Consider the following 50,914-nt stretch of genomic DNA (forward strand, 5'->3'; position numbering starts at 1 on the left):
ATAATGTGCAAATGTTCGGAAATAATCTGCAAAACCTGGAATAATTCGCAAAGATTTTGCACATTATTTCCGAATCCGTCCGAAATAATTTGAAAAAGGGATTCTGAAATAATGTGCTAATTTACACCCATGGTGCATAACCGCCGTGCACACTTGAACTCCTGTCGCTCCCATTAACATAAACTCAACGGCATCTCTCCAATTGGAGATCCCGCCAATTCCCGAAATCGGAATGCGGATACGCGGGTGTCGCGCGCATTCGGCCACCATATTTAAAGCAATGGGTTTTACTGCTGGACCGCAGTATCCCCCGTGCGCCCCCTTTCCTGCTACATGTGGAATCGTATTCCACGTATCTAAGTCCACCCCCATGAGACTATTGATTGTGTTGATCAAACTGATGGCATCTGCCCCGCCTTGGGCAGCCGCTTCAGCGGTCGCCGTAATATCGGTAATATTAGGAGTTAATTTAACAATGACAGGGGTGCGTGCCACCTCTTTGACCCAATATGTTTGTCGTTCGACCAATTCTGGCACTTGACCTGATGCCGATCCCATCCCCCGTTCCGCCATTCCATGCGGACAGCCAAAATTGAGTTCCAACCCATCCACGCCCACATCTTCTACTCGCTTCACAATCTCATGCCATTTTTCGCGCTTGGGCTCGACCATCAAAGAAGCAACGACAGCCCGGTCAGGAAAACGTTTTTTCGTCTCATAAATTTCCTTTAAATTTTCCTCAAGAGGACGATCCGTGATTAATTCAATATTGTTAAAGCCCATGACTCGCTGTCCGTTAAAACTGATTGCCGCAAATCGGGACGATACATTCAAAATAGGTTCCCCTAATGTTTTCCATACCGCTCCTCCCCAACCCGCCTCAAATGCCCTTTGCACTTGATACCCCGAATTGGTGGGAGGGGCGGAAGCGAGCCAAAATGGATTGGGGGACTTGATTCCCGCTAAGTTAATGCTTAAATCAGCCATTGCCGTTCCCTCCTCTCATTTAGGCCGTTTCGCTTACTGCCTTTGTCAAATATCGATGAATCCCGTAAGCTGCTTCCTTCCCTTGCTGCGCTGCCACCACCACCATCGCTTCGCCTTTTCCTCTTTCAAAAATCACATCCCCACAAGCAAACACCTTCGGATTCGACGTTTGATAAGTTTCAGGATTCACCTTGACTACGCCATGATCATGCTCTAATCCAAAAGCTTCAATCAATTCGATATGGCGCTCTTGCCCAATGGCTTTAATGACAACATCAACCGGCATAATAAATTCCGATCCCTCAACCGGAAGAGGGCGGCGGCGGCCATCAGCGTCTGGTTCTCCCAATTCCATCCGAACGCATTCAACATGAGTAACCTTGCCCTTACTGTCGCCAATAATCCTTTTGGGTGCTGTTAGCCAGCGAAATTCGACACCATCCTGTTTGGCAAACTCATACTCAAATTCATAAGCTGTCATTTCTTCTTTCGTCCGGCGATATAAAATTTTTACATTTTCCGCTCCTAGACGCACCGAACAGGTAGCTGCATCAATCGCGGTATTTCCCGCACCTATCACAACTACCCTTTTCCCCACCAGCCGATCAGTCAACGGTTTTGTTTTCGTCTCTTTAATCAACTCAATGGCATCATATACTCCGTCCAAATCTTCTCCCGGGATTCCTAACTTTGGCACTTTCCCCATGCCAACAGCTAAAACAACAGCATCATAATTTTCTAGGAGCTCGTTTACTTCAATATCCTTACCAACCCTTGTATTCGTGCGGATTTGCACGCCTAAGCTTTTGATTTGATTGACTTCCCACAACGAGATATTTTGAGGGAGGCGGAAAGAAACAATGCCATACGTGTTTAGCCCGCCTGCTTGGTTCTCCGCTTCAAAAATGGTCACTTCATACCCAAGACGAGCTAGTTCTCTGGCCGATGATAATCCAGCAGGGCCGCCGCCGACAACCGCCACTGTTTTTCCATTTTTTCGTCCCGCTTGGAATAATACTTCTTTATTTCGGATCGCCCAATCGGTCGCATATCGCTGCAATTTTCCAATCATAATGGGTTTTGTAGAATGATTTAAAACACAAGCCCCTTCACATAATTCCTCTGTCGGACACACTCTTGCACAACTGGCGCCAACCGGGTTTGACAACATAATGGTTTTCGCTGACCCTTTTACATTCCCAGAAGCAATTTTTTTGATAAAAGCGGGGATATCAATCCCTGTCGGACAAGCTCGAATACAAGGAGCGTCATAACAGTACAAACATCGATTCGCTTCTTCCATTGCTTCTCGATCTGTCAAGCCAGGCTCTACTTCTTCAAAGTTCTTTTCCAAACGTGATTGCTCCATCTCCATCCCCCTCCACGCGTCATTTTTAAAGAAAGGGAATAGAGTCATTCCCTCCTCCCCTTTCTCGCTGCTTTCTATGGAAGTAAAGCCGTCATTTCACTATAGGTTTCCGGACGACGATCACGGTAAAATTGCCAAATATCGCGCACTTCCCGAATCATCTTCTTATTCATAACGCCAATCACCACTTCATCTTGATCACGGCTGCCCATGGCCACAAAGTTCCCTCTAGGATCAACCAAGTAAGACTGCCCGTAAAACTCTCCCATGTTCCACGGTGCTTCATATCCAACCCGATTGATGGCAGCCACGTAATAGCCATTGGCAACGGCATGAGCCGGTTGTTCCAGTTTCCATAAATATTCGGAGAGACCTGCTACCGTAGCGGATGGATTGAACACAATTTCAGCGCCTTTTAGTCCTAAAATTCGCGCTCCCTCTGGGAAATGACGGTCATAACAAATATAAACGCCGATCTTGGCAAATGCGGTATCAAATACCGAATAGCCTAAATTTCCAGGCTTAAAATAAAATTTTTCCCAAAATCCACAGCCCTCGTTTCCTACCCCGACATGCGGAATATGCTGTTTGCGATACTTTCCTAAGTAGGTTCCATCGGCATCAATGACAGCTGCCGTATTATAGTAAGTAGCAATTCCTTCCCTTTCATAAATCGGTAGAACGATCACTACCCCCAGCTGTTTTGCTATTTCCTGAAACATTTTGGTCGTCGGACCATTTGGAATTTCTTCCGCCGCCTCATACCATTTTGTATTTTGCTCGGCGCAGAAATACGGGCCATAGAAAATCTCTTGCAAACAGATGATTTGTGCTCCCCGATCTTTTGCCTCCTTGACAAGCTTGACGTGCTTTTCAATCGCCTTTTCCTTATGAACCTCGACCGGCTCGTCCCCATGCACATTATGAGAAGCTTGGATCAAACCAATGGTCACTTGATCAGCCATGCTCCAATCACTCCTTCTTCATTTTATCTAGTTTCACAATTAGGCTGAACTTTAAGAATATTCTACATAGTAAATCACCAGCTTTTCATTATACACTTTGTTAAATAATAGAAAACATTGATTGTTCACTATGTAAATTTCAGCGAAATAAATATACAGCTAGACGAAGTTGCTCCCTAGGATTGAGAACATCAAAATGTGAGGAATAGTTACACATTTTACATAATGAATAGATTTCTCTTTTTCTTATTTGACAAATCGTATAATGAAAAATTTACATAGTATAGATAGAATTTTCTTAAATTTCTCTTTTATACACTGGATTTTTAAAAAAAGGGGGATATGAATGAAAACACAAATTGAACACAATGGGATTGTGGTCTTGACGGAGGAAGCCGCACAAGAAGTCAGTGGAAGTCCTTTATGGAATGATGACTTGCGTCCGACAACAAGGCAAGAACATTCATGGAAAGGAATCAATTTTGCTACATTGTGGATTGGAATGTGTTTATGCATTCCTTCATACACCATGGCCAGCGGCATGATTGCTTTAGGAATGAACTGGTGGCAAGCTGTTGGTACCATTTTTCTGGGGAACGTGATCGTCCTTATTCCGATTTTATTAAACTCTCATGCAGGAACAAAATTCGGGATTCCTTATCCTGTGTTTGCCCGGCTTTGGTTTGGAGATAAAGGCGCCCATATTCCCACTTTAGCCCGGGCCCTTGTAGCAGCCGGATGGTTTGGAATCAATACGTGGATCGGAACAAAAGCCATTGACACATTACTCATGGCATCATTCTCTTCGTGGGGAAATTTACCGGGACATACAGCCATTGTATTTGCATTATTTTGGATCTTAAATATCAGCGTTGCTTATAGAGGCCCAGAAGGCATCAAAAAGCTAAGCGCAGTGGCTGCACCTGTTGTCGGGATTTCTTCCATCATTTTGCTCATTTGGGCATTTACGAACGCCGGAGGATGGGGACCGATTTTAGAGACTCCTTCTAAGTTCGAAACAACCGGTGAATTTTTGAAAGTCTTTTTCCCTTCTTTAACTGGCGTCATCGGCTTTTGGGCCACATTGGCATTAAACATCCCTGATTTTTGCCGATACGCACAGAGTCAGAAATCACAAATGGTCGCCCAAAGTTTATCCTTGCCTATTACAATGACTGTTTTTTCATTTATCGGAATTGCCGTAACCTCAGCAACCATTGTGATTTTTGGTCAAGCCATTTGGGATCCCGTGCAGCTGTTAGCTAAATTTCCCCCATTTGTCATTCTATTAGGGACTATTATTATTGTCATCTCTTCTGTAACTATTAATGTGGGTGCCAACGTGGTTGCCCCTGCCCGAGCGATCGAAAATTTATATCCGAAGCGAATTACATTTGGAATTGGCGCGATTATCACAGGACTATTCGCTATTTTATTGCAGCCATGGTATATTATGTCCAACTTTGGGAATTATATATTCGGCTGGCTTGGCACATACGCCGCTTTGCTTGGACCCATTGACGGCATTGCTATTGCGGACTATTGGCTCGTTCGCCGAAGACAGTTGCACCTAAAGGAACTGTACAAACCGAATGGCCGTTACAATTATGCAAATGGGTTCAACAAAAACGGAGTGTACGCACTGATTGTGGGAGTCGTTATTCCTGTACTTGGTTTATTCATACCGCCACTTCGTTTTCTTTGGGACAACGCGTGGACATTTGGATTGTTCATTGCAATTGGTGTCTACACCTACTTAATGAAAAACGACCAAAGCGTATTAAAGGAAGGCGAGTATGAACAAATCACCCTTTTCGATTCAAAACATAACAGTCCGACAGAAATCGCAAAATAATGAATCATTTACACCTAAACAGCCTATCGATGACAGAAGGCAAGCAGTGTCACTGGTTAAACGTTGACATCGCCCTCCCACGAGGGCGCTTTCTTTTTGCAGGAAGCTGCTATTTTCCCTTATCAATCCTGCACCCAACCTTATCTACGCTTGGCATGCAAACATGACAACTTTTCGAACTTTCCACGGCATCTATTATATCGACAGCGACTACGTTATATACTGACATTGAGAATGATTTCACAAGTTAGGAGGACTTAAATAATGATTGTCCACGAACTGACGGACATCGAACATCTATTCACTGAACAATTGCAGGAAGGCTACTACGTGATTCGCGAAACATACCAAAACGTACTCGTTGAGCCGGAAGACGGCGACACCATCCGGCAAGTGGACGCCGGAACAGAAGAAGTCGTCACCATCGTATTTGATCCCGGCGACGAATACTCCCTCATTTGCCTTGACACCTACACTTTCGCCGACGGCATCCCGTCTTTAGCGGAGCTCAAAGAAACGATTGCCGCGGAGTACGACGTCTTTGTCGACCACCGCTGGGCTGCGCCGTCATTGTAAAAAGCGCCTGAAACAACGGACATCAGGGACTCGGAACATAGACGCAACGCCTGCTTTACCAAAGCGCTTTTCATCAGCCGAATCGAAAAGCAGCCCGTCCGCCTAGCGAGCGGGCTGCTTCGATTTCTTCTCGAGCCGAAATACACGAAAGCCGATATCAAGCTCTGTCTTCCCCGTTTCACGGACGATTTTCTCTCCCGCGCGGCGAATGCGCTCGCGGCCGATGTCGCAAATCGTTCGAAACCCCGCCCGATACGCCGCTGACGTTTCCGCAAGCGGCTCGGGAAGCTGCACCATGAGAAACGACCGCCGGCCGCCGTCTTCGGCGTTTTGCTGCATGACGGCATGGGCTGTTGTCGCCGAGCCGGAAAAAAAGTCGAGGATGAGGTCGTCATCTCTCGTTGTCAGCGCCACCATGCGCTGAATGAGCTTCACCGGCTTCGGGTAATCCATCACCGCCAGCCCGCCGAACAGCTCCTTCAGCTCCTTTTTCGCCTCCTGCGAATGGGACACCTCGTCATGCGTCCAAATCGTAAGCGGCGTCACCGTCGACTTCACTTCGCTTAAAAACCGCTTCAGGCGCGGCACCCCGTTTCCGTCTTTGCCAAACCAAATGCGGTTATCCGCCGCCAGCTCGGCGAAGCGCTCCTTCGTCACCCGCCAGCAATACCCATTCGGCGGGGAAACGACCCGACCGCTTGGCGTCACAATCTCATAAATCTTTTCCGGAATCGGCGGACCCACCGACAAATCGCCTGACGTCCATGGACCGCGTGGGTCATTGTCTGGGTTGGCATACCGCCCATCCGCTTCCGGATGGCGCGGCAAGCCGTACCAAGCCAGGCGATCGATGTTTTTCGCATAGCATAAAATGAAATCATGGTTGCGCGAGGCGAACTTGTTCATATTCACGGGCGAAAACGCCCGCTGCCAAATGAACGTGGCGACAAAATTCCGCTCGCCAAAAATTTCATCGCACATTTTTCTCAAATTCGCCTGCTCCGTATCATCAATGGAGATAAAGATGGCCCCCGTCTCGGCTAACAGCTCCCTCGCCACCCAAAGGCGCGGGTACATCATGTTGAGCCAGCCGGCATGGGCACGCGCTTCTTCCTGGATTCCGCTAGGAACAACGGCTTTCCCCTTGCGCCAATTGTCTTTGTACGTGAGCACTTTTCCTGTATTGTACGGCGGATCGATGTAAATCATTTGAATGGTTCCCGCATGCGACGTTCTCAGCAGCTTTAACGCCTCTAAATTGTCTCCTTCAATATACCAATTGTTCGTCGTCTCCCACTGTTTGCTCGCTGCCTGATCCGGCCGCAATACTCCGGACGCAGGCAGCTCAGCGAGCCGCCTCGCCTCCGCCTTCCCCGGCCACGTGAACTCATATGCTTCTTGCCGTTCGTGACCGCCAAACACTTTCTTCAGCAACTCCCAATCGATGCCCCCATCCACAACCGCTTCCGGAAAGAGCTTTTTGATCGCCTCAAGCCTTGCATCCGCTGCCGGTTTCCTTCTCCCGCCGACGTTTGCCATGGCACGCCCCCTCTCTTGTCGCGTATTCCTAGCACAGTGCTTCTTATCGACAAATCTTATTTCCATTATTTCTCCATGGCTCGGCGGTTTCCTCCCTTAATTTTCTTATCAACTATTCACCGTTCGTACATCAATCCCCATTCCGTCCCCAAAAAAATCGCCATGCCCCCTCTTCCGAACCGTGCGCGGCTGCGCTCAGCATGGAAACAAAACGAGCCAACAAATGGAGAAGGCGGCATGGCGGATGGCGACCGCTCATACGGTTTTCAAAGAGAGGAATGGTCCACCTTTTCAAGCTTAGAACAGCCGACCCGGTACATGTACAGTTTGACGCCGTCGATCATGAATGCCCGGGCTTCCCCACGCCGTGAAGCGTAGTGCTCGAGCCCGAGCATAAAATTCACTCCTTCACGGTATTCCTCGTTGCCGATCACCTGAAGCGACGGCGACATGAGTTGGCGCGAGAGGAAGAGGATCGTCTTTTTCCGCGCCCGTGTAAGCGAAACGTTGAGGCGGTTCAAACTGTAGATGAACTCCCCTTCCATCACAGCCAGTTCAGGGTCGGCGACGCCGTAGCTAATGATCGCCGCATCCGCCTCTTGCCCTTGCATTTTATCAACCGTATCGACGAAAAACGGCGGGCGCAATTCTTGGCGTTCAAGCTCACGGCGAATGGCGCGGATTTGCGCCCGATGTGGCGAGATGATAAACAGCCCGTGGCGCCAAAACGCTTGATCGCCATCCGGCGTGTCATCATACCGTTTTCCATCACCATCAAGGAGCCGTTCCCGAAGCACCCTCGTTATGTTGGCCACCCAGCGCGCTTCGGCCTCATTTTCTTGCGTGCCGTGCGCACCATCATAAACGCAAACAACAAGCGGATAATCGGGGTCGATCGCCGCTTCCACCCATTCATCGGCAGTTGGAGCGTCGACGAGCGCCAATGTTTGCTCGGCAATTTGGCGGTTGAACGCTGTATAGTCACGTCCATAAATCCGATCGGCCGGGTAGCGGCAAAGCGCCTCATTCATACGGAAATTGTCCGTCAATTGGCGGGTATACCGCTTCTCGACATCGGCGTCAAACAGCAGGCGGAAAATCGAGTCGAACAGGTGCGGCTCCCCTTCCGCGGCCGCATACGCCCCTTGAATGATTGGCGGCAGCTGGAAATGGTCGCCGACGATAAGCAGCCTGCCTGCTTTTTTGACATGGCGCTGCGCCAACAGTGAATCGGCCACGCGGATTTGCGACGCCTCATCCAGAATGACGACGTCAAACTCTTCTAGACAGTCTTTTTCATACGCCCTTTGAATGCCGTACAGCGTGGCGCCAAGCACCCGATGCCCGCCGTTGCCCAGCCATCGGGGAAGGTCACGGTCCGCCACCTCGGCGATTCCTTTGGCGTTTTCCGTCTGAATCTCGCCGAGTTTCGCGATATGGACGCTGCGCCGCGGCGCAAGCTCCTGAATTTTGCGCAGAACGTTTTCGATCGCCGCATGGGTGAAACCCGAAACAAGAATGGCAAGCCTTCGCCCCCGTTTTTCATACATTTCCATCAGCAACCGAAGAGCAACGGCAATAAAATGCGTTTTCCCGGTGCCAGGCGGCCCCCAGACGAGTGTCAACGTATGACGAAGAAATTGAAGAAACGCCTGGCGCTGGCTTTTTGTCAACCCGCTTCGGCGGAGAAGCGCCTTGACTTCCTCTGCATCCCAGTTGGGACGAAACGTTTTCCGATAGCGAATCGGATCGCGAATCAAGTCCAAGATGCGATGATTTTCCTGATCCAACTGTTGCAACGCCTGCAAGACGCGCGGGGTGGTAAAATCGGCATGCCGGATCGACAGCCGATACTCCTCTCCTTCCACAAGCGGAAACCGGTCGATCCATTTGGGCAACTCGAGCTCGAGTTCAGCTGTCTTGCCATCATCTTCGATGGCGCGAATGCGGGTAAAGTACAAATTGGCCCATTGGGGCGGCTTCCATTCGCTGGAATACTTATAATCTGGAAACGTCTGTTGCGCCTTTTCTCCTTCCTCATTGCACTCCGTCAAAAGCCAGCTCGCCTTTAGATCGATCGTTTCAAGCGCCTGGCGGTTGTTCAATCGGAACCGATCGCCGCCAAGGTACGTGACATGAAGCGTCACTCCGTTCTCAAGCCGCTCCGAAAGCGGGAGCAGGCGGCTTCGGCGAATTTCCAAGTAGTTTAATAGCGCCTCGTAGCGCGCCATAAACGCCAGCTTGGACACAAGCGGATCACGGTAATCAGCCGAATGAGGAAACGCAAATTTTTCCGGCCAGACCATAAGTGGCGAAGGATCGACGCTCTCGGCCCACGCACGGATTCCTTGAATGATGCTGTGAGCGGCCCAAAGGCGGCGGCTTAGCTCCTTCTCGACCGCTTGCCGTGTTTCCGTGTCCCCTGTTTGCCAGGCATCATGCAGCACATCCAGTTTCATGGCGTTTGTCAAACGAAATGAAAAACGCTCACTCGCCGAGTACAGAAACGGCGAATCATGGTAGACCGCAATATACCGCGACAAGTCTTCAAGACGGTACGCAACATGCGTCGGCAAGGCGAACAGCTGACTCACAGCCGTTGTCAGCACAACGACAGGAAGCGGAACGATTTCATCTGGATGATCGTTGACACTTGCTAGTGAGCTGCTATGAAAATACGACAGCAGCCGAACAGCTTTTTCGTTATAGTCTGGATCGAACAAAAGCGCTTGAAGCAGCTGCTGCACATTGTCCCATTCATAGTTGTCGGTGACATACGCCTGCACCGATTTTTGCGACCGCCACTCTCGATCCCGGTTGTAATCGTGCACCGTCTGAAGCAGGCGGTCCAGCGCATCGGCAAACGTTCGGCCAACCGCGTCGCATTCTTCCAGAGAACCAGCAATAACATGATGCATTTCTGATCCCGTTCCAAACACATCTGTTCCACCAACACGGTACAACGATGCCGCCGCAATCTTCCCCGTCAACGGATCGCGTTGCGCGGTGAGAATCAGACGGATGTCTTCCCATATCGGCATATGCGTCACCGCCTGGTCATACGGAACGACCTTTTCCTCCGCAATCGCCTCAAGCTGCGCTTCAAGCCGCCCAAGTTGACGCGCCAATCCAGCGTTTTGTTTTAGGACGTGTCTCGTTTCTTGACGCTCAAGAAGTTGGCGAAACTCTCCGATCGTCTCCGGAAGCTGCCGCTCGCGGATAAAGCGGGACGCATGGCTCGATAAGTACGGAACGAGGGAAATATGCGACTGTTTCCGCGCTTTGTCGAAACAGTAATCATAGAACGGGCACCATTCACAGCGATAATCCAAATGCCAAAACAGCTCATCGGGTTGCTTCTCGGCCAGCGCCGTCAATTCGCTAGCCAAAAACTGCTCAAGAAACGGAAGCAGCTGTCCGATATCTGTCAGCTGCGGCTGCTCGGTTTTGTACGTCCATATCCCGGCTTCGCGCAAATCGACGCTGCCCTTAACGCCGTGCTCCTCTAACACCGAGGACAACATCAACGCGTACAGCGCCGTTTGCACGCGGTGGGAAAGCTTCAACACGTCTGATGATTTGATGTCGATGATGCGGAACACAAAGCCGTTTTGCCCCGGAATGCACTCAATCAAATCCGGACGACACGCCGCAAATCGGATCACTTTCAGATCCAACCCGTACCGTTCGTAAAAGCGCGGCGGCGCGATCAATGTCGGCTGGTATAAATAGCGCTTGCTCGGCTGCTTCAGCTCGCGGATCGTCTCCTCTCCATCCAAATAGCAGTGGGAAATCGGTGCGCCAGGCTCTCGCTTCCCCATCTGCACTCGGCCGGCCAAATAGGTCGTAATCACTTCCTCTTCCCACTCAACCCCTCGGCGCAGCACGCTCTGATGCACCGCGGGCCGCTCAAACAGCTCTTCCGGCACATCGAGCTCGCTGCGCCGTTCTTTCGCCAACGACTGAAAATAAAAATTCCGCTCGCACTCGTGATAAAAATAGCTTGCGATTTTGGCAGGAGAAACGTAAAGCATACATCGATCCCTTTCTAAAAACATACTAGCCGACATCCGCACTGGGACTTGTCAGTTTGTTTATTCATTGTATCATATGTTTGTACGCTTTCCTATATACACCATTCGTGCTTGTCCGACAAGAACATATGTGCTATAATGAAAGAAATTAGAATGAAAGAGGGGCCAACCATGAGCGAAGAGATCCTCTTGCAACTGTTCGACCGGCTCGGTCATATCGAAAACACGTTGCATCTCCTCGTCGAAAGCCACAAACGGCTGGAAGCGGAACAACAAGAAATGCGAAAAGAGCAGCAGGAGATCCGAAGAGAACAACAAGAAATACGGAAAGAGCAGCAGGAGATCCGAAGAGAACAACAAGAAATGCGAAAAGAACAGCAGGAGATCCGAAGAGAACAGCAAGAAATGCGGAAAGAGCAGCAGGAGATCCGAAGAGAACAACAAGAAATGCGAAAAGAACAGCAGGAGATCCGAAGAGAACAGCAAGAAATGCGAAAAGAACAGCAGGAGATCCGAAGAGAACAACAAGAAATGCGAAAAGAACAGCAGGAGATCCGAAGAGAACAGCAAGAAATGCGGAAAGAGCAGCAGGAGATCCGAAGAGAACAACAAGAAATGCGAAAAGAACAGGAAGAATTCCGACGGATCCAGCAAGCTCTCCTTGAAGGCCAAAAGCGGTTGGAAGAAGAACAAGCCCATATCAAAGCCGGCCAAAAAGAGCTGTATGACTTGATGTCTGCCCTGCTTCACCGCCAGGATGAAACCGACGCCGCACTCGACGCCCTCGCGATGGACGTGCACAAACTTCACGGCGAAGTTTCTTCCATCCACCAAAGACTCGACTCCTTAGAGAAAAAAGTCGATTCCCATGCCCAATCATTCACCGAACAGCTGAACAACATCAAGCTTGACATCACCTTCCTCTCGAACAAAGTCATCGAACACGAACGGGAAATCTACAAAATTAAGAATGTCATTTTATGACGATAAAGCAGGCGGGCCGCCTAAGCCCGCCTGTCCTTTTATTTCAATCCTTCTTCCACCTGTTTGATCATTTCCGACACCGACGTCAATCCGCCGCCTGAGAGATACCAATAATTTGGATCCAAGTAGACAATGTGGCCGTTTTGATATGCTTTCGTCTTTTTCACAAGCGCATTTTCAATCGTTTGCTTCGCTGTCGGCTTTCCTTCTACAACGGCGTCGCGGTCAATGACAAACAAGTAATCCGGGTTTTTCTTGGCAATGTACTCAAATGATACGCTTTGTCCATGAGGATTCGTCACTTTCAAATTCGGGTCTGCGGCTGGCACGCCGAGCACATCATGGATGAGCCCAAAGCGCGAACCTTTGCCGTACGCACTCACTTTCCCACCGGTCGTCAAAATGATCAGCGCTTTTTTGTCTGCAGCCTTTGTCTTCACTTCTTCGATTTGTTTTTCAATATTGGCCAGTTCCTCATCTACTTCTTTTTCTTTGCCAAACATTTGCCCGATCAACTTCATATTGTTTGTAAACGAATCCCAATAATGTTGAGTGTCAATCCCTATATAAACAGTTGGGCCAATCTCTTTCAACTTGTCATACAAATTTGCTTGACGACCGGAAATAAAAATGACATCCGGCTTGATTTCGCTCAATTTTTCAAAATCCGGCTCCATCAGGCTGCCGACGTTTTGGTAGTCGCTGCTTTTATATTTCTCCAAGTATTTCGGCACGTTCATCTGCGGCAAAGCTGTCACCTTCACCCCTAGTTTATCAAGGGTGTCTAGCACTCCGAAATCAAAGACAACCACTTTCTCTGGATTTTTCTTGACTTTCGCCTCTCCAAGCTGGTGCTTGATCGTCATTTCCTCGGCTTGTTCCGTTTTCTTCTCGTCATTCTTCCCACTTGCTCCGTTGCTTGTATTCTCCTTATTGCCGCAAGCAGCCAGTACGATGAGAAGCAAAGCAACCACTACCATCAGCCAACGCTGTTTCATTGGCTATACCCCCCCTTTGGAAATTCAAATTATATGTTGACGGCTTTCGTATTCACTCGACAAGGGGCGCCCTTTCTTACCGATGTCAACATGAAAGCCGGCTCAACCATTTTTTACTGAATTGAAAGCTTCTTCATATACTTGACTTTGATCGCGTCTCCCCGTCCCATGTTTGAATCCGAGACGGAGCTCTTCACCAAGCATGCCCATAGGCTTCCACAGCCCGCTTTTTCACTAGTCAAGATGGACGCTTTCTCATGGGAAATTGCTAAAAATACACACAGATGCGCCGATTTTCAATCGTCTGCACGCGCACATCCAAATCATAAATGCCGCGAAGCACTTCATCGCTCATGATCGATGAAACATCCCCTTCACAGACGACCGCTCCATCTTTTAACGCGACCATATAATCGGAGTAACAGGAGGCAAAGTTAATATCGTGCATCACCATCACGATCGTTTTGCCAAGCTCATCGACCAGCTTGCGCAACACTTTCATCATTTGCACGGCGTGTTTCATATCCAAATTGTTCAACGGCTCGTCCAAGAAAATATAATCCGTATCTTGCGCCAACACCATCGCGATATAAGCTCTCTGCCGCTGTCCGCCGCTCAACTCGTCCATATAGCGGTCTTGCAATGGCTCCAACTCCATATAGCGGATCGCCTCACGCACATAGTCGCGATCTTGGCGCGTCAAGCGGCCGCGCGAATACGGAAAGCGGCCGAACGACACCAATTCGTTTACAGTCAAGCGAGCCGCAATGTGGTTGGATTGCTTCAAAATGGAAATTTTTTTCGCCAACTCTTCTGTACGATAATGAGCAATTTCCTTTCCTTCAATCCAGATTTCCCCGCCATCTTTTTGAATTAAGCGGCTCATCATAGACAAAAGCGTGCTTTTCCCCGCCCCGTTCGGGCCAATGAGCGATGTGAGCTTGCAACGCGGAACAGATAAAGATACACGGTCAATCACGGTCTTCCCGCCGTATCGCTTCAATACTTGTTTCACCTCTACCATGCTTTTCGCTCCTTTAACAAAAGGTATAGAAAATAGACGCCTCCGACCATGTTGACAATGACAGACAACGTCGTCGAAAAGGTGAACACCCGCTCGACCACCAGCTGGCCGCCAACGAGGGCGATGACGCCGAACAGCGCCGCTCCTGTAAGCAAATAACGATGTTCATACGTTTGAAAAAACGCATACGCCACATTGGCGACTATCAATCCGAAAAACATGATGGGACCAACAAGCGCGGTCGAAACCGACACCAACACCGCCACAACCATCAAGAGCCGCTTGACGACCGTTTCATACGCCACGCCTAAATTGATCGCATGATCTTTGCCGAGCGACAGCACGTCCAACTCGTGAAGATGACGGTATGTATACAATGTCGCGGCCGCAATGAGCAGGCCTGCCGGCCAAAGCAAGTCTGTTTTCATATTGTTGATGCTCGCAAACACTCGATCTTGAATGATGGAAAATTCATTTGGGTCAATCAAATATTGCATGAAAGACGTCAAACTTTGGAAAAACGTACCGAGAATCATCCCAACAAGCAAGATGAAATATAAATTTTGCCCTTCACGGCGAAACAAAAACGAATACAATAAAACTGAAAAACCGATCATCGACCCAGCAGACAAGAGAAAGTGCGAGGTGTCGCCCATCATGGTCAACGTCGTCGAACCGAACAAAAACACCACAGCAGTTTGTACAAGCATATAAACGGAATCAAGCCCGATAATGCTTGGAGTTAAAATACGATTATTGGTCATCGTCTGAAATAAGACGGTCGAAACCGCCCCCGCCCAGCCGACAAGCACCATCGCTACAATCTTTTCGCTCCGCGAGCGCAACACATAGTCAAAATCCCCTCGCAAGTGTGCAAACAAAAACAGCACGATCAATCCGAGCGCCAATACCACGAGCACAACCACTTTCATCCGATTAGACATACTGCTTCGTTCTCCTTACGAGCAAATATAAAAAGGCGCCGCTTCCGATTACTCCAACCGTCAAGCCGATCGGAATTTCGTATGGATAAATGGCGACTCGGCCAAATACATCGCAAATTAGCACAAACAAAGCGCCAAATATGGCTGTCAACGGCAATACTTTGCGCAAATGATCCCCATAATACATCGTGACGATGTTCGGAACGATCAGCCCTAAAAACGGCAGCGTCCCAACCGTCAACACCTCAACAGCAGAAACAACAGCGACAATGAGGAGACCAGTGTAGACAATCGAACGGTAGCGAACCCCTAAGTTCGTCGCCATCTCCTCCCCCATGCCGGCGATCGTAAACCGATTGGCGTATACATAAGCGATTGCCATGAGCGGAACGCTCACATACAGCATTTCATAACGTCCTTGCATCATAACGGAAAAATCGCCGTGCATCCATGCGGACATCGATTGAATCAAATCATATTTATAAGCCAAAAACGTCGTGACAGAACCGACAATATTGCCAAACATCAAGCCGATGAGCGGAATAAAGATCGAATCTTTGTACTTCACACGATCTAAAACCGTCATAAACAGCAACGTCCCGACAAACGCAAACACAACGGCAATAGCCGCCTTCACAAGCGGCCCTGCGGCAGCGAATGCAATCATGGACACCAACAGGCCGAGCCGCGCCCAATCCATCGTTCCCGCCGTCGTCGGCGACACAAATCGGTTTTGGCTCAACTGCTGCATGATCAAGCCGCAAATGCTCACGCTTGACCCAGCGATCAGAATGCTGATAAGCCGCGGCAAGCGACTGATCAAAAACACTTCCCACGCCTCACGGTCGCCGGCAAACAGCTCGCGAGGCGATAAATCATGCACACCGACAAACAATGATGCCGCAGCCAAAACAACAAGAAGCACCATCCATTTTTTCATGTTTTCTCATCCTGTCTCCCGTTCTATCCCATCATACAAGTCGAATGACGATGCCATGTCCAGACTCAATTGCTTTACAGGTGCAATTATGATATTGATTATCTTTACCAATTAAAAAGATAAATTCTGCTTGTGTGAGAAGCAACTAGCACCGCCAAGATGGCTGGCATCTCCTCAATCGTTGCTCTTTTCAAGCCAAACCATTCTGTCCACATGCGGCCACCACATCTCACTCCATTCTTTTGAAAACCATGTCCCCGCCCAAACCTCTAAAAAGAGAAGGATTATCATTTTCACATACCATATTTTAATTGATAAAAATTATCATTGTCAATATTTTCATCATTTTTTTTCTGTTTTCTTATTTTTTCTTCATTTATCGACAAAAATAAGGTCCTCTTTCGTTTGAGACACCCTTCCTCTAGAAGGACGATGGTGGGCAAAAGAGGGGCGAAATACGTTCAGCCTTCTAAAATTCCTGCACCTCTCGAGGTTGCCAATTTCGGCGCAGCATCCATTGTTGACCAGCAAGATCGGAAGGCTGGAAAATGTTGTACAACATGCTGTTGGTCCCAACATCTTTTTCATCTTGTATAATTCAGCTTTTTCTCGCGAAAATGCTGCCGATTTGTATGCAACAGCATGTTTTGTCCAGCCTTCCCGTATCTAGACTTATATTCCTTTCTGCAACTCAATCTCCATCTCGAGCAAAGCATAGCTTAACGTTTTGCCATGCGGGTCAAGGGCCAATGAGGTAGTGACGCCGCCTTCAAGCGCATCTTGACAGACAAATTGCAAGGAGGCGATGTTGGGAAGTTCGTATCGAACCACATCCCCTTTCACAATCGAGCTCAAATGCTCCTTCACTTTTTCTGCGGTTACCATTTGGGACAGCAGAGGATAATCCGTTTCCCGAAAAGGAATAAGCGACAAGATTAACGTATTTCCTTTGTCCCCGGCCCGGCAGTGGGCCAAATCATACAACTTCACTCTCATCGTCGTCACTCCCGGATCGTTATTTGTACATTGACCATTTGGCGTGGAATCAATGTCGAAATAATGCCAATGACCTCATGCACGTATTTCCTTGCCCCGCCGCCGCCTGCCGGGCCGTTTGTGTACAGCGATTCCACTTCCTCACCAATCAGTTCAGCCTGTTCTTTTGTATCCGCTTTCCCTGCCACCCGCAACCGGACTTCATACGGCTCGCCGCCCTGTCCTAAAAATGACCGATGGGCTGATGATAAGCCAATATAGTCCACCTTCAGATTCACAAAACAGTCTTTTAACCGCTCATACACAATTTCCCCGGCAAGCTGCGCCCGCCGCAAAGCGTTCGGCCCCGCATACGAAATTTCGCCTTCCCCGACAAAACCGCCATGATAGCCAATGCTCACCTTTAACATATCTGGTTTTGTTTTGCCACTTCCTCCGGTGATCTCAACACGGTCCGGACCGATTTCGCGCAGTTGGACTGTTGTCAAATCAACAACCACATCAGGGGTGATATAGGCTGTCGGGTCAGTCACTTCATATAACAGTTGCTCTTTGACAGTCATCGGGCAAATGATCCCTCCTGTCCCGTCTACCTTGCTGATCACAGCCGTACCGTCAGGCATCACATCAGCAAACGGAAACCCAAGTCTAGCCATGCCAGGGACGTCTTTCTTTCCCGGATCCGCAAAATAGCCGCCGGTAATTTGTCCGGCACACTCGAGCAGGTGACCGACAATCGCTCCCTTAGCTAAACGTTCTGTATCATCAAGCGGCCATCCATAATGGTAAATCATCGGCGCAAGAAATAACGACGGATCCGCTACACGGCCTGTCACGATTACGTCTGCCCCCGACTGCAGCGCAGGCAGGAGCGCATCAGCACCAAGGTAAGCATTCGCGGATAATATCGTTCCGTAGCTATCGATCGGTTTCCCTGACTCAATTGCCAACATTTGTTTATCAATCTTTTCCATTACATCATCCCCGATGACAGCCGCTACTTTTATTTTTAGTCCCTTCTCCCGCGCCATAGCGGCGATGCGCTCCGCTGCCGCTACTGGATTGGCAGCCCCCATATTCGTAATCAGGCGGACGCGGTGCTTCACAATGAGCGGAAGAAGCAGTTCCATTCTTTTTTCTAATAACGGGTCATACCCGCGGGAAGGGTTTTTCCATTTTTGTTTTTGCGCCAAAGCAATCGTTCGCTCCGCCAAACATTCCAAAACAAGATAGTCCAACTGTCCCTTCTCTACTAAAATCGCGGCAGGCTCCAACCGATCACCGGAAAATCCTGCTCCAGCTCCTATTCTGACCATTTTCTCGCCTCCGTTTGCTTTCTTGTTACATTCCTTGTTATTATCAGAGAGAAATCGCCCCCGTAGCTAAAGCGACAATCGTCATCACAATAGTCGTTCCGAACGCCCATTTAAAAATAAATCGTTGGTGGGCACCAAGATCGACACCTGACAAGCCGATAAGTATAAAGGTGGATGCCGTCAGCGGGCTGAGCGGAAAACCAGTTGTCATCTGTCCCAAAATGGCAGCGCGCCCGATTTCGACGGGATCGATGCCGAATGAAGCCGCCGTTTCGCTTAAAATCGGCAAAACTCCAAAATAATACGCATCAGGGGTAAAGACAAGACTTAACGGCATGCTTGTGACCGCCACTATAAGCGGCAAATAAGATCCCATCGCGTCAGGAATGATCGAAACCATCGCTTTCGCCATCGCATCAACCATTTTTGTACCGGTTAAAATGCCAGTGAAAATGCCGGCTGCGAAAATCATCGTCACCACCAATACAACATTGCTCGCATGAGACGTGAGCCGCTCTTGCTGATCCTTGACATGCGGATAATTAACAAGCAAGGCAATCGCAAACGCAAGCATAAACAAAACCGGAAGCGGCAGCCACCCTTTAATTAAGGAAACGAGCAACACAATCGTCAAAATGACATTAAACCAAAATAAGTTAGGCCGTTTCGCCTCTCCCCCGTCAAGTGACGGTGTCAGTTGTTCCGTATCCAGTTCGACGACTCCCACTCGTTCCCGTTCCTTTTTGCCGAGCCAATAAGCAGCAAACAACACCCAAACAATCCCCGCCAACATCGCTGGAAGAACAGGGTTAAACAACTCGGTTGAATCGACATGCAGTGTTGCCATAGCTCTAGCCGTCGGACCACCCCAAGGAATCATGTTCATTACTCCAGCCCCTAAACAAACGACACCCGATAGTGTAAGCGGATTCATTCCTAAACGCCGATAAAGAGGAAGCATCGCCGAAACGGTAATCATAAAAGTCGTCGCCCCGTCGCCGTCGAGGGCAACCAGCAATGTTAGCGTTGCTGTGCCGATGACAATCTTTAACGGATCACCTTTTACTAAACGAAGGATGCGCGAAACAATCGGATCAAACATGCCGCTGTCGATCATCAACCCGAAATATAGGATGGCGAATGCAATCATAATCCCCGTCGGAGCTACTTTTTGAATTCCTTCCAACATCATCGTTCCCATCTGCGTCCCAAACCCGCCGATCAGCCCAAAAACCACCGGTACAAGCACTAAGGCAATCAATACCGAGATTTTTCTTGCCATGATTAAAGCCAGAAAAACACCAATCGTTAAAAACCCCAATAACGCCAACATTATCCCATTCCCCCTTCAAAATTGTTTCGTTCTATTTTCTTGCAAAATAAGTGCCAATGCCAAAAACAAAAACATCCGCTTTACATTCAATACAGCGGATGCGCCTTTTCTTATTCTTTAGAAAATGAATGGCTAAAACATGAATGCACTCCTTGTTGCTGCTCATTTCTAAAAAACTAGAATCGTTTCTAGGAAATTAAAAAAGACAATGAGCGATTGATTGCCAAAAAAGAAAAACCTTAACAGGCAAGGTTTAGTGGATAGCGCTTACAAATCAAGAATATTTGCTTCACCACAGCTCCCCTCTAATATTTATCATCCGTTAGGAGCAGAAGAAGGCAAATCCTCGGAAATCCCTAACTTTTTCAATTTGTTATACAACGTGGCGAGTGACACGCCAAGCTCTTTAGCCGCTTGTTTCTTCCCTTGTACATCGGTGCCAAACTGACGAAGCGCTTCGACAATCAAACGCTTTTCTGTTTCTTCAAGCATCTTTCGTAACGGTTGGATCGATGTAGAGGAACGGAAAACCTCCGGGTCTTTCATGATCGATGGGGGAAGATGATGCAGATCAATTTCCATTCCATCAGTCATGCAAATGGCATAATCAATCACGTTTTTTAATTCTCTTATATTTCCAGGCCAATCGTATGATTGCAACAAAGCCGCAGCCTGGCTGATTGAGCAAACAGGACGCTGTCCCCCACCACCTGAGGCTTGTATTATAGAATGAGCCAAAAGAGGGATATCTTCCTTCCGCTCACGGAGCGGGGGGAGATGAAGCGTAATTACATGAAGGCGATAAAACAGGTCTTCCCGAAAATACTGCTTTGCTACAAGCTGGCGCAAATCCTTATTTGTTGCGGCAATGATGCGCACGTCAATCCTCCTTTCGTGTGTATCTCCAACTTTGCGAATTGTCTTTTCTTGCAGCACACGCAATAGCTTTGCTTGCAAATCATACGGAAGATCCCCGATTTCGTCCAAAAAAATCGTTCCCCCGTCCGCCAGTTCAAACAGCCCGATTTTCCCTCCTTTTTTCGCATGTGTAAACGATCCCTCCACATAGCCGAACAATTCGCTTTCCAGCAAAGCGGCAGGAATGGCCGCACAATTTACAGGAACAAATGGATGTTCAGCACGCGGACCCTCCTGGTGAATCGCCTGAGCAAACAGTTCCTTGCCGGTTCCACTTTCCCCCATAATTAACACTGGCAAGTCCGACTCTGCCGCCCGTTTCGCGATACGGATCATTTCCTTGATCTTGTCATTATGGCCGATGATATGCGCAAACGTATAAGTAGCCCGATAAATCGAATAGACGGTCCTTTTCAATTCATTCAATCTTTCTTTGTTTCGCTTCAGCTCCTGCGTCAATTTGTGCACTTCCGTCAGCCCTTTGCAAACTGATACCGCTCCAATCACTTGGCCATGGACAACAATCGGTGCCATATCAACGACATACTCATTGGAACCTTCCTTGCGGTACACCCCGGTTCTCACTTTCCCGTCCTTCAACGTTTCTGGGAGAAGGGCGTTAGGCCGCACATCGCGCAGCCGTTTACCTATAATCTCGTTTTCCTTCACACCTGTTATGCGTGTATACTCCGGATTGACAAGGCGCACAACCTCACAGTCATCGATCACTAGTACGCCGTCATGGACGGACTGAAGAATGGCGAACAGCCATTGCGCTTGTCCATCAGCATCTTTGACGAGCTTGTCGAAACGACTCACCACTTTCATTCCCCCTTCCACAAAGAAAAAAGCTATTTCTCCCCTTTGTCTTTGATTTCTAAGCGTTTCTATCAGCCAAGCAACAGCAGACTTCTGGAGCGAAACGTGTTTGTTGTTATTTTGTATGCAGCTTCACCGCTCTTCACGACGTCAAAAACGCAAAAATCTCCTTCACGGAAAAGCGCACCTCGGGAAACGTGTACGATGCAGCCGCCCCGTTGGCTGCATCGTACACGTCTTCTAGCTGAAACGCTCCCGATTGCCAAACGTATTTTTCCATCACCTGGTGCTGATAATCGACAATCCAATACTCACGGACTCCCGCCTTCTCATAATAATGGCGCTTCAGCAGCCGGTCGTTGCGGGCGGTGCTTGGCGACAACACTTCCACCACTAGGTCGGGGGCGCCGTAACACCGACCTTGGCACAGTTTCGTTCGATCACCAATAATAGATAGGTCGGGCAGCACCGTTACATTTTTCGTTCCTTTTTGTTCATCTTCAAACAAAAGGACGACTTGGAGGTTGCTGCCGAACACAAGACAAGGACTTCCTTTTAACGCCATGCGAAACTCGGCAATCAAATTGGCGACCACCCCTTCATGCTCATAAGGAGCTGGGGACATCAACACAATCGTTCCTTCGTACAGCTCCATCCGCTCATCTCCAGCCAAAGAAAAAAACTCGCCGAGCGTATACCGGCGTTGTTCGCCTGGTTGGCTCATGCCGTTCTCCCTCCCTGCACATGCTCTTTCTTCTATTGTAAGCAAACCGTTTGCTCGCCGACAATCGCCTTCACCAATGGCTTGACGCTAAAAAAAAAAGCGCCCTGCCTAAACGGCAGCGCACTTTCCTCAACTTCTTATCCTTTTACAAACACCGTTTTAATCGCCGTGAAAAACTCGATGGCCGCCCGTCCTTGTTCCCGCGAGTGGGAGCTGGACTGCTTCATCCCGCCAAACGGCGCTTGCAGTTCGACGCCGGCGCTTTCTTCATTAATCCGGACGAGCCCGGCCTCGATGTCTTGGATGAACGCGAGCATCTTGCCGATATTTTGCGTGAAAATCGAGGCGCTCAATCCAAACGGTGTGTCATTGGCGAGAGAAAGCGCTTCTTCCAGCGAATCCACTTTGATTAACGCCAACACCGGCCCGAAAATTTCCTCGCGAGCGATCGTCATGTTCGGGGATACGTTCTCAAACACCGTCGGCTCTATATAAAACCCGTTTCCGAGCTCTCCATCGACCAAGCGGCGGCCGCCGCAAAGCAATGTCGCCCCTTCTTCGATCCCTTTTTCGATATAAGAAAGAATCGTCTCCAACTGCTTCCGGCTGGCGCACGGCCCCATCCAAACGCCGTCCTCGAGTCCATTGCCGATGTTCAGCTGCTTCACTTTTGCCAACAATTTTTCCTTAAATTGATCATAGACGGTGCGCTGGACGAACACGCGGCTTGTCGCCGTGCATTTTTGTCCCGTGGAGCGCAGCCCGCCGCTGATCGTTGCTTCGACGGCGCGATCAAGATCAGCGTCCTCGAGCACGATCACCGGATTCTTTCCGCCCATTTCCAGCTGGTATTTCGCCCCTCGGGCCACCGCTTTTTGGGCGATCGTTTTGCCGACTTCATTGGAGCCGGTGAAGGTGATGCCGTGAATGTGAGGGTGTTCGGCGATCGCATTGCCGATGACCGATCCTTTGCCTGTCACCAAATTCACCACACCGGCCGGCAGCCCCGCCTCGTCAAAGCATTCCACGATTTTCGCTGCCGTGACCGCCGTTTCCTGCGCCGGCTTAAACACCACCGTGTTTCCATAGACGATGGCGGGTGCGATTTTCCAAATCGGAATCGCGACTGGAAAGTTCCACGGCGTGATGACCCCAACCACGCCAAGAGGCACGCGCGTGGTAAACATCAACGCTTCGCTGTCCATGGATGGAATGACCTCGCCGATGGACCGCATCCCCTCCCCAGCATAGTAGCGCAAAATATTGACTCCCCGCTGCACTTCCCCTTTTGCTTCCGGGAGCGTTTTTCCCATTTCTCTTGTCATCGTTTCGGCGATCTCGTCAAGCCGTTTCTCAAGAACGTCAGCCGCGCGGAACAAATACTCTCCGCGTTTCGGGCCGGACAGCTTCCGCCATGCCGCCTGCGCCCTTCGCGCCGCCTCAACCGCAACGTTCACATCCTCGACTCCGGACTCTTGAACGTAGCCGACGATATCATCGATGTTGGCTGGGTTAAGGCTGGCTTCGATTTTTCCAGTGGAGGAATGAATCCATTCGCCATTGATGTAATTCAAGTATGTTTGTTTTTCTGTTCCCATCTTCATAATATCTTCTCCCCCTTTCCATTCACGTGATCGCTGCATACGATCTTGGAAAAAATGTTTGCCCCTGGTCATGATCTGAAAAATACAAGTTCATAACACTACTATAATATAGTTGAAATATTTTGTGAATTATATAAGTTGCAACTTTTTTACATAGCATTGTTCGCTCTTTTTGTCACCGTGCCAGCTTTTCAAGTGATAAAGATAGGACATGGAGATCGGAAATCCTTTATTACAACCTAATATAGATTGAATGCGGCTACAATGAACAAAACACCGAAGCCATTGCATGAAAGCAACAAAAAACCAACCTCCCCTAAACAAGGAGAGGCTGGTTTCCATTTCACCCTGACCACTTTAATCATGGAAATTCGTCCCATCCGTCACTTCTTTGACGATGCCGGCGCGGATGACGAAGTCGCCGAAGTGTTCACCGTCAAGCCGCTCTTTCGCATAGCGGGATAGGAGCATGCGCAGTTCGCGCAAAATTTCCTCCTCGCCGATGTTTTCGCGGTACAGTTTGCCTAAGCGCGTGCCATTGAACGCGGCTCCAAGGTACATGTTGTATTTGCCGACCGCTTTGCCGACGAAGGCGATTTCCGCGAGCACGTGGCGGGCGCAGCCGTTCGGACAGCCCGTCATGCGGATCGTGATTTCTTCGTCGCGCAAACCGTTTTCATCGATAATTTCCTCGATTTTATCGAGCAGTTTCGGCAAGTACCGCTCCGCTTCCGCCATCGCCAAACCGCACGTCGGCAAGGCGACACAGGCGAGCGCGTTGCGGCGCAAGGCGGTGTACCGGCGGCCGTCGGTCAAGCCGTATTTGGCGATGAGCGCCTCGATTTCCGGCTTTTTCTCGCTCGTGACATTGGCGATGATCAAGTTTTGGTTTGGCGTCAACCGGAAATCGCCGGTATGGACTTTCGCGATTTCGCGCAGGCCGGTCATCAGCTTGTAATCGTCGTAGTCTTTGACGCGGCCGCCTTCGACAAAGAGCGTGAAATGCCATGTCCCATTGACGCCTTCGACCCAGCCGTAGCGGTCGCCGCTATGCTCGAAATGGTACGGGCGCGCTTCGCCGAGCCTCCAGCCGAGGCGGCGCTCAATTTCTTCTTTCACCGCTTCCAGCCCAAGCCGATCGATCGTGTATTTGAAGCGGGCGTGTTTGCGCGATGAGCGGTTGCCGTAGTCGCGCTGAACGGTCATAATTTTCTCCGCCACTTCCACGACTTGATCCGGCTTGCAGAAGCCGATCACTTTCGCCAGTTGCGGATACGTCGTTTTGTCCCCATGGGTCATCCCCATGCCGCCGCCGATGGCGACATTAAACCCGGCGAGCTTGCCGTCCTCGACAATGGCGATGAACCCAATGTCTTGCGAGAACACATCCACGTCGTTGGACGGCGGAACGGCGATGCCGATTTTAAACTTCCGCGGCAAATACGTCGGACCGTAAATCGGTTCTTCTTCACCGTCGACCGGCGGCGTGCCGGCGACTTTTTCATCATCAAGCCAAATTTCGTAATACGCCCTCGTCCGCGGCAGCAAATGGTCGCTGATCAGCTTCGCCCATTCATACACTTCCGCATGCACTTCCGACTGGTACGGGTTCGGGTTGCACATGACGTTTCGGTTGACGTCGCCACAGGCGGCGAGTGTCGTCATCAAGGCGCCATTGATGGCTTGCATCGTTTTTTTCACGTTCCATTTCAAGACGCCGTGCAGTTGGAACGCCTGGCGCGTCGTTAATTTTAACGTGCCGTTCGCGTATTTGCGGGCAAGTTCATCCATGACAAGCCACTGTTCGGGCGTCGCCACCCCGCCCGGCGTGCGCACGCGGATCATAAATTGATAGGCCGGTTCAAGCTTTTGTTTTTGCCGTTCGGTGCGCACGTCGCGGTCGTCTTGCAAGTAGCTGCCGTGAAACTTCATCAGCCGGTTGTCATCATCTGGGATGCCCGCGCTGAGCGGGTCTTCCATCGTTTCGGCAAGCGTGCCGCGCAAGTAACGGCTTTCCTGTTTAATGCGCTCGACATCGCTTGGCGGTCCGTCCGGCGCTTTTAACTCGACTTTCGCCATTTCCGATTCCACTCCTTCTTTGAGATTAATAGACGTCGCGTTGGTATCGTTTTTGCTTTTGCATCTCCGTGACATACGCTTCCGCCTGTTCGCGGCTCATGCCGCCCTCTTTTTCGATAATCTCGATCAACGTCTGATGAACGTCGCGCGCCATGTGTTGCTTGTCGCCGCAAACGTAGACGACAGCACCTTCCTCAAGCCAACCGAACAGCTCTTTGCTTCGTTCAATCATCCGGTGCTGCACATACACTTTCTTCTCCGTATCGCGAGAGAAGGCGACATCCATTTTGGTCAGCACACCGCTTTTCAACCATGCGAGCCATTCGGTTTGATACAGGAAGTCGGTCATAAAGTGTTGGTCCCCGAAAAAGAGCCACGATTTTCCTTTCGCCCCGATGGCCTCGCGCTCTTGCATAAAGGCGCGGAACGGCGCCACTCCGGTGCCTGGACCGATCATAATGATCGGCGTGTCGGGATCCTTCGGCAACTTAAAGTTCGGGTTCGGCTGCACAAAGACCGGCAACGTATCGCCGACTTGGACGCGTTCGGCGCAGAACGTCGAGCACACCCCTTTGCGCAGGCGGCCGTGTGACTCATAACGGACCGCACCGATCGTCAAGTGCACTTCATCTGGATAGGCCGCTAAGCTGCTCGCGATCGAGTACAGGCGCGGCGGCATTTTCCGCAAGATGGAGATGAGTTGCTGCGGAGTGGCGTCCCATGGGCCGAAATCGCGGAGCGCATCCAACAAATCACGGCCTTTGGCGTATTCTTTCAATTTGGCTTCATTGCCGGGCGCCACAAGCGCTTGGAGCTCACTGTTTTTTGACAGCGTCGCCAGCTTTTGCAACAGCGCTTTCGTCAGCACCGTAATTTCAAAATGTGAGGTGAGCGCTTCACGCAGCGACCGCACTTCCCCATCTTTGTCGATCGTCACCGTTTCTTCCGGGTTCCATTTCATTTCTTGGATGATGAGGTCGACAAGCTCGGGATCATTTTTCGGGAAAATGCCAAGCGCATCGCCCGGTTCGTACTTCAACCCCGATCCCTCGAGCGACAATTCCAAATGGCGCGTTTCCTTGTTCGATCCGCGGCCGTTTAAGTTGATGTTTTCAAGCACCTCGGCCGGGAACGGGTTTTTCCGCGAATAGACGACAGCTGGTTCCATTTTTGGCGCCGTGGCCGCAGCGGACAAAAGCGGCGTGGCCCCAACATGGGCATTCGCTTCTTTGCTTAACTCGCCAAGCACGCCATCAAGCCATTTCGCCGCCGCTTCTTCATAGTCGACATCGCAATCGACGCGCGGATAAAACCGTGTTCCGCCCAGCTCCTCAAGACGTTTGTCGAAATCTTTCCCCGTCTGGCAAAAATGTTCATACGACGTATCGCCGAGCGCCAAGACAGAGAAACGAAGATGGTTGAGCTTTGGCGCCCGTTTGCTGTGGAGAAATTCGTAAAACGATACCGCATTGTCCGGCGGATCGCCTTCCCCATGCGTGCTCACAACAATGAGCAGCGTCTCCACTTTCTTTAATTCGTTCGGCTTAAAATCAAGCATGGACAACACTTTCGCTTCAAACCCACGCTCTTTGAGCGCTTTGCCGGCTTTCTCAGCCAACTTTTGCGCATTGCCGGTTTGCGAGCCGTACAATACCGTCACTTCTTTCGAAACCGGTTTGCTGCTTCCAGCAAACAGCGCCGGCGCTTCGGCATCCAAAACGGCGACCGCCGCCTCGGCAGCAGCCAAATACCCGCTCAGCCAAAGCTTTTGCGACGGCGTCAACGTCGGCAACAAACGATTCAAAAGCTCAATCTGCTCCTGGGTAAACGGACTGTTGGTTACTTGCAGCTGCAACGGTGTCCACCTCACAATATAAAATAAAATGGAACGATTGGCGCCGTTTCGGTCTCAACGACAGGACGAACGCCAAATTCCATTATTCCTATAAGCCAAGTATACTTTAATGAGGGTATCATATTTACACTTTACCGCAAAACAAAACATTAGTAAAATAAATATAAATTATTAAAACTATTAACATCACTAATAATGATCCGCAACAAAACAGTCAGGCTGCATGCGAGGGGTTGGCCAATGTATTACGACGAGTTGAAGACGTTCATTACGTTAGCAGAAGTGAAAAATTTCACAAAGACGGCGGAAATTCTCCATTTATCCCAGCCAAGTGTCAGCTTGCACATTAAAAATTTAGAGAAGGAGTTCCAGACGAAACTGTTCATCCGCTCCCCGAAGCGGCTGCGCATGACGCCGACCGGCGAGCTCCTATACGACCGCGCCAAACAAATGGTGGCGCTTTATGAACAAACGAAACAAGACATTTTGGAACACCATCATTCCGTCAAAGGAAAATTGAAAATCGGGGCGAGCTTTACAATTGGAGAGTATATTTTGCCGCCGCTTTTGCCCGATTTCCAAAAACGTTACCCAGAGTTGGAGCTTGAGGTCATGATCGGCAACACAAAAGAAATTGTCGAACTCGTCAAATCATATCAAGTCGACATCGGCTTGATCGAAGGGCAAACGAACGAAAAAGAACTGTCCGTTCATCCGTTCATGCAGGACGAGCTTGTCATCGTCGCCTCCAACCGCCACGAACTGGCGCAAAAAGAGGAGGTCACGATCGCCGAGCTGCAAAACGAAGCATGGGTGGCGCGCGAAGTCGGGTCGGGAACAAGGGAATATTTCAACCATTTCATCCGCTCGAACGGGCTGAAAGTCAAATCGCTCATGATCATCAGCAGCAACCAAGGCATTAAAGAAACGTTGATCAACGGCAACGCCCTGTCCTTGCTGTCGCGCAGCGTCGTCGCCCGCGACATCGAGCACGGCCACCTGTCCATCGTTCGCCTGAACCATCCACCGTTTTACCGAATGTTTTCCTACATCTATGCACCGATTATGGAAAACAAACAAAACGTGCGCATTTTCCTTGAAGCCTTGCAAACCAATTGGACTGGCGTCAGCCAATAACAGAAGGGCGTGGTCATGGATGACCCGCCCTCACACTTCCATCTCCCCATGGCGGATGTGCGGCATTTCAATTTGAATCGTCGCATGGCGAATGTGAAAGCGCGTTTCGACCAAATCAATCGCCCGCTGCAAAACCGCCTGTCCATCGCATCCTTCCTCAATGAGCAAATGGCAGCTTAACGAATCAAGCCCCGAGGTGATCGTCCAAATATGCAAATCGTGGACATCGATCACCCCATCAATGCCCGAGAGCGCCGCCTTCACTTCCGCATGGTCAATCGCCGCCGGCGTTCCTTCCATTAAAATATGCACTGTCTGCTTGACTACGGCAAATGCTCCTTTTAGAATCAAAACCGCCACCGCGATGGAAATGAGCGGATCGGCCGCGTACCAATCGAACAGCCAGATGACAAGCCCTGCCGCCATCGCCCCGACCGAGCCTAACGCATCGCCGATCACGTGCAAATACGCACTGCGGACATTGACGTTCTCTTTGACATCCCCTTTGCGCATTAACACCCAAGCGCTCACGAGATTTGCCAACAACCCGACGGCGGCCACCGCCATCATCGGCCCGCTCGCGACAGCAGGTGGATTCACAAACCTCCCGACCGCTTCCCAAATAATCCAAGCGGCAATCACCACCAACGTGACCCCGTTTACTAGCGCCGCTAAAATCTCGAACCGGTAAAATCCATACGTTCTCTTCGGCGACGCGGGCTTCGCCGCCAGCCAAACCGCCGCCAGGCTTAACAGAAGCGAAATGGCATCACTCAGCATATGCCCCGAATCCGAAAGAAGAGCAAGGCTGTTCGTCACAAGCCCGCCGACAAACTCGAGCACCATGATCCCGATCGTTACACCGAGGGCAATCGCCAGCCCTTTTTGATTTCCTTCTCTGCCGTGATGATGCCCGTGATGGTGATCACAATGGCCGTGCGCGTGATGATGCATCCATCTTCTCTCCTTATTTATTGGTGTTGTGCGTGATCAATCGCCTGCTTTAGCAACGATATGACATGTTCGTCATCACATGAGTAAACCAACATCTTCCCCTCACGGCGATATTTCACAAGCCGCAACGTCCGAAGCAGCGCCAACTGATGGGAAACCGCCGATTGCGACATGCCGAGCACTTCCGCAATATGGCCTACATGGCATTCTTCCTGCGACAACAAATACAACATCTTCATCCGAGTCGGATCCGCTAGGGCTTTAAAGATCCGTGACACTTCCTCAATCACACTTTCATCTAAAAACGAATGATCCTCTGCGTTCATGGCTGTTCCCTCACATTTTAATATATGAGCATTTGTTCATATATGCGAATCATAAACCGCTTTTTTTTTCTTCTGTCAATCCTATTTCAAGCTGCAAAACCCCATCAGCATCAACAGCCGATGCACTGACACCCCCACAACGGCAGCCGACAAAGCAAAAAAAAGCAGGGGCCGATAGACCCGCTGCTTTCCCATTACGATTTCAGCCGCACCGCCGTCCCCGTCGCAATGCACATCATCATGCCGTCGCGCAGCGTTTCAAAATCGAGATCCACCCCGATGACGGCGTTGGCGCCAAGGCTTCTCGCCTTATTGACCATCTCCTTGATCGCCATCTCCCGCCCTTCGGCCAGCTTGCTTTCATACGTTCCGCTCCGCCCGCCGATGATGTCGGTGATGCTGGCGAGAAAATCACGGACGACATTGGCGCCCAAAATGACCTCTCCCGCTACGATGCCCAAATACTCTTCAATTTCTTTTCCCTCAATGGTATTGGTGGTCGTGACAATCACAGCTATGTCCCCCTCGTGGCTCATCATAATAGGTGGAAGCACCCCATTCGATTATACTACGGCACATCATATGACGTCACCGATGGATTGGTCCGCAGTGCAGCCAATGCCGAATGAGTACCGTACAGCAACAACTGCGCGATGCCGACAAAATACTCCGATTCGCGAATGATGTGATCGAGCACCACCTTGGCGGTCGGGTTTTGGCTGACGGCTTTGCTGCGGGTTTTGATTTGCCGGCATAATTCGATGAACTGAAGGCTCTGCTCTAGGCAGTACGACACAAAATGGAGCACTTGTTGATGCAGTTGTTCAGGAACATAATGGCCGGCCCGAACCACCGATTCGATATAACGGACCGCGTGCTGATGCGTAGCCGAAAGCGCCTCCTCCCATTTTTTCAACGCTTCTACATATGGCGCTTCCAATCCAGACGCAAGCTCGCGAATGACGACCGTATGTTCTTCCTCTTGGTGCTTCCAGAATTCAATCTCATCCAAAACGCGCAGCGGCATGTGTAGGCCGTAGTAAAATTGCACGCTCTTCCCTCCCTGTTTCTCCTCTTCTTTCAGTGTATGGGCAAAACAACGCGGATATGCACCATGATCGAAATGATCACAGCCTTCGTCCTTGTTTTACCTTGAAGATCGGCATAGCGACATGCATAGAAAACCGTTATCCAACCGATGGACACAGCCATCGATCAAAAAAACTTCCATGGCCGTAACGTTTTAAGCAGCTTCATCGTTTTTATTAGCGTAAATGACCCGATCGGGAAAAAGGAGTTACGATGTATGGTTCATGCGAATGAAGACAGCCGCGTCAACTGGATCGAACATTTATGCCTTTCCACTTGGGAGCCGGTCTACCGATTGATCTATTTTAAGGTCCAAAACCGTGAAGAAGCGGAAGACATCACACAAGAAACGTATGTCAGGGCCATCCCCTATTTGCAAAAAAACCACGTCCCCCCTGATAAACAGATGGCCTTTCTAAAAACAGTGGCCTTGAATATCATCCGGGATCGCTGGCGGCAGCACCAACGCCGAGGAACGACAGCCGATTTGGAAGCCATTGCCCCCAAAGAGGCTGCCTTTGAGGATCCTGCGGAATGGAGTGTACAGCGCATGACGATCGAAAAAGCGTTAAATGAACTCAATGAAGAGCAACGCACGGTGATCGAACTAAGAATTATAAAAGGGTATTCCGTCGCTGAAACCGCCCAAATCATGAACAAAAAAGAAACAACCATTCGCGTAATGCAGCATCGGGCATTGCAGTCTCTTACCCGCATTTTACATGACGGGATGAAATGAAGGAGGAGTCCATCGATGCATGACAACGAACGCCGCTTATCCGATTATATCGATCAATTGAACGCCGAGAAAAAACCAAAAGACCATGAACATTTAGGGGCAGATCCCGAATTGCAAAAGCTGTTTCATACAGTCAGGCTCGTCCGCAGCCTCAGGGAGCCTGCCATGCCGGAGCGGGATTTTCCAGCCAAACTGGTCCGTGTGGTCACCGATCAACTAGTGCAAACAAAACAGAAAAAGAAAAAACGGGCCTGGATGGCCAGCATCGCCGGCATCGCGGCTATGTTGACCCTATCGCTGCTGATCCATTTCGCTTCACTCTTTGACCATCCCAACATTGTCAAGGCGATGGAAAAAGCCTTTCAAGACGTCAACGCCTACCATGGATTTTTGGAAATTGTCGAAACGAATGCCCAAGGCAAGACGACCACACAAGCCAAATTGGAAATTTGGGCCGACAAACACGGACGCTATTATATACAAGAACTGGAAGGTTCAAACAAAGGGCTGATTACCGTCAATAACGGGCAAACGAAATGGCAGATCCGGCCTTCCGAAAAACAAGTTCATCGATTTCCTGCCTTCCCTGATCCGTATCGTTTTGCCTTTGAACTCGGAAACGAAATCAAAGGGATCAAACAGGCCATATCAACGAACATCATCGGGGAAGAGAAGGCAGCCAACCGTCCATCTTGGATTGTCGAAGTCACCCCACAAGGAGGGGAGCCTTATCGGATATGGATTGATAAGGAAACCCGTCTTCCGTTGCAAAAACAATATGCAATGCAGCATGGGATCCAATACAAAATGACGTACACGAAAATCGAATGGAACCACGCTATCCCTGAAAAACTGCTGACCTACCATGTGCCAAAAGGGTTTCAAGAAGTCAACCAAAACCCGGAACAAATCGTCACCAACATCGATGAAGCAAAGGAGGCTGTCGGATTTCTGCCTGATACGGTCAGCCAAATCCCGTCTGGATATGTCCAAGACCGCATCGCGATCATACCGGACAAAAAACTGGTCAAACTCTATTACCGGGCACTGGACAAAGAGATTGTCATCATCCAAGGAAAAGCCATCGGCGAATGGAAACTTGCCCCAACCGCGATGGTCGGGAAAATTCATCACCAAACTGCTGAAATTCAGTCGCCGGTTGTAGAAGAATCAGGCGTGATCGGAGCAGGAGGACCATATGCCGGCCTGACGGACCTCCATTCGATTCGCTGGCGGCAAAACGGGTTTGAATACGCCGTTATCGGCCATGCCTCTTTGGGGGACTTGATCGCATTCACCAAAGAGCTGACAAACGGAGCCTTTGAAATGCCGACACATAAAGATCCATTCCCATTCAAGCCGAAGGTGGAAGTTCCTGTTGACTTGGAACGGGAGAAAAATGATCAAAAAAACGTCGATGCTGGAAGTTCGCCTTGGAAATTGGATCCTTTGTTTGTGGCTCAAGTATTTGTCAGCCTGCAAATGTCCCCTGGAGGCATTACTGGAGATTACCCGATTCACTATGAAGACTTGCGCATTATCCAAAACAACGGGAAGGAGGCCATCGTAGAAGTGGACGCCCACAACACTCCAATCAAGCGAGTATATTTGAAACGGCTGATCCGGCAAGACGCGACGGGAATATGGACGGTGGTGGGATATGATCCTGCTCCATAATGTTCACAGAGATGAATACTGATCTCCACTATCTGCGTCATGAAAAAGGAGAACGGCCATCCCCTTGTTCTCCTTTTTCTTCGTTATTCCCATAGAGTAGTGAAATCCTCGTCAATGGCACGGTCATTGTAGCTGATGCCGGATGGACGGCTATTAACGTCTAAAATCGGAAAAGCCGCCCCAACAGGCTTCGTTCCCCTTCGGGACCGGCTTTTTCCTTTTCCTTTTTGTTAGCCGCGAACCATTTGGTACACATGCATCACCAAGGCGCTGACCGCCGCCACTCCTACAAACGAAACCAAATACACCATCGGCGACCCCGTTTGGCCAAACACAACCTCATTTTGCAGCATGGCCGCTTTCTCCCAAGCATTCCCCACATCAGGCTTATAAAGCTTCGTTTTCCAATACCCTATGCCGATTGTTGATGCCAAATACACCACATGAACGATGATCGAAATGGCGAAAGCATGAATAACGGTTTTCATGAACATTCCCCTTCCACACTTGTTAGGAATACGTCAGGCGCTTCATGGAATGCACGTCCGCAAAAGTCCATCCATTGTGTTTGGCCCACATTGTAGTATGATCCCTATCATTTTACCATATTGAACAAGCTGCGCGAAATTGCCCCCCTTCATATTTCCGAATCGTTCCTTTTGATCAAACGTTCAATCCCCCAAAAGAGGGGATATTCACAGACACTGGATTGAAGTAAGCTTAACGATAGCATCGTTTTTCTCCATCCCATCAAGCACATGATGTGTGTGAAACGCCAATAAAAATGAATGATCATTCATTTTGTTATGGTATAATGGTAACAACATCCTCACACCAATAAGGAGGCCCGTTCGCCATGCTGCTCGATAAAGTGATCAAAAAGCGGTTTGAAACGGAGACCGTGCAAAACGTGCGCATCGCCAAAGGAACGGCGATGTTTCAAGGCGTCCGTCTTACCGTCCGCTGCTTTGTCATCGATGGGGTGCTGATTGACACCGGCGCAAAATCGATGGAAAACGAATTTACTTCGTTTTTCCAACAACAAGACATCGACCAAGTCGTCATCACCCATTATCACGAAGACCATACCGGCTGCGCAGCGTTTTTGCAGCGGAAGATGGGCCTGCCCATCTATATGAACGAACTGATGATCCATTATTGCCAGCAAAAGGCGGACTATCCGCTCTATCGAAAAGTGTTTTGGGGCAAGCGCGATCCATTCACCGCCAAGCCCATCGGCGCGACGTTTTCCTCGCGAAGCGCAACGTGGGAGGTCATCCCGACGCCAGGCCATTCAATCGACCATGTGGCGTTTTTGAACCGCAAAACCGGCCAGCTGTTCAGCGGCGACTTGTACTGCCAAGAGAAAACGAAAGTCATCTTGCGCGAAGAAAACATCCCGGCGATCATCACTTCCTTGCAACATGTGTTGACGTACGATTTCGGCGACGTCTTCTGCGCCCATGCGGGCTATCTCCCAAACGGGCGCGAAGCCTTGCAGCGGAAGCTTGACTATTTGCTTGAACTGCAAGGGACGATCATCGATTTATACGAAAAAGGAACACCGCCCAAACAAATCCAGGCCCTTTTGTTTCCGAAAAAATACCCGATCGTCTTTTTCTCGGGTGGAGAATGGGACTCGCTCCATATCATCCGGTCGGTCATTCAGGAATATGAGACGAAACAGGCGAGCTGAAGCGGGGCTACCCGAAACAGCCACACGCGGCTTCGGTCAGCTTTTTTGCGCCTGAGGCTATCATTTTTCTGTAGTTGCATCATGCCGTTCGCCGCCTGGCAGACGATGGTTCCCTATCCGCCGCTGTCTATGCTATGCTAATAAAAAAAGAGAAAAGGTGTTGGGTATGAAGCCATATATCGTTGTCGGAGCTGGCATTTTAGGGGCCTCTACCGCCTATCATTTGGCTAAAGAAGGGGCAAGCGTGATGATCATCGACCGCGGCGACAAAGGCCAAGCGACCGATGCGGCGGCGGGGATCGTGTGCCCTTGGCTCTCGCAGCGCCGCAACCAAAAATGGTATCGGTTAGCGAAAGGCGGGGCGAAATTTTATCCTTCCCTCATTGAAGAGCTGGAATCATACGGGGAAACGGAGACCGGTTACGCACGCGTCGGGGCTCTATGGCTGCACACAGATGAACAGAAACTGGAACAAATGGAGGAGCGCGCTCTCAAACGGCGCGAAGACGCGCCGGAAATGGGAGAGATCGTGCGGCTTCATCCCCAAGAGGCGAAGGAGCTGTTTCCGCCGCTTGTCGGCGAGCATCATGCCCTTTATGTGAGCGGCGCCGCCCGAGTGAACGGTCGGGCGGTGCGAGACGCCCTCATGAACGCTTCCCAAAAGCGCGGCGCCGCCTACATCCGCGGAAACGCCCGACTCCTGTTTGAAGGCTCCCGCATCATCGGCGTGGAAACCGACGGAACGAAATACGCTGCCGAAGCGGTCATCGTCACGGCCGGCGCCTGGGCCGGCGAGTTGCTGGAGCCGCTCGGGATCAAACTGCTCGTCACCCCACAAAAAGGGCAGCTCATTCACTTGGAGCATCCGGAATGCGACACATCCCATTGGCCAGTCGTCATGCCGCCGAACAATCAGTATATGCTCGCCTTCCCGGGAAGCAGAATTGTGATCGGAACCACACACGAAGATGAAGCGGGCATGGACATTCGCCCCACCGCCGGGGGAATGCACGAATTGTTGGACAAAGCGCTTGCCGTTGCGCCGGGGCTCTCCACCTGGACATATATCGAGACGCGAGTCGGATTCCGCCCGCGCACGCCTGGGTTTCTCCCGATCTTCGGACCGCTTCCGGGCTTTTCTGGGGTGTATATCGCCAATGGGCTCGGCTCCTCAGGTCTCACCGTCGGCCCGTATTTAGGAAAGGAGTTGGCGAAACTCGTCATCGGCCTGCCGACGGAACTCGACCCAAGCGATTATGACGCAGCAAGCGCCGTCGCACCGATCGTTCAATGAGGGGGATCAGAAAAAGCAACAACGGAGCTTCCACGATATGGACAATAGCCAACGCAGCGACTGATATCCCTTTCTCACCGTCAGGGCAAAGCTGACCGTGTTTTGTCAGCTTTGTCCTTCATATTTTTTCAACTGCTCCGTCAGCTTGTGAAACAGCTCCATATCTTTGCGGTCAAGCGCTTGATCGATTTGCATCTTCAAAATCGACACTTCATGGCGTTTCAACGCTTCATCGAGCACTTGCTCGGCCGCTTTCGCCATTTTCTCATGCCGCTCGTGCCGTCTGACATTTTCAAACGCTTGGTGATCAATAAGCCGAAGGTACGAAAAATTCCTTGCCTTTCCTGGAAAATGGAGCGTCAAATAGAGCGTCTCGTTCGGATGCAGCGCCAAATCGCCCATAATCGAGGCAAGGCTCGTGCTTTTTTGACCGCGCCGATAAAAGACGAGCCCTTCCTCTTCCGCCATCGCAGTCGAAATGATCAGCCACCGCGCCTGCTTTTGCTCGGTTTCCGTAAAATGGACGTTCTCAAGCAAATGGGGGTGTTGAAGCAAGTATTGCAGCACAAATCGGGCATCGGGATGCTTCAAACGATGCTGCTGCAAAAACGTTGTTAAGAACTGCCGCTTTTCTGAATAGGACACCCATCTCGTCATAGCCTCACCCCCTTCAACTGCTTCTCCATGGAAGATAACAGCGGCCGCAGCGCAAGATCGTCTCAACAAGCCTCGATGATCCATTGCTATTCCATTCACGTCTTTGTTTTCCAGTATACTTGATTGCGCCCCGCCGTGCATCTGAAAACCACAGGGCAAGGCCCCTTTCATTCCGACACCAAGCGGCAAACGAAATAGAAAAACAGCCGCCCTTCATTTCCAGGCGGCTGCTCCTTCTAAGCAACGGGCTCTCGGCTTTCCTTTCCATTGCTAAGACCTATGGCCTACGCCAACTGCATCGCAAAGTGGCCGTTCAATCCGAGCGCTTCGGCTGTGGATGCTTGCACTTGCCGCAACAGCGCTTCGTTTTTCATCAACGACTCGCCGTAAGACGGAATCATCTCTTTCACTTTCGCCCGCCATTCGTTCATCCGTTCTGGGAAGCACTTCTCCATCACTTCAAGCATGACATGAACCGCCGTCGATGCCCCTGGCGACGCGCCGAGCAACGCCGCGATCGAACCATCAGCCGCATGGACGACTTCCGTGCCAAACTGCAGCGTTCCTTTGCCGCCAGCTTCCGTGTCTTTGATCACTTGCACGCGCTGACCCGCCACGACGATGTCCCACTCGTCGCTTTTTGCCGTCGGGACGAATTCCCGCAGCTCTTGCATGCGCTGTTCTTTGGACAACAGCACTTGCTGGATCAAATAGTTGGTCAAGGCCATATTTTTCACGCCCGCCGCCAAGATCGTCAATACGTTATGCGGCTTGATTGAAGTGAACAGGTCGAGCATCGATCCGTTTTTCAAAAACTTTGGCGAAAAACCCGCAAACGGCCCAAACAACAACATCTTTTGATTGTCGATAAACCGCGTGTCCAAGTGCGGCACCGACATCGGCGGCGCACCGACTTTCGCTTTGCCGTACACTTTCGCATGGTGCTTTTCCACAACCTCCGGATTGTTGCACACCATAAACAACCCGCTCACCGGGAAACCGCCAATCCCCTTTCCTTCGGGAATGCCGGATTTTTGCAACAAATGGAGGCTGCCTCCCCCGGCGCCGATGAAGACGAACTTGGCCGCATGGCGCTCAACGGCGCCCGTGTCCAAATTCCGCACCTTCAACTCCCATAAGCCATCGCTTGTCCGTTGGATATCCTCGACATGATGGCGGTAGTGAATGTTGACATTTTTCCGTTTCAAATGTTCAAACAGTTGGCGCGTCAACGCCCCGAAGTTCACGTCCGTCCCCGATTCGATGCGGGTCGCCGCGATCGGCTCGTCCACCACCCGCCCTTCCATCATGAGCGGCACCCATTCGGCCAACTTTTTCGGATCATCTGTGAACTCCATCCCTTTAAACAGCGGATTGGCCGCCATCGTTTCATACCGCTTCTTCAAAAATGCCACGTTATCTTCCCCTTGCACGAAGCTCATATGCGGCAGCGGGCGGATGAACTCTTTTGGATTCGCGAGCACTCCGCTGTTCACTAAATGAGCCCAAAACTGCAAGGAGACGTAAAACTGTTCATTGATTTTGATCGCTTTGCTGATGTCGATCGACCCATCGGACTTCTCAACGGTATAGTTCAGCTCGCAAAGCGCCGCATGCCCGGTTCCAGCGTTGTTCCACTCGTTGGAGCTTTCCGCTCCTGCCTCTTCCAGTCTTTCAAAGACGACAATGTCCCACTCTGGCGCCAATTCCTTCAAGAGCGTCCCCAACGTCGCGCTCATAATGCCAGCGCCGATTAAAATGACATCCGTTTTTCCTTGTTTGTTGCCCATGTTTACCATCCCTATCCATGAATAGTTGTAAAAGAGCATCGAGCGATCGCTCGAAATGATTCCACCGATACCCCTCTTATTTTTGAGGGCGATTTCAACATTTATTATAACACAATTGATTAATAGTATGTCACTATTATCAATTTGAACAAAATATATTACTATAATTCAATGCAACATCGTATATTCATAACATCAACACAGCCATCCCAACATCGCCCTTCATAATAATTTTACAAAATCGTTGAATATTTCGCCACCATCTCGAGAAAAAACGCAGAGATTTTTCAAGAAGACTGATGAAAAACAAACGAAATCATTTCATAGCAGCAAAAAAGACGGCTCCATGCCGCCAAAGCGTCATATAAGCCATCTACACCCGAAACATTCCAAGGTGACATCCATCGTATTAGGCAATCGTTTTTTCAATTTCTCTAACAAATGGCTCGTGCGAAGTATTCTCTAAAAAATCTTCGAATATTTCATCAAGTTGCAAGTTGAGATCTTCATTGACCTCATTCCCGTCCTCGTCATAAATCTCAAAGTGGCTGTACTTCCATTGATCAAATGTTTCCCTAAGCAAGTCACAGTATGTCACCCAACGCTTTCCATAGTTAGACATATACGTCGGCACCCATTGATCAATGTAAACGTTGTTTAACAACTCATCTAACGGAGAACAATAAAATCGCGAGCCCTTACTTCTCCCCAGCGATCGGACAAGCTCGGCAAACTCTTCCTTCTTCATTTTCCTCACTTCACCGGAATAGTCATAGCTGATCTTGCCGTTGTATGGGTTGATGAATGGTTCAGCGGTGTATATCCATTGGTGCGGTATATGCGTTTGAATCACTTCCATGAGCATTCGGGCAATGAGTTGCGGGATATCACGGAAATCCAATTTTTCTCTTCCTCCCTCACAAGAAGATGCGAAACAACACCGTCTTTCATCCCGCAATGGAAACCGTAGGATGAAAGGCGGCCAAATTTCGTAATCAAGCAAGGCGCTTCCGCGGTCACGGTCTTCACAAACGCAGCGGCCCTTCGGCATCCTTAGGCCATGCCGTCCATACGACGATCAATTGGCCGCTTGTCGTCACCAACCTTCTTATTCCCCATGGCCATCCCCTTGTTTTTTATTTCCCTACTCTTCAAGCAATCCCCGAACATCTTCCTCTAGAAGATCCACCAACCGAGCAATGTCTTCCACCGTCATTCCTTTGCGCTCCATGTTACGAATCAGCTGTTTCATTCCTTGTTGAATTCCACGTTCCATCCCTTCTTCCAACCCCTCCTTCCTTCCCTTTTGCTCATAGGAAATGATCAGCCCCAACACGTTCTCTTTTTCTTTCGTTTCCATCGCCTTCACTTCTCTTTGCAGTTGTTGCTCTTCCTCCTCCGACAACTTCACATACGTTTCAAAAAAGCCCAAGAGCAGCCGCTGCCTCGCTTCATCCAGCTCCAATCGCACCAACATGCGCAAAAACTCTTTTTTCAACTCGACTTTCTCACTTTCAGTATACCCCATTTTGCCAAGCAGCGCAGCCGCAATCGGATTGTCATGCCGAATAGAATCCCGCCAATGTTTCTTGCGCAACTCCACCGGGAAAAAGCGGAACTGCAACACCTCGCCAAAGGGAAACTCAATCGAAAACACGGACGGTTCATCACGGAGGGCATCATGGCTGAAGACGGCAATGGGAACAATGCGGATGCGGTATTTTTCAAACAAACGGCTGAAATAGACAAACATGCGCTCCGGAAAGGACGACTGCACGCTGCTTTGATTCTCCACATGAACGATGATCAGTCCATCTTCCCCTTTCAGCTTCGTCTCGACCAACAGATCAACGCGGTATTTTTCTCCTGCGGTCACATCAGTGAACAGTTCTTCGGACAAAAAGGACAAATGGCGGAAATCGATATGCTCGTGCATGTCGGGGAAAAAGAGGAAGAAAAACTCTTCGAAGAACGTCTGGATCAGCTCTTTGAACAATCGGTCATGGTCAATGGCCATCCGATCACCTCACGATGAAGATGTTCACCAACTATCATTCGTGAGCACGAGGCGAAAATCCTGCATGTACGATATAAAAAATGGAGAGCCAGGAAAAAAGCTCTCCGTTTTGTGCTTGCTCCCCGTCATACAAACGGCAGCGAACGCGAGTGAAAAACACTCAGTTGAAAAAGGCTGCTTCAAAAAGTTATGTCATCATCACCTTTTGAGACCGCCCTTCAGTAAGTACATCGCCACGACCAGCGTTTGCTTTTACTTTCTTAGAACGGCCGGCGGGTATTTCAGCTCAGGATGCAACGTTTCAAACACATCAGCAACATTTAATATCGTTCCTTCCCCAAAGGCTGGGCCGATGATTTGCATCCCTACAGGAAGTCCTTGAACAAAACCACATGGCACCGTTACAACAGGCAAGCCCGTCAAGTTAAACGGTCCTGTAAAACGGATGATATGGTCAAGAAAGTTTACTTCCTCTCCATTGATCCATACCGTATCCTGCCCGATTTTGGGAGGGAGAAACGGAATGGTTGGGGTGATCAAAACATCTACCTTATTGAATATTTCCATGAACTCGTGATCCAATTTCAAACGAATTTGTTGCGCTTCCAAGTAGTCTACAGCGGAAGGGAGTTCTCCAAGCTTTAAAGGGAAACGGACATCATCGCCAAAATCTTCTTCCCTTTCTACTAAATGATTGTGATGAATAGCGCTGGCTTCTGAAAGAATCGTGATCATTTCCGCATACTGCGCATATTGCAATGTTGGAATTCGCACGGTTTCTACAACAGCACCTTCGCGTTCCAAAGAAGCAATCGCCTGTTTAACCGCTCTTTCGACTCCTTCATCCACATGATCAAAGAAGTACGGTTCTATGCCAATTTTTACACCTTTAACAGACTCCATGAATTGTGTGGAATAACTCGTTGCAGGGGCATCGGTGGAAGTAGGATCTTTTGGGTCGTATCCTGCCATGGCTTCTAAAATATAGGCAGCGTCCCTCGCCGTTTTCGCCATCGGACCGATATGGTCCAACGACCATGCAAGCGGGAAACAACCATATTTGCTTACTAGTCCATAGGTGGGCTTTAAACCGACAATGCCGCAAAACGAAGAAGGAATTCGAATCGAACCACCGGTATCTGTTCCTAGGGAAGCAATCGTCATATGCGCCGCCGTTGCGACCCCCGATCCTCCGCTTGAGCCTCCGGGAATGCGTTCAGGATCCCAAGGATTTCGGGCAGGTCCGAAATGAGGATTATTGTTCGTTGCTCCCCAAACATACTCATGCAAGTTTGTTTTTCCAGGAAACACTGCTCCCGCTTCCGTCAACTTCTCGATTACTGTCGCACTGTAAGTTGGCCGGAAGTTTCGGTGAATTTTTGACCCCATCGTTGTTGTTTCATTAGCTACGTAAAGAATATCTTTGATTGCTATAGGGATGCCATGTAGCGGGCCGCGGTAATTTCCAGATCGGATTTCCGATTCCGCCAACTCAGCTTGCTTGCGTGCTTTCTCTGCTGTCACCTCTATATAGGCATTCAGCTTATTGTTTAATGTTTCAATTTGTTCGAGTACATCGTCAACGAGCTCAACAGGTGAAACTTCTTTGTTTTTTAGAAGAGGGGAAAGTTCAGAGATTGTTTTCGTATTTAGCCGTTTTTCCACGATACACACCTCCCGGTTGGTGGACGACTCCAATATCTGCCTCATTCAAGCCAAGTTTTTCGACTCCCTGTTTTAGTTGCTGAATGGCTTTCCACTGATGCTCAAGCATCATCAATTCCTGTTCTGAACACTTAATCCCTTTTTCTCTTAATTTCTTTTCTATGCTATTGCTCATTTCGTTTCCTCCCTTCTAAAATTATTATACATTACAAGAATTAAATTCCAAAATATTTTGACTTAACAAAATATAATAAATATACACCCGATTATTTTGACAATACTCTACTGAATTTCCTAAAATGTAGTTAGACATCACCCGTCGAAGGTTCGTTGTCAGCGATCCAAGGTTCCTATGTAACCAATCCTAAAATCTAAAAGTAAAGAGGGGAACGCCATGGAAGCGAAACAAACCGTGTTTGTCAATGAGTTCACTAACGGCATCTTAGACCCTCATGGAAACATGCTTGGCCCCGTGCAGGATGGGGGATACATTGTCGCCAATACTACTCCTGGTTGCTGGGGACCGATGATCACTCCTTGCATCCGCGGTGGCCATGAAGTGACAAAGCCCGTTTTTGTCGAAGGCGCTGAAGTAGGAGACGCCATTGCGATTAAGATCAAATCGATTCGCGTCACCTCTATCGCCACATCCTCAGGAAATGATAAACCAATGGAAGGTCGGTTTGTCGGCGATCCGTTCGTTGCTGTCAAATGCCCACAGTGCGGAACGATGTACCCGGAAACGAAAATCGAGGGGATCGGCCCGGAAGCCATTCGGTGCGCGAATTGTGGCGCGGACGTGACTCCATTTGTATTTACGAACGGCTATACGATGACGTTTGATCCAAACCGACAAATCGGCGTGACCGTGCATAAAGAAGCGGCAGAACTCATCGCTCGACAAGGACGGTACTACATGGCGACACCCGACAACTCCGTCCAAAACCCGATCGTCACGTTTGCGCCCCATGACTTAGTCGGAACGGTGGCCAGACTCCGCCCGTTCCTCGGACAGCTCGGCACCACCCCGGCGCGTCCGCTACCGGATTCACATAACGCTGGCGACTTTGGCCAATTTCTGATCAACGCCCCACATGAATACGGGATTACGAAAGAACAGCTGGAAGATCGCACGGACGGACATATGGACATTAACCGTGTACGCGAAGGCGCCGTGTTGATCTGCCCTGTGAAAGTGCGGGGCGGAGGTGTTTATCTCGGTGATATGCATGCCATGCAGGGCGACGGGGAAATTGCTGGGCATACGACCGACGTATCTGGCATCGTCACCCTTCAAGTGAAAGTGATCAAAGGGTTGACCATTGACGGACCGATTCTTCTTCCTGTTGCTGAGGACCTCCCCTACTTGGCAAAGCCATTGACAAAAAAAGAAAAAGAGATCGCCCTCGATTTGGCACAATCATGGGGGGTAAACAAGTTGGAAGAATCGTTGCCGATTTCCTTTGTCGGGACAGGTGCCAACCTAAATGAGGCAACAGAAAACGGGTTGCAACGGGCAGCGAAAACGTTAGGCATCTCTGTCCCTGAGGTGATGAACCGTGCCACGATTACCGGCGCCATCGAAATTGGCCGACATCCTGGGGTCATCACCGTGACCTTCTTGTGCCCTGTTCGTTATTTAGACAAGATTAGTTTGACCTCGCTAGTGTACGATCAATATCGCAGCGTTTTGGAGTAAAAACATGTCGATCATCACTAAAGGCTTCATCCTCTCGCACTTGCCAAGCAGGGATGAAGCCTTATGTTTGTCAAGATTCGGGCACATACATTTTCTGCAGCGGAAGCAGCGCTCTCGCATCGCTAGGCATGTTCTCATACCAATGGACAATCAAGTTGACCAGCTCTTCCAAATCAATCAGTTTCACGGAATTATGTTTGGCGACTGCCTCTGCGTGGGACGTAAAACCGCCTGTGGAGACGAACAGGCAATTGGCATCAATCGGGTTGGCTCCGAGAAGCTGCTGGATTTCCGGGGCCGAGGCGGCGCTTTTGCGATGCTTCACTTGCACCTTGATTACAGGTTTTTCAAAGCCAAACGCGTCCTTATAGGCGAGCACATCCACACCGCCGTCAGGGCCTTTCGGACTCACTTGCACATTGTACCCCATTGCTTGAAGCAAGCCCGCCACTAAATCTTGCATTTGCCACGGATCAAGCTTGTCCACTTTGTCTTGGATCATCATCAACGCTTTTCCAACAAGGTCTTCAACGATTTCTTCCGTTTCCCCCTCTTCATGTTGAGGTTTTGAGAATGGTTCACTGTGTAAACGCTGCTCGATTTCATCGCCCCATTCGTCCACTCGAAACACCGTCAGCGTCGAACCTAAACTGTTCTTCGCTCCGTCTGACAGCGAATCCCTTGGAACTGTCGCATTTTCCCATTTTACCCGGATGATGTTCGGATAATAGGGATGCCCGATGGAGGGATCGTAACGATGCTCTTCTGTCACGGTTCCAACAATGTACTCCCTTTTCTCTTTTGAATATGTGATCACTCGATCGCCCTTTTTGATTTCATGGGCAAACCGCCATACTTGATTCACCCAACTCGTTCTCGATTTTGGTTTTGACTCGGCAAACACTTCATCCGCCTTTCGCTGCAGCTGTTCTTTCGACCGAAAGCGCTTCGGATCGCCCAATCTCGCCCAACCGATCGATGCGATGCCCTTTTCCAGCCAAAGCGGAATCAGTTCATTGCGATCGCCCGCGCGGATCATCCACCATTTTGACATCCAGGTTCCTCCTTTTGGCAAAAAGAAATCGCTCCGTGAAGCAGCCATTCTTCTAAAAACAGGAGCTGAAACAATGAGCCAGCTCCCCGCTGTAGGCAATGGCGTTTAAGAGGAGCCAAACTGCAGATCACACACGATTGCAACCGCCGTCATCGTTGCAAAAGCAGATTGACTTTAGGCCAGTCGGCAACGAGAACGGCATCCCGTTCTACGGCGATGTGCACGACGGCAATCTACCTGATTATATGTGACCAGAAAGGCTTGCTTGATCATTCAATACTATACAGCTTCAACTCAAATTCCTCTTCGGCATACAGCTCTGTGGTACGTCCTGATACGTCCTCTAGGCGTAAAACGCATATTTCTCCCATTCGATACCGGTCTTCTAAAAGATGAAACACCACTTCTATCTGCCGTTCTGAAACTTCCCCAGTGGAATCAAAAGTAATCGTTACCTCATTCGAAATTCGCTCGTTATTGCGGTAAAATGCTGCCCGCAACGTTCGCGGTTGCCGCTCAGATGAGACTTTTTCTTCTTGGAAAAACGGAACGATAAATCGGTAACTCGTAATGACTTTTTGAATCGAAGCAACCTGTACGTTTACCCGTTCCGCTTCAGATTTACGAGCTTTTCCTTTTATTTGCCGATATTCGATTAACGGAATAATGCTTTCTTGCGGCATTGCACCGCCATGAACAAACCGCAATCCGCCACCGGCAGTAAAGCGATTCAGCCCCTTTGCAATGACTGTTTCACAATCCACACCTAAATAATCGAGAGAAGCTTTGATCGCGCCAACAGGGACCGTTAAGTTTTTCCCAATCGCAAAGCGACGATTCCCGTCATAAATTTCTCCCTTTAAACTTTCTGCTTTCTGAAATTGCTCGACTTGGGAAGTTTGATATAAAAAGCCGTGATCACTTGTTAGAAATATACGAACAGCTTCATACGTACCTGTTAATTTGCGAACGGCTGCTTTTATCCGTTCTAACGCATTTTCGACTGCTTCATACGTATATGCTTCCGTTTTGCTCGAATCGCCAATCGCGTCAATGGCATCATGATACAAATAGACAACGCGCTTGCCACGAATATACTCTTGTCCTTCGTCTTTAGTTAATTGAATGAAGTCCTCCATTTTTAAAGCGATAGAATCCACTTCATACATTTGCAAAATGTTATTCCGGTTTTGCAAGCCTTTCGTAGAAAGATCATTCACATAAATTGTGCCATCTTCTTTTATTCCCGTAATCTTTCCTGGAAGCAATGCCGCCATTCCTAATTGCGTATAAGTAGGAAGCGTTGCCTGCATCGGAATGATTTTCACTTCTGTGTTTAAACGCTGTTGAAACTCTTCTAACAATTCCATTCCTATTTCATAACGAAGCGCATCGGAAATAATGACAAAAATACGCTCCCGTGTCGCCTCTAACAATGGCCGTATAAAATGTTGATAAAAATTTTTTTGCTGCATGACATTTGGAATGTTCCATTGTTTGCTCAGTCTTGTTTCCAACATGTGATCTGTATATGCCGCTAACGTCATTAAATATTTATTCTCATACCAGAATGTTACTCTTTCTATTAATTGTTCGTAACGTTCCAAATTCGTTTCTTTTCTGTACAGAAGATAAATATGGCGATAAAGTTGGTCGATACGATAATACTTTTCAGCATACAACGAAAACCATTCTTGTTCGTTTTTCGGTGCTTCATCTCGTTCAAAAATGATTTTCCATTCATAAAAATCAAGTATTTTCTCCAACAACTCATACTCTTGGGCAAAATGCGCCTGATACCAATAACCTTTCCTTCGTTCCGCCAAAATACTTTTCCATTCATTCACAAGGACCGTTTCATTTAATAATAATTCATGCAAAGCATCCAGCACTTTTCGTTCGATAATCGGAAACGTAAAACAACGAATGAACGCCTGATACGTATGCGTTTCTACTAATTGCGGCACATTCCACTTTTGTTCCAGTTCCAACAAAATCGTTTCTAATACTTCACGTTCGTCCGATTTCAACCAATCATCGATAAATACTTTACAAATATTTGGAACGCTACAAGGATAATGAACTTGTAATACATCTTCATCGATATTGGAAGCAACATGCTGGTAAACAATTGTTTCGATAATATGAGATAGATGGTGTTCTTCTTTCGGTGAGACGCCAAAATAATCTTCGATTAGCTCGAAAAACAGATTGACATCCAAATATTTGCCCATTTGTATGAGCGCTTCATTATCATCCGACATTCCGCCTTTTTTTGCGACGACGCTTTTCAATAACTCCTGTGGATGGATGCTTTTTGCATCACATAATACAGCCATCATCGTTTGCTTTACATCATTGGCATTTGGGTTATTTGGAAGCAGCTTTTTAAATTTGGCAACTCGTTGCTTGTTTTTAAAAAACGCCCAATGCTCCTCTATAAACGGTCGAATCGCTAAATGATCGATGCGAAGTTCTTTCATCATAATCGCGATTTCATCTGCTTGAAATTCTCCGTATTTGCCGCTGTAAAGAAGGATATCTAATAAAAAGTTATCCTCATCTTTCGGTTTGGCAAATGGAGCGTATATTAAATACGAACTTTCCGTGTCCTCGAGTTCCAACAATACTTTTGTTTGGAACGCATTGTGATCGTTTAATTTCCAAACTTTGATTCCCTTTTCATTCAACGCTTGTTCTATTTCTGCTAAATCGCGCTCCTCACTTTGCACATCATACCAAAAGACAATTGCACGATCCGAACCAATATTTTCCGTAAGCTGTTTTTCGAATAGTCGCAGTAACTCTTGAACAATATCCATATCTTACACCAACTCTCAATGTATTTCTTTTCCCTATTTTAAAGAAAGACAATCCAATGGCAAGTGAAAAAATGGATAGGGGGCTTCCCCCTATCCATTTTGCAGTGGTTATCTTATTTTCGCAAGGATCGTTTTTAATTTCTCGTAGTTCACAACCACTCCGTCATCTAAATCTAAGGCAATGCGTTGGTTGGCAAGTTCCGCTAATTTTTTATCGAATTCAACAAGCTCTTCCTGCTGGGCTCTAATTTGTTTCAATTGCTTCTCATAACGCTTCTTCATCGCAGAAGATAAATCCGGATTGATAAGATCTTGCTCGAGACGTTTTTGCTCTTGACGAAGTTTTTCTTGTAAGTTTTGTACGTACGTAAAGCGCATTGTTGCTAATGTTTCTGGCGTGTAACGGTGTAAGTAAAATAACGCACGGAAACCTTTTTTCGAACCAGACTCAACCATCCAATAAATCGGACGTTTTTGGTAAATTTTACAATGATCATCATAAAACTCATCAAAGAAATAACGCCGCAAACGCTCTGTCGGTGTTTCGTTGTTTTTCATCGTTAATGACTCCGCTAGCCAACGTAGATTCTCCGCTAACGTCTCTTCACCGAACATAATGATTAATAGCTCTTGCAAGCGGCTGATGACATCATCTTCAAAATAAGACGTTTCCGTCAATGGAATGATGCCATCTTTATCAGGCTGGAATGTTTTATACTTCGAAGCGTCCCAGTCACCACCTGCATACGCAAGACCTTCGGCATCTAACGAATAACGCCCCATCATCAAACCAACACAGTAAGACAAGAACGACTTCGCATCCCGTACTCGATCTGCCCGGCGGACTGTTATTTCTTCATCAGGAACTTCCGGGGTCAATTCATCTTGCAAACCGTATAATTCAATAAAAATGCGGTTCAATTCTTCCTCATTTTTCTTCAGTTGCTGGAACTGCTTTTCCGCATGGTCTTCCCAGTTGGCATAGCATTCCTCTAACGTCTTCGCTTTCCCGCGATAGGTGAGGAATGGATGTTTCTTAAAGTCCCAAGATGTTTCAAATGAATCCCAATCATTTTTTGAAATATGAATTAGTTCTTTAACCTTTTTATTAAATTGAACATTGCCAATAAGGCTTTCATAATTTGGGAGCGGTAATCGCACTACATCAGCAATTTGTAAATTAATTGTTGGGTTTAATATCTTTAATAGTATTTGAGCTGGTTTGGAATTCATACACGCCAATATAAATAATCTCTTATCCTCTTCAGCAAAAACTCCAGGGCCACCAGAATCATATAAAAATCCTTCTGGAATCCATCTCATACTAAAGGGTCCACTAGTTATATATGAAAATCCTATAGAAGGTTTAAAGTAATAACTCATATTTACAATTGTTCTTGTAAATGATTTATTTATTGTTTTGGCAAATTCTATAACTTCTTGACCGGAATTTTCCCAATTTATTAGGTATTCATTAAAGCCATACCATTTTCTATATCCTCCACCCTTACTATATGGAAACCATTTTGCTTTTGATTCTCGTGCTTCTTCGTGACTCTTAGCATGTTTGTAAACTTTTGTAATTGAAACTTCTGGCCAAAATCGAAGAAATCTTTTGTTATCTGATGTTGTCATTCCCCTTTTTACTTCAGCAAATTCCCCTAGTGGTTGTCCATTTTTAAAAATCTTTAAAACGTTACTGCTTACCCAATACGCAATCGGCGAACCTGGGATATCCTTGAAACCTTCTTGATTGCGCACGAATATATCATTTTCTTTTTTACATAAAAACATTTCTTCTTTTGCCCGTGAAGACGAATAATCTACTAATCGTACGTATTTTCCTTTGTAATTGGCAATGAACGATTGTCTTAATACAAAACTTGTACTTTGAACAACTTCCCCTCCAACTTCTTCAAAAGCACGAGTTCCCAGATGAAGCATTGAATAAATAGTAGTGTGACTTAAAAATTCTTTTCGTAATTCTTCAAAACTGCTTAAAAACATCCATGAATGCTGGTTTATTGCTGCTGAAAATCCGTTTTCGACGGTAAAATGTTGCGCGCGAATCATAAATGCGGCAAATAAATCGCTTTTCCCCTTTGGATAGTTATCACTTAAATATTTTTTTAGCTGTGGATTCATCCCTTTCGATCCCATATATGGTGGGTTCGTTACCACGATATCATACTGAGATGCCAACAACTTTGCTTGGATTATTAGTGCCTTAATCTTCTTCAACTGTTCATACACTTCAAACGTTTCTAAGGTAGGCACTCCGGACTGCTCAAACTGCTTGACTTTCCTTAAATCTCACATTTCGCACCCTCTCGACGAAAATCGGGAGGATTTTTTCGTTCCGATGTCGAATGAATCCTTGACACACAAGGAACGTAAAGGAGTTTTTCTCTTATGAACGTTCAAGTCAAAAAGGTCTAT

General features: G+C 48.7%; 39 protein-coding genes and 1 pseudogene. 9 read left to right on the forward strand and 31 right to left on the reverse strand.

Annotated features, from left to right (window positions below; all coding sequences use genetic code 11):
- Positions 1-117 precede the first annotated feature (117 nt).
- The 3 genes and pseudogenes from preA to ACVBDQ_RS12895 all read right to left on the reverse strand — a co-directional run.
- Positions 118-987, reverse strand: a pseudogene (gene preA, locus ACVBDQ_RS12885) (NAD-dependent dihydropyrimidine dehydrogenase subunit PreA); the annotation flags it as partial.
- Between the two features lie 19 nt (positions 988-1,006).
- Complete coding sequence (locus ACVBDQ_RS12890) at positions 1,007-2,356, reverse strand: NAD(P)-dependent oxidoreductase (protein WP_011230917.1); 1,350 nt, start codon at positions 2,354-2,356, stop codon at positions 1,007-1,009.
- Between the two features lie 74 nt (positions 2,357-2,430).
- The gene (locus ACVBDQ_RS12895) at positions 2,431-3,321 is read right to left on the reverse strand and encodes a nitrilase-related carbon-nitrogen hydrolase (protein ID WP_011230916.1); all 891 of its coding nucleotides are present in this window, start codon (positions 3,319-3,321) and stop codon (positions 2,431-2,433) included.
- 346 nt (positions 3,322-3,667) lie between these two features.
- Here ACVBDQ_RS12895 and ACVBDQ_RS12900 point away from each other — a divergent pair, with 346 nt between their 5' ends.
- A complete protein-coding gene (locus tag ACVBDQ_RS12900) occupies positions 3,668-5,176 on the forward strand; it encodes an NCS1 family nucleobase:cation symporter-1 (RefSeq protein ID WP_011230915.1) in 1,509 nt (502 codons plus the stop codon).
- 264 nt (positions 5,177-5,440) lie between these two features.
- Entirely contained in the window at positions 5,441-5,752 is a 312-nt protein-coding gene (locus ACVBDQ_RS12905; RefSeq protein WP_011230913.1) for a hypothetical protein, read from the forward strand.
- A gap of 102 nt (positions 5,753-5,854) precedes the next feature.
- Here ACVBDQ_RS12905 and ACVBDQ_RS12910 read toward each other — a convergent pair whose 3' ends face one another.
- Positions 5,855-7,291 (reverse strand): site-specific DNA-methyltransferase, encoded by a 1,437-nt coding sequence (locus tag ACVBDQ_RS12910; RefSeq protein ID WP_011230912.1) that lies wholly within the window; start codon positions 7,289-7,291, stop codon positions 5,855-5,857.
- Positions 7,292-7,557: 266 nt separating this feature from the next.
- Entirely contained in the window at positions 7,558-11,325 is a 3,768-nt protein-coding gene (locus ACVBDQ_RS12915; RefSeq protein ID WP_446663245.1) for an AAA domain-containing protein, read from the reverse strand.
- Positions 11,326-11,496: 171 nt separating this feature from the next.
- On the opposite strand from ACVBDQ_RS12915, the gene ACVBDQ_RS12920 reads away from it, so the two are divergent.
- A complete protein-coding gene (locus ACVBDQ_RS12920) occupies positions 11,497-12,309 on the forward strand; it encodes a hypothetical protein (protein WP_446663246.1) in 813 nt (270 codons plus the stop codon).
- A gap of 38 nt (positions 12,310-12,347) precedes the next feature.
- Here ACVBDQ_RS12920 and ACVBDQ_RS12925 read toward each other — a convergent pair whose 3' ends face one another.
- From ACVBDQ_RS12925 to ACVBDQ_RS12980, 12 genes are all read right to left on the reverse strand, one after another.
- A complete protein-coding gene (locus ACVBDQ_RS12925) occupies positions 12,348-13,307 on the reverse strand; it encodes a siderophore ABC transporter substrate-binding protein (RefSeq protein WP_020278752.1) in 960 nt (319 codons plus the stop codon).
- Between the two features lie 268 nt (positions 13,308-13,575).
- Positions 13,576-14,331 (reverse strand): iron ABC transporter ATP-binding protein, encoded by a 756-nt coding sequence (locus ACVBDQ_RS12930; protein WP_446663247.1) that lies wholly within the window; start codon positions 14,329-14,331, stop codon positions 13,576-13,578.
- Positions 14,325-15,275, reverse strand: coding sequence for an iron chelate uptake ABC transporter family permease subunit (locus ACVBDQ_RS12935; protein ID WP_446663248.1), 951 nt, complete (start codon positions 15,273-15,275; stop codon positions 14,325-14,327). Before ACVBDQ_RS12935 ends, ACVBDQ_RS12930 begins: the two co-directional genes overlap by 7 nt.
- The gene (locus ACVBDQ_RS12940) at positions 15,268-16,215 is read right to left on the reverse strand and encodes an ABC transporter permease (protein WP_015374604.1); all 948 of its coding nucleotides are present in this window, start codon (positions 16,213-16,215) and stop codon (positions 15,268-15,270) included. Before ACVBDQ_RS12940 ends, ACVBDQ_RS12935 begins: the two co-directional genes overlap by 8 nt.
- 672 nt (positions 16,216-16,887) lie before the next feature.
- Positions 16,888-17,211: an AtuA-related protein gene (locus ACVBDQ_RS12945; RefSeq protein WP_015374603.1), complete on the reverse strand. Its 324-nt coding sequence runs from the start codon at positions 17,209-17,211 to the stop codon at positions 16,888-16,890.
- A gap of 5 nt (positions 17,212-17,216) precedes the next feature.
- Positions 17,217-18,527 carry an acyclic terpene utilization AtuA family protein gene (locus ACVBDQ_RS12950; RefSeq protein WP_015374602.1) on the reverse strand — a complete coding sequence of 437 codons (1,311 nt, stop codon included), beginning with the start codon at positions 18,525-18,527 and terminating at the stop codon, positions 17,217-17,219.
- A 43-nt stretch (positions 18,528-18,570) separates the two neighbouring features.
- Positions 18,571-19,860 (reverse strand): CitMHS family transporter, encoded by a 1,290-nt coding sequence (locus ACVBDQ_RS12955; protein WP_015374601.1) that lies wholly within the window; start codon positions 19,858-19,860, stop codon positions 18,571-18,573.
- Positions 19,861-20,175: 315 nt separating this feature from the next.
- The gene (locus tag ACVBDQ_RS12960; RefSeq protein WP_446663249.1) at positions 20,176-21,606 is read right to left on the reverse strand and encodes a sigma-54 interaction domain-containing protein; all 1,431 of its coding nucleotides are present in this window, start codon (positions 21,604-21,606) and stop codon (positions 20,176-20,178) included.
- 133 nt (positions 21,607-21,739) lie between these two features.
- Positions 21,740-22,321: a Uma2 family endonuclease gene (locus tag ACVBDQ_RS12965; RefSeq protein ID WP_446663250.1), complete on the reverse strand. Its 582-nt coding sequence runs from the start codon at positions 22,319-22,321 to the stop codon at positions 21,740-21,742.
- Positions 22,322-22,458: 137 nt separating this feature from the next.
- The gene (gene gucD / locus ACVBDQ_RS12970; protein ID WP_446663251.1) at positions 22,459-23,925 is read right to left on the reverse strand and encodes an alpha-ketoglutaric semialdehyde dehydrogenase GucD; all 1,467 of its coding nucleotides are present in this window, start codon (positions 23,923-23,925) and stop codon (positions 22,459-22,461) included.
- A gap of 357 nt (positions 23,926-24,282) precedes the next feature.
- On the reverse strand, positions 24,283-26,004 hold the full coding sequence (cysI, locus tag ACVBDQ_RS12975; protein ID WP_021322746.1) for an assimilatory sulfite reductase (NADPH) hemoprotein subunit: 1,722 nt from the start codon (positions 26,002-26,004) through the stop codon (positions 24,283-24,285).
- Between the two features lie 25 nt (positions 26,005-26,029).
- The gene (locus ACVBDQ_RS12980) at positions 26,030-27,859 is read right to left on the reverse strand and encodes an assimilatory sulfite reductase (NADPH) flavoprotein subunit (protein WP_021322747.1); all 1,830 of its coding nucleotides are present in this window, start codon (positions 27,857-27,859) and stop codon (positions 26,030-26,032) included.
- A gap of 240 nt (positions 27,860-28,099) precedes the next feature.
- Between ACVBDQ_RS12980 and ACVBDQ_RS12985 the strand changes: the two genes are divergently transcribed.
- A complete protein-coding gene (locus ACVBDQ_RS12985; RefSeq protein WP_446663252.1) occupies positions 28,100-28,996 on the forward strand; it encodes a LysR family transcriptional regulator in 897 nt (298 codons plus the stop codon).
- Positions 28,997-29,026: 30 nt separating this feature from the next.
- Here ACVBDQ_RS12985 and ACVBDQ_RS12990 read toward each other — a convergent pair whose 3' ends face one another.
- The 4 genes from ACVBDQ_RS12990 to ACVBDQ_RS13005 all read right to left on the reverse strand — a co-directional run bounded on the left by ACVBDQ_RS12990 (position 29,027) and on the right by ACVBDQ_RS13005 (position 31,327).
- Complete coding sequence (locus ACVBDQ_RS12990; protein WP_011230903.1) at positions 29,027-29,950, reverse strand: cation diffusion facilitator family transporter; 924 nt, start codon at positions 29,948-29,950, stop codon at positions 29,027-29,029.
- Positions 29,951-29,967: 17 nt separating this feature from the next.
- Positions 29,968-30,276: an ArsR/SmtB family transcription factor gene (locus ACVBDQ_RS12995; protein WP_011230902.1), complete on the reverse strand. Its 309-nt coding sequence runs from the start codon at positions 30,274-30,276 to the stop codon at positions 29,968-29,970.
- A 194-nt stretch (positions 30,277-30,470) separates the two neighbouring features.
- Positions 30,471-30,788 carry a YbjQ family protein gene (locus ACVBDQ_RS13000; protein ID WP_011230901.1) on the reverse strand — a complete coding sequence of 106 codons (318 nt, stop codon included), beginning with the start codon at positions 30,786-30,788 and terminating at the stop codon, positions 30,471-30,473.
- 56 nt (positions 30,789-30,844) lie between these two features.
- Entirely contained in the window at positions 30,845-31,327 is a 483-nt protein-coding gene (locus tag ACVBDQ_RS13005; RefSeq protein WP_042382360.1) for a DUF2935 domain-containing protein, read from the reverse strand.
- A 147-nt stretch (positions 31,328-31,474) separates the two neighbouring features.
- Here ACVBDQ_RS13005 and ACVBDQ_RS13010 point away from each other — a divergent pair, with 147 nt between their 5' ends.
- The gene (locus ACVBDQ_RS13010) at positions 31,475-32,104 is read left to right on the forward strand and encodes an RNA polymerase sigma factor (RefSeq protein WP_231926020.1); all 630 of its coding nucleotides are present in this window, start codon (positions 31,475-31,477) and stop codon (positions 32,102-32,104) included.
- A gap of 15 nt (positions 32,105-32,119) precedes the next feature.
- Positions 32,120-33,781 (forward strand): hypothetical protein, encoded by a 1,662-nt coding sequence (locus ACVBDQ_RS13015; protein WP_011230899.1) that lies wholly within the window; start codon positions 32,120-32,122, stop codon positions 33,779-33,781.
- Between the two features lie 230 nt (positions 33,782-34,011).
- Here ACVBDQ_RS13015 and ACVBDQ_RS13020 read toward each other — a convergent pair whose 3' ends face one another.
- Positions 34,012-34,269 carry a membrane protein gene (locus ACVBDQ_RS13020; RefSeq protein WP_011230898.1) on the reverse strand — a complete coding sequence of 86 codons (258 nt, stop codon included), beginning with the start codon at positions 34,267-34,269 and terminating at the stop codon, positions 34,012-34,014.
- Positions 34,270-34,637: 368 nt separating this feature from the next.
- Here ACVBDQ_RS13020 and ACVBDQ_RS13025 point away from each other — a divergent pair, with 368 nt between their 5' ends.
- Positions 34,638-35,477, forward strand: coding sequence for an MBL fold metallo-hydrolase (locus tag ACVBDQ_RS13025; protein WP_446663253.1), 840 nt, complete (start codon positions 34,638-34,640; stop codon positions 35,475-35,477).
- A 166-nt stretch (positions 35,478-35,643) separates the two neighbouring features.
- Complete coding sequence (locus tag ACVBDQ_RS13030) at positions 35,644-36,771, forward strand: NAD(P)/FAD-dependent oxidoreductase (protein WP_446663254.1); 1,128 nt, start codon at positions 35,644-35,646, stop codon at positions 36,769-36,771.
- A 105-nt stretch (positions 36,772-36,876) separates the two neighbouring features.
- On the opposite strand, the gene ACVBDQ_RS13035 is transcribed toward ACVBDQ_RS13030, so the two are convergent.
- From ACVBDQ_RS13035 to ACVBDQ_RS13060, 6 genes are all read right to left on the reverse strand, one after another.
- Positions 36,877-37,428: a YpiB family protein gene (locus ACVBDQ_RS13035; RefSeq protein WP_023633977.1), complete on the reverse strand. Its 552-nt coding sequence runs from the start codon at positions 37,426-37,428 to the stop codon at positions 36,877-36,879.
- A 284-nt stretch (positions 37,429-37,712) separates the two neighbouring features.
- A complete protein-coding gene (locus tag ACVBDQ_RS13040) occupies positions 37,713-39,227 on the reverse strand; it encodes a malate:quinone oxidoreductase (protein ID WP_446663256.1) in 1,515 nt (504 codons plus the stop codon).
- 400 nt (positions 39,228-39,627) lie between these two features.
- Positions 39,628-40,119, reverse strand: a complete 492-nt coding sequence (locus ACVBDQ_RS13045) for a hypothetical protein (protein WP_011230891.1) — start codon at positions 40,117-40,119, stop codon at positions 39,628-39,630.
- Between the two features lie 243 nt (positions 40,120-40,362).
- The gene (locus tag ACVBDQ_RS13050) at positions 40,363-41,235 is read right to left on the reverse strand and encodes an Rpn family recombination-promoting nuclease/putative transposase (protein WP_014195572.1); all 873 of its coding nucleotides are present in this window, start codon (positions 41,233-41,235) and stop codon (positions 40,363-40,365) included.
- Positions 41,236-41,487: 252 nt separating this feature from the next.
- On the reverse strand, positions 41,488-42,900 hold the full coding sequence (locus tag ACVBDQ_RS13055; protein ID WP_047757810.1) for an amidase: 1,413 nt from the start codon (positions 42,898-42,900) through the stop codon (positions 41,488-41,490).
- Positions 42,866-43,075, reverse strand: a complete 210-nt coding sequence (locus tag ACVBDQ_RS13060) for a hypothetical protein (RefSeq protein WP_014195569.1) — start codon at positions 43,073-43,075, stop codon at positions 42,866-42,868. Before ACVBDQ_RS13060 ends, ACVBDQ_RS13055 begins: the two co-directional genes overlap by 35 nt.
- Positions 43,076-43,294: 219 nt before the next feature.
- Here ACVBDQ_RS13060 and ACVBDQ_RS13065 point away from each other — a divergent pair, with 219 nt between their 5' ends.
- Positions 43,295-44,599, forward strand: a complete 1,305-nt coding sequence (locus ACVBDQ_RS13065; protein WP_047757809.1) for an acetamidase/formamidase family protein — start codon at positions 43,295-43,297, stop codon at positions 44,597-44,599.
- Between the two features lie 70 nt (positions 44,600-44,669).
- Here ACVBDQ_RS13065 and ACVBDQ_RS13070 read toward each other — a convergent pair whose 3' ends face one another.
- The 3 genes from ACVBDQ_RS13070 to pglX all read right to left on the reverse strand — a co-directional run bounded on the left by ACVBDQ_RS13070 (position 44,670) and on the right by pglX (position 50,752).
- On the reverse strand, positions 44,670-45,653 hold the full coding sequence (locus tag ACVBDQ_RS13070) for a restriction endonuclease (protein WP_033025180.1): 984 nt from the start codon (positions 45,651-45,653) through the stop codon (positions 44,670-44,672).
- 269 nt (positions 45,654-45,922) lie between these two features.
- A complete protein-coding gene (gene pglZ, locus ACVBDQ_RS13075; RefSeq protein ID WP_318549145.1) occupies positions 45,923-48,475 on the reverse strand; it encodes a BREX-1 system phosphatase PglZ type A in 2,553 nt (850 codons plus the stop codon).
- A 108-nt stretch (positions 48,476-48,583) separates the two neighbouring features.
- Entirely contained in the window at positions 48,584-50,752 is a 2,169-nt protein-coding gene (gene pglX, locus ACVBDQ_RS13080) for a BREX-1 system adenine-specific DNA-methyltransferase PglX (RefSeq protein WP_446663255.1), read from the reverse strand.
- Positions 50,753-50,914 lie beyond the last annotated feature (162 nt).

It is taken from the genome of Geobacillus sp. CCR (genome assembly GCF_052906625.1).

Coding starts and splice junctions, on each gene's coding strand:
- ACVBDQ_RS13065 (WP_047757809.1), top strand. CDS start 43,295: ATGGAAGCGAAACAAACCGTGTTTGTCAATGAGTTCACTAACGGCATC.
- ACVBDQ_RS12910 (WP_011230912.1), bottom strand. CDS start 7,291: ATGGCAAACGTCGGCGGGAGAAGGAAACCGGCAGCGGATGCAAGGCTT.
- ACVBDQ_RS12960 (WP_446663249.1), bottom strand. CDS start 21,606: ATGAAAGTGGTGAGTCGTTTCGACAAGCTCGTCAAAGATGCTGATGGA.
- ACVBDQ_RS12930 (WP_446663247.1), bottom strand. CDS start 14,331: ATGGTAGAGGTGAAACAAGTATTGAAGCGATACGGCGGGAAGACCGTG.
- ACVBDQ_RS12905 (WP_011230913.1), top strand. CDS start 5,441: ATGATTGTCCACGAACTGACGGACATCGAACATCTATTCACTGAACAA.
- ACVBDQ_RS12920 (WP_446663246.1), top strand. CDS start 11,497: ATGAGCGAAGAGATCCTCTTGCAACTGTTCGACCGGCTCGGTCATATC.
- ACVBDQ_RS12940 (WP_015374604.1), bottom strand. CDS start 16,215: ATGAAAAAATGGATGGTGCTTCTTGTTGTTTTGGCTGCGGCATCATTG.
- ACVBDQ_RS13020 (WP_011230898.1), bottom strand. CDS start 34,269: ATGAAAACCGTTATTCATGCTTTCGCCATTTCGATCATCGTTCATGTG.
- ACVBDQ_RS12915 (WP_446663245.1), bottom strand. CDS start 11,325: ATGCTTTACGTTTCTCCTGCCAAAATCGCAAGCTATTTTTATCACGAG.
- ACVBDQ_RS12945 (WP_015374603.1), bottom strand. CDS start 17,211: ATGAGAGTGAAGTTGTATGATTTGGCCCACTGCCGGGCCGGGGACAAA.
- ACVBDQ_RS12900 (WP_011230915.1), top strand. CDS start 3,668: ATGAAAACACAAATTGAACACAATGGGATTGTGGTCTTGACGGAGGAA.
- ACVBDQ_RS12925 (WP_020278752.1), bottom strand. CDS start 13,307: ATGAAACAGCGTTGGCTGATGGTAGTGGTTGCTTTGCTTCTCATCGTA.
- ACVBDQ_RS13035 (WP_023633977.1), bottom strand. CDS start 37,428: ATGACGAGATGGGTGTCCTATTCAGAAAAGCGGCAGTTCTTAACAACG.
- ACVBDQ_RS12935 (WP_446663248.1), bottom strand. CDS start 15,275: ATGTCTAATCGGATGAAAGTGGTTGTGCTCGTGGTATTGGCGCTCGGA.
- ACVBDQ_RS13010 (WP_231926020.1), top strand. CDS start 31,475: ATGGACACAGCCATCGATCAAAAAAACTTCCATGGCCGTAACGTTTTA.
- ACVBDQ_RS12995 (WP_011230902.1), bottom strand. CDS start 30,276: ATGAACGCAGAGGATCATTCGTTTTTAGATGAAAGTGTGATTGAGGAA.
- pglZ (WP_318549145.1), bottom strand. CDS start 48,475: ATGGATATTGTTCAAGAGTTACTGCGACTATTCGAAAAACAGCTTACG.
- ACVBDQ_RS13025 (WP_446663253.1), top strand. CDS start 34,638: ATGCTGCTCGATAAAGTGATCAAAAAGCGGTTTGAAACGGAGACCGTG.
- ACVBDQ_RS13060 (WP_014195569.1), bottom strand. CDS start 43,075: ATGAGCAATAGCATAGAAAAGAAATTAAGAGAAAAAGGGATTAAGTGT.
- ACVBDQ_RS13030 (WP_446663254.1), top strand. CDS start 35,644: ATGAAGCCATATATCGTTGTCGGAGCTGGCATTTTAGGGGCCTCTACC.
- ACVBDQ_RS13015 (WP_011230899.1), top strand. CDS start 32,120: ATGCATGACAACGAACGCCGCTTATCCGATTATATCGATCAATTGAAC.
- ACVBDQ_RS12895 (WP_011230916.1), bottom strand. CDS start 3,321: ATGGCTGATCAAGTGACCATTGGTTTGATCCAAGCTTCTCATAATGTG.
- ACVBDQ_RS13070 (WP_033025180.1), bottom strand. CDS start 45,653: ATGTCAAAATGGTGGATGATCCGCGCGGGCGATCGCAATGAACTGATT.
- ACVBDQ_RS12965 (WP_446663250.1), bottom strand. CDS start 22,321: ATGAGCCAACCAGGCGAACAACGCCGGTATACGCTCGGCGAGTTTTTT.
- ACVBDQ_RS12990 (WP_011230903.1), bottom strand. CDS start 29,950: ATGCATCATCACGCGCACGGCCATTGTGATCACCATCACGGGCATCAT.
- cysI (WP_021322746.1), bottom strand. CDS start 26,004: ATGGCGAAAGTCGAGTTAAAAGCGCCGGACGGACCGCCAAGCGATGTC.
- ACVBDQ_RS12950 (WP_015374602.1), bottom strand. CDS start 18,527: ATGGTCAGAATAGGAGCTGGAGCAGGATTTTCCGGTGATCGGTTGGAG.
- ACVBDQ_RS13040 (WP_446663256.1), bottom strand. CDS start 39,227: ATGGTAAACATGGGCAACAAACAAGGAAAAACGGATGTCATTTTAATC.
- gucD (WP_446663251.1), bottom strand. CDS start 23,925: ATGAAGATGGGAACAGAAAAACAAACATACTTGAATTACATCAATGGC.
- ACVBDQ_RS13050 (WP_014195572.1), bottom strand. CDS start 41,235: ATGGCCATTGACCATGACCGATTGTTCAAAGAGCTGATCCAGACGTTC.
- ACVBDQ_RS12890 (WP_011230917.1), bottom strand. CDS start 2,356: ATGGAGCAATCACGTTTGGAAAAGAACTTTGAAGAAGTAGAGCCTGGC.
- ACVBDQ_RS12955 (WP_015374601.1), bottom strand. CDS start 19,860: ATGTTGGCGTTATTGGGGTTTTTAACGATTGGTGTTTTTCTGGCTTTA.
- ACVBDQ_RS12985 (WP_446663252.1), top strand. CDS start 28,100: ATGTATTACGACGAGTTGAAGACGTTCATTACGTTAGCAGAAGTGAAA.